Origin of the sequence: Corallococcus sp. CA049B (assembly GCF_003611685.1) — a bacterium.
Taxonomy (GTDB): Bacteria; Myxococcota; Myxococcia; order Myxococcales; family Myxococcaceae; genus Corallococcus; species Corallococcus coralloides.
In genome coordinates, this window is the sequence record NZ_RAWC01000016.1 from 1 (window position 1) to 55,971 (window position 55,971).

Genomic DNA, 55,971 nt, shown 5'->3' on the forward strand with positions numbered 1-55,971 from the left:
CTGCTGCTCGGGGGCGGGGCTGGCGCCACAGGCGAGCATCGCGAACGAGAAGAGCGTCACGGGAACGGCGAAGAGCTTCCGCATCATTTGAAACCTTTCCAGGAGAATGTGGAATCCAGAGAAGACCACCTCGGCCTCAATGAGCCAAGTCACGTTCTCACGGCAATGGATTCGATAGGGTTCACCCCCACGGCGGGGACATGGGCGTGGGGTACGCTGGCGGCACTTCACGCGAAGGGACCCGCCCATGTGCCGGAGCATCAAGACGCTGTTCAACTTCGAGCCCCCCGCGTCCGACGCGGAGGTGCGGGCGGCGGCCCTGCAGTTCGTGCGGAAGCTGAGCGGCACCAGCGCCCCGTCCAAGGCGAACGAGGAGGCCTTCCACCGCGCCGTCGAGGACATCACCGAGACAGCGCGGCGGCTGATGGACTCGCTGGTGACCACCGCCCCGCCGCGCAACCGCGACATGGAGGCCATGAAGGCGAAGCTGCGCTCCGCGAAGCGCTTCGCCCCGCGCTGAGCATCGACCTGAGGGCCACCTGCCTCACCGGCGTGGAGTCGGTGGAGCTGGTGAGCACCGCGAAGGAACTGAGCCGCCCCCTGCGGCCCGAAGACTCCCGCGACCCGGGCATGAAGACCTTCGATCTGACCCCGGCGCGCTGGCCGGTCCCGAAGGTGCTCCAGCCGCCTGATGCCACTCCCCATCGGGAGGAACGCCCACGCGTCCAGCATTCCGGTCGAGGTCGCGCTGGACACGACGGTGGCGCGCACCGCGAGGCTGGCGCTGGAGGCGCGCTATTCCGACGGAAGCACCTGGCTCAGCGAGCCGCGGACGCGGGAGATCCGCTCCCAGGCGCAGCAGGAGGTGGATGACCGGGAGGCCGTCGAGGCCTTCTGAAGGGCGCGCGTGCGCCCCTCATCTTCTCCTGCCACCGCCATCGCTAGCGGCCTCGCGGACGCTACAGGCGGCCGAGGATCTCCGCCTTCTTCTCCTCGTACTCGCGCTCGGTGATGAGGCCGCCATCGGCCAGGCGCTTCAGGTCCTCCATCGCCCGGACCGGATCCGCCGGGAGCGATGGCTGGCTGGCGGGGGCGGCCATCGCGAAGCCGGTGATGACGAGGCGCTGGGGATGCATCGGGTCCACCATCACCTGGACCCGAAGCCCCGGCCCCCAGGTGGCCGTGCTCGAATGAGGCGGCAGCCGCTTGCTCACCCGCGCCTGATAGGGAGCACGGCCGGGGATGTGAACCTCCAGGAGCAGCTGGAGGACCGGGCGCTTGTCGATGCGGATCGCGGTGTCCCGCACCTCCAGCACCGTGGCCTCCCCGGCCCTTCCGTTCTTCAACTCCGTGCGATCCAGCGCGGCGCCCAACAGCCCCAGCAGCCCCCCCTTCGGTCCGAACGCCCAGGCCAGCCCTCCCACGACGACGACGAGGAGGACGAGGAGCGGCGGGTCGGAGGTGATGGCGTCGAACATGGGGCTTCCAGCCTAGGGGATGTTGATGCGCGAGTGCAGGGCCCGGCCGTCATACGCGGCGGCGCCGCAGCGGGCATGGGCCCAGTCGCCGTTCACCGCGGAGCAGACGCGGAAGGCCTGGATGTTGGAGAACGGCACGTTGATGCCCGGCGTGTCGCAGCGCCCCGTGTAGCTCCAGGACAGGCTCTTGTTCACGGCGCCCACGCCGATGCACGGGCCAATCCACGCGCCCGTGTCCCGCCGCTGCACGTCGATGGAGTACTGCGCCAGCGTCTCCTCCTCGCTCCACTCCAGGTCCACGAAGGGCGTGACCCCGCCGGGCAGCTCCAGGGACACGTCGTCGGAAATGCCGTCATAGGCCTTCTCCACGGAGGGGCCCCAGACGTTGTTGTTGGAATAGAAGAGGCGGAACGCGGCGATCTCCCCCTTCGTCACCACGCGGTCCCCCGCGCTGCGGCACACGCCGTCGAACACCGTCTTGTTGGACTGCCCCAGCAACACCACGGACGTGCACGGCCCCACCACCGAGCCATTCTTCAGCACGACGTCCAGCGAGTAGCTGTACCCCGCGAGCCGGTTCCAGCGCACGTTCACCTGGTTGAGCGACGTCATCGCCCCGTCCGGCTTGAACGCGACGCGCTGCTTGTACGTGCTGCGCGAGGTGAGGTTGCCCGCGCTGTCGAAGGCGCCCTGATGGAAGATGTTGAAGTACTCGCCCCGCCGCTCGACGATGACGTTGTGGCCGTGGGACTGCACCAGCCGGCCCGCGGAGTTCTTCAAGGGCAGGGACTGCCGCCGCACCGCCCGCGCCCGCGTGAGCTCCGGAACCGAGTCCGCCATCACGTAGTACATGGCGTACTGGCTGTTGTACCAACCGCCGCTGAAGACCATGTAGTAGCGCCCGTCGCGCTTGAAGAGCTCCGGCGCCTCGTTGATGCCCTCCTCGTAGGCCGGCGTCGCGAACACCGCCGGGCCCGCGTGGTTGTAGACGGTGCCGGGCGCGGACAGCTTGAACGAGGAGATGTTGTTGCCGTTCTGGAACCAGACATAGAAGAGCCAGCGGTCCGCGCCATCGTTGAACGTCGCCGAGTCGATGCGGATGTTCCGATTGCACCCCTGCGGCAGGCACGCCGTACCGGTGGTGGTGCGCGGCCAGGAGGTGTTGGCGTTGATGGGCTGGGGCACCCCGAAGACCAGGTTCAGGTCCGGCGCCGTGGCGACGAAGGTCGTCACCTCCTGGCCCGCCGGAGGACACGCCGCGCCGTTGGGCACCCGGTGTCCGGAGAAGTGGAGCTGGTAGACGCTGCCCACCTTGCTCAGGTCCGGCGCCCACAGGAAGCAGTAGTCGTAGGTGGGGTCCACCGCGGACGGGTTGTAGTCACGCTTGAAGCGGAACGCCGTCAGGTCGTTGGCCTCATACAGCGGAATCAGCACCCCGTTGCCCGTGCCGGTGAGGAAGAACAGGTCGTCGTTCTCCTTGTAGACGTCCGGATCCGCCAGCCACTGCATCAGCAGCGTGCGCGAGTTGTCCTGCGCCAGGGCACTCCCGGCGAAGGTCGTGGTGAGGAGGGACAGCAACAGGACGGCTCGGACGGGCTTCATGAGGCCTCTCCATGGAAGTCTTTAAATTCAAGCTTCCAGGGAAGACCCGGGCCACGCAAGGCCGATGTGTTTTGACCGTCCGGCGGCGTTCCGCCACACCCCGGACTTCGACAATAAAAATCAACCTGAACCCATATCCCCTTCAGTTGCTCTCACTCCACGGAGAGTGAAAGCCTGCGCATCTCTTCTTCCAGAAAGGCAGCCGGAGATGCGCGAGAAGAACCTGGAGTACATGCTGGATTGGATTGCCGTGCAGGAGCTGGTCGCCGAGTACGGACAGGCCATCGACCACGGCAAGGACACGGGCGACTGGACCCGGTGGGAGCGGGTCTTCGCCCCGGAGGTGACGTCGGACTACTCCCGCTTCATGGGCGTGCCGCCCTCCACCGCTCCGCGCGCCGCGCTGGCGCGGTTCGGCGACAAGGCGCTGGAGTGTTTCACCCGCGTGCAGCACGCCACCGCCAACACGGTGCGCACGGAGTTCACCAGCCCCACGCACGCCACGGTGCACGCCTACGCGGAGGTGTCCCACTTCTTCACCATGGACGGTTTTCCCCAGGAGTGGACCCTGGTGGGGCGCTACACGCATGAGGTGGTGAAGACCGCCGCGGAGGGCTGGCGCATCCAGAAGGTCACGCTGGATCCCATCCACCACCGGGGCAACCTGCTGGGCCTGGAGTTCGCCCGGGGCAAGCGGCTCGGCACGCCGTGACGCCGGGCGTGCGGTGACGCGGCCCCGTCACCGCGCGCGCTTCTTCCGGGCCGGAGGCTTCGCGAGCGCCTCCGCCTGCTTCCCGATGGTCTCCGCCAGGAAGTCCACCACCGCGCGCACCCGCACGTTGTGGGCCAGGTCCTCGTGGAACACCAGCCACACGGTCCGCTCCAGCTCCGGCAGGGCATCACGCAGGGGCACCAGCTCCGGATGCAGGTGGCCGAAGAACGCCGGCAGGAGCGCCACGCCCAGTCCCTCGCGCGCGGCCTGGAGCAGCCCCAGGATGGACGTCAGCCGCAGCGCCACGGTGGCCTTCGCCGCGTGCACGTCCAGCCACTTCGACTCCGGCCAGCGCCGCGAGTCCTGCGCGTACCCCACCACCGCGTGCCCCTGGAGCCCCGTGTCGAAGCGCACCGGCCCCCGGCGGGAGAGATAGGCCTTCGACGCGAAGGGCACGACGCCAATGGCAGCCACCTTCCGGGCCCGTAGCGACGCCTCTCGCGGCCGGACCAGCCGGATGGCCACGTCCGCTTCGCGCCGCACCAGCGACAGCGCTTCGTAGCCGGAGAGCAGCTGCAACTCGATCTCCGGATGGCGCTCCTGGAACGCGGCCAGCCACGGCATCACGTTGTGGACCAGGAAGGAGTCCGTCGCGGTGACCGTCACCGGCCCGGAGGGGCGCAGGTCCTCGCCGCTGGCGAGCCGCTCCACCCGCAGCGCCTCCGCCTCCACCGCCTCCGCGGCCGGGAGGATGCGCAGCGCCACCGCCGTGGGCCGCAAGCCCGTGGGCGTCCGGTCGAAGAGCCGTGCTCCCAGCTCCTTCTCCAGCACGGCCAGGCGCCGGCCCACCGTGGTCTGGTCCACCTTCAACCGACGCGCCGCCGCGGAGAGGTTCCCTTCCCTCGCGATGGCCAGGAAGTGCCGCAGGTCGCTCCATTCGGGCATGGGCTGCACTTTCGCAGAGGTGCCCTGCGGAATCGGGCATTTTCGCAGGCCCGCCCCGAAGCCATCCTCCCCGGCGTTTCCTTCCACCGAGGAGTGCCTCCCATGAAGACCCTGCCCAAGCTCGTCGCCGCCGCCGTCGTCGCCTCCGCGTTCACCTTCGCCGCCGCCAAGGGCAAGGAGTCCGCCGCGTTCCAGCAGACCGCCTACGACAAGCTCACCTGGACGGAGATGATGCCCGGGGGTCCGTCCGTGCACGTGCTCTGGGGTGACATGAAGAAGGGCCCGTACGCCCTGCTGATGAAGTTCCCCGCCGGGTTCGACTCCGGGCCGCACACGCACTCCGCCGGCTACCACGGCGTGCTGGTGAAGGGCCGCATGACGAACACCAGCGATGGCGCCGCCGAAGCGGGCGCCGTGGAGGCCGGCAGCACCTGGGACCAGCCCGGCAAGGTGGTGCACCGCAACCAGTGCTCACCGGACGCCGAGTGCGTGATGCTCATCGCCCAGGACAAGCCCTTCGACTTCGCGCCCGCCAAGGCGAAGTGACGCTTCAGCGCGAGTCGCGGCGCTTCTGCTGCCGGGCGAACTCGGAGCGCGGTGGAGTCCGGCCCTCCGCAGCCGGGGTTGGGGTGACGCGTTTTTGCAATCCAGGCGCGGGCTCCTGACGTATCTGTCCGGCCACCAGGCAAGGGAGCAGACACCCATGACGAAGCGCGCGAGTGGTCCTTTCGACGTCAAGCTCACCCCCATGGCCCCGGAGGCGGACGCGGTGGAGGCGGCCCCGGGCCGGATGATGCTCGACAAGCGCTTTCATGGCGGGCTGGACGCCACGAGCCAGGGACAGATGCTCGCGGTGCGGACGCCCGTGGAAGGGTCCGCGGGGTACGTCGCGATGGAGCGCGTCAGCGGCACGCTGGACGGCCGCGCCGGCACCTTCGCGCTCCAGCACTTCGGGGTGATGACGCGCGGTGCGCCCCACCTCGTCATCTCCGTGGTGCCGGACTCCGGAACCGGCGGGCTCACGGGGCTCGCCGGTTCGATGACCATCGACATCGCGCCGGGCGGGAAGCACTCCTACGACTTCCAGTACACCCTGCCGGAAGCACCGTGATTCACGCGCCTCCCTTCACCCGGAGCCATGACAGGGCTTGAAGCGCGGCGAACCACGCGCCTCCCGCGAGCGCATGGCGAACATGGTTCATCCGGGCCCACCGCGTGGCCGTCTCCACGGCCGCCGGAGCGTCTGGCGATTGCATCAGCCGGACCATCGTGGGGATCCGCCGGGTGACGGGGCTCACGCCCGCGGTCCTGCGGCGCGGGGGGCGCTGAAGCATTCGCGAGCCCGGGTGGGAAGATTGGCGCCGGCGCGCGTAGTAGCGGATGAGCCCATTTTCCAGGCACCCCACCATGGCCCGTCCCAAGAGTCCCCTCGTCTGGATCCTCCTCGCGGTCGGAGGCGCCTGCGCGCTCTGCTGCACCGGCACCCTGGGGCTCATGGCCCTGGGCCTCTTCGCCGGAGACAGCGCCACGCCTGGAGCCCCCGGCGCGGTGGACCGGGCGCGCGGTGGCAGCCCAGGCGAGCCCGGCGGCTTCGCGTTCGACGCGCCCCAGGGGTGGAAGACCCAGGAGGACGGGCGCTTCATCCTCGAGTGGGAGGACCGGGGCGACACCCTGGCGGTGGAGGTGCTCCGGCTGCCGGCCCTGCCCGGGCTCGACGACGCAGAGGGCCGGCTCGCGAAGGTGTGGCAGGAGCGCATTGGCGCGGATTGGAACGGCGTACCGCCCAATCCGCTGGTGATGCGGCGCTTCATGTCCAACGGGGCCCGCGCCTTCTTCACCGCGGCAGTGGTGCGCGCGAAGAACAACGACCGGAGCTTCCGCGTGAGCCTCTATCTGGTGGAGGCGGGCGACCGATTGGAGCCGCTGGTGTTCATCCAGAGCTTCATGACACCCGGGGGCCTGGGTGAGGCCCTGTCGGCCTCGTTCTCCTGGAACACGTCCTACCCCCGGGTGGAGGAAGCGCTGAAGGGCGTGCGCGGGAGTCCCGTGGGCCTGCCGCTGGTGGACGACGCGGAGGTGGTGGGCCACTTCGTCTACGGCACCAGCACCGCGGCCCAGTGGGTCAACGCCTATACCGGCGGCACCACCATGACGGCGGTCTCCTACAGCATCGACTACACCTTCGGCGCCAATCACGCGTTCCAATACAAGTACGGGGGCGCGTCCGGACAGGTGGGCGCGATGAAGTTCGGCTCCGACGACGACCAGGGCACCTGGAGCGTGAAGCACGACGTGCTGACGCTCACCGGAGCGAAACGGACACGCCGGTACCTGCTCATCGGGGCGGCGCGCTCGCCGGAGGGAAAGCGCACCCTCTACCTCATGCCCGAACACCCGGGATGGTCGCTGGCCCCGGGCGCCATCGGGCAGAACGGCGAGCTGTACGTGGCGGCGGACTGACGTTCCGCCCTCCCCGGTGACACTGTCGGGAAGCACCGGTGTTCCATCCGCCGGCCGGAAAGCGCCGGCCCTTCCCTCACAGGAGATGGAACATGGCTGTCCTGCACCGCGGACTGCGGCTGGGTATGGCATTGCTCGCGAGCTTCACGGCCCCCGCCTGCGGGCCGGAGGCACCCGCCGGTGCCGCGCTGGAGGTGGGCGAACAGGAGTTGGAGGCGGCGCGGTCGCCCCTGCCGCCCCTGAACCGCGAGGCGCTGCGACAGGCCATCGCGGGGCTGCCGAACGCGGAGGTGTCCGGCGCCCTGGTCCGGGTGAGCGGCGCGGACGGGCGCTGGCTGGGCACGTCCGGCGTGGCCGACCTCCGCACGGGCGCTCCTGTGCCCGCGGACGCGCACTTCCGCATAGGCAGCATGACGAAGACGTTCACGGCCGTCGTCGTGTTGCAGCTCGCCGCAGAGGGGCGCGTGGACCTGGACCGGCCCGTCCAGGACTACTTGCCGCGCCTGCTGCCCGCGGGCGTCTACGCGCCCATCACCGTGCGCCAGCTGCTCAACTTCACCCACGGCCTGCCCGGCGTGCCGGTGCCGCAGAAGGACCCCGACTGGTTCTTCGAGAACCGCTTCCGGCGCTTCAGCCCCCGGGAGCTCCTCTCCCTGACGCTCCCCCAGGGTCCCCGCTTCGCCCCGGGCGCGCAGCAGGAGTACGGCAACATCGGCTACCTCGTGGCGGGGTTGCTCATTGAGCAGGTAACGGGCCGGCCCTATGGGGACGCGGTGCGCGAGCGCATCCTGCGGCCGCTGCACCTGCGGGACACCTTCGTGCCCGGCAACGACGTGACCCTTCCCGGACGCCACGCGCGGGGTTACGAGGAGGTCGAGCCGGACGGGGCAGGCTGCCCGGGGGGCGCCATCGCGTACGGCACGCGCTGCCTGGTCGACGTCACCGAGGCCAGCCAGTCCGTGCCCTGGGCCGCCGGAGAGATGATCTCCACCGCCGAGGACCTGGACCGCTTCCTCGTCGCGCTCTTCCAGGGCCGGCTGCTGCCGCGCAAGCAGCAGGAGGAGCTCTTCACCGTCCCGGACCTGCCCGCCGCGGGAGGTGGCCGCGCCAGCTACAGCGCGGGCCTCAGGCGATACGACCTCAACGGCGTCATCTTCTGGGGCAAGTCAGGCGACCGGCACGGCTACAACAACGGGATGGGCGCCACGAGGGATCTGCGCCGGCGCCTCATCTATTCGGTCAACACGCTCCACATGGGAGGGGATCAGCCGGACATCGCCGTGCGGATCATCATGGCGGCCCTGCAGGGGCCCTCCCAGCCGTAGAGGGTTGGGGCGAGATGGGGTTAGCCTGCCACGTCACACTGACTGGAGGCTCCCATGGCAACGCTCGACACGCCTGTCATCATCGGCCGTTCAAGCTCGCACTTCACACGCATTGCCCGGCTCTTCGCCACGGAGCTGGGCGTCGACCATTCCTTCCAGGTGGTGAGGGACCTCCTTTCCACGAATCCGGAGGACTACGGCGGAAACCCCGCGCTCCGGATCCCCGTCCTGAAGACAGCTCAAGGCGCCTGGTTCGGAGCGCTCAATGTCTCCCGGGAGCTGTGGCGGCGGTCGAATCCCAGGCTCCGGGTGGTGTGGCCGGAGGACCTGGACACGCCTCTGCTGGCGAACATGCAGGAACTCACCCTGCAAGCCATGGCGACGGAGGTGACGCTGGTCATGGAGAAGATGGCCGGCGCCGGCGAGGGCACGACCCACGCACGCAAGCTCCGTGAGTCCTTGGGCAACATGCTGGCCTGGTTGGAGGCGAACGCGAGCGCCGCGCTGGCCGCCCTCCCGCGAGAGCGGGACCTGAGCTACCTGGAGGTCACCCTCTTCTGCCTCGTGACCCATCTGGAGTTCCGGGACGTCCTACCCACGGCCTCCTATGCAACGCTGAACCGCTTCTGTCAGCAGTTCGCACAGCGCCCATCCGCCAGCGCAACCCCGTTCCGCTTTGATGTCTGACCACACTTTTGAGCGGTTCTCACCAAGCCCGTCCTGACGCTACGGCTTACGAGGTGCCCTCTTCCTTCGCGCCCCCATCGCGCCTGACGCTGCGCCTCGCAGGAGGCGGCGGAAGGTGGGGCACTCCATGTGGCTTGGCGCGGGGCAGGATGCGGCGTGCCGCAGGCCGTCGCGCATCGCGCTCAGCTCGCGGATCGTCTTGTCCAGCTTCTCCGCCTGGGCCGCGAGCAGCTTCCGGTCGATTCGCGGCCTCCCGTCCGGCGCGAACATGCGCGCGATCTCATCGAGCGAGAAGCCCGCGGCCCGCCCCATCGCGATCAGCGCCAGCCGCTCCAGCACCTCGGGTCCGAACAGGCGGCGCAGCCCCCGCCTGCCGATGGAGGCAATCAGCCCCCGCTCCTCGTAGAAGCGCAATGTCGAGGCCGGAACACCGGAGCGTTTCGCCACCTCCGTGATGTCCAATGCGGTCATCCTCTTGACCTCAAGTCGACTTGAAGTGGCACCCTGCGGCTTCTGGTTCTTGAAGGCAAGTCAGAGGAGCTCCCCATGGATGACACGCGCCAGCCCGAGGATGAGCAGTCGAAGCTGTGGAACGGCACCGCCGGACACGCCTGGGCTCAAAACCAGGAGGTGCTCGACGCGATGTTCAAGCCGTTCGAGGACCTGCTCGTCGAAGCAGTCGTCGCAGGCTCCGCCAGCCAGGTGCTCGACATCGGTTGCGGTACCGGCAGCACCACGCTCGCCGTCGCGCGCCGGCTGGGCGCGAAGGGCCGCTGCACCGGCATCGACATCTCCGAGCCGATGCTCGCCGCCGCCCGGGCCCGAGCCGACCAGGAAGGCACCCCGGCTCGCTTCATCCGCGCCGACGCGCAGCGGTACGCCTTCGAGCCCGCGAGCTTCGACAGGGTCATCTCGCGCTTCGGCGTCATGTTCTTCGAGGACCCCATCCAGGCCTTCGCGAACCTGCGGCGTGCCGCGAAGCACGACGCCGAACTCCTGGCCATCGCGTGGCGGAGCCCTTCGGAGAACCCGTTCATGACGACAGCCGAGCGCGCCGCTGCGCCACTCGTGCCGAACCTCCCTGCCCGCCGGCCAGACGCGCCTGGGCAGTTCGCCTTCGCGGATTCGAAGCGGGTCCACCGCATCCTGGAAGAGAGCGGCTGGGCCGGAATCGACATCCGCCCCATCGATGTGAGCTGCACCCTGCCCGAGAAGGAGCTGATCAACTACCTGACCCGGTTCGGGCTCCTCGGAAGGGTCCTCCAGGAGGTGGATGAGAGGACTCGCGCCCAGGTCATCGAGACGGTCCGCGCCGCCTTCGAGCCCTTCGTGCACGGAGCGGAGGTCCGCTACACCGCTGCCTGCTGGAAGGTGGGCGCCAGGGCGTCAGCCGCGCCAAAGGACGCAGTGAGCCCCTGATCACGGCCCGCTGGAGCCGCGGCGGCGGTCCAGCGGATCCTGCTTCGTCTCCACGCAGGTGGCCCCCTGGGCCTGGGCCCTGCGCACCCTCGCATCGCAGTGCTGCCATGCCCCCGCGGGCGTGGCCATGCTCCCGCCCAGGTGGACCGCGCAGGAGGGGGTGTGTCCCCAGATGTCGCCCTGCATCCAGTAGAGGAACGTCTCCGTCATCTCTCCCGGCCGGGTGCACTCGACGAAGTGTGAATTGCCGTCCGCCTTGAAGAACGCGCTCGTCGTCGCGTTGGGGACCTGCTTCTTCGGCGGAAGGACCGTTTCGAATCGCGCCTGGAAGCCCGCCACCCGGGTGCCATCCGCCGCGAGCCGGAGGGGCGGTGTCACCGGCTGGCCCGCGAACTCATCGAAGAGCCCATCCACCACCACGGACCCGTCCGGCATCGCCGCCACCATCCGGAGGAAGCCCGAGGCATCGGGATTGCGCTTCACTTCCGCCGCCGCCTTCCGGTAGCGCAGCCCCGCGCCGAGCCCCTTCTGGAACCGCGCATCCACCGAGCCGTCCGCCTTCAAGCGCACCAGGCCCGGAGCGCGCCAGGGGCCCTCCGGAGGATCCACGGCGGGGATGTAGTTCTGGGCGAGCACGAGGCTCCCGCCCGGTCCAAGCCCCATCTCCGACACGTGCATGAAGCGGCCCTGGGGATATTCCCCCTCCTGCCGGAAGTTCTTGTAGGTGGGGTCGAGCCGCCCGTCGGGCGTCAGGCGCATGACGTGCGCGCGCGTCTCTCCCTGGACGACGTCTCCCACTCCGACGACCGAGCCGTCTGGACGGGGGGCGATGAGGCTCAACTCGATGCCGCCCTCCCCCTTCATCACCCAGGAGATGAGCGGCGTGTTGAAGCGCGCATCAGGCTTCCACTGCGCGTTGAGGGCGAGGACGGGAACCTCGGACCGGCTCCCCTCGGGTTGGAACCGGCCGCTCAGGAAGAGGCCTCCGTCAGCCCGGGCGCGGACCTGCTTCAACACATACCAGCCCAGCCTCAGCTCGCTCAGGACCGGGTCGAAGCGCTCGGCGCGCTCGAGGGTGCCAGCGGGGGTGAAGCGCAGCAGCCACAGCGGCACCTGCTTGAGGTAGTTCTCGTCTGGCGTTGACGCCGCGACGATGAGCCGCGACTTCGCATCCACCTCCGCGGTGATGATGAACGACGAGGCGCCCACCTTGTCGAGCAGCGCCGCGCGCACCTTGCTGTTGAAGGCGTCGTCCCTCGCCCCCGCCGCCGTGTGGCGGACGAGCTCATGGGCCACGCTCGCGGGCCCGCTCTCACCTCTGGGGGCCTTCTCGTCGCGGGACGAATACGTCGCGAGGTAGCCCCCGGAAGGGACGGCGAGCAGCTGCACCAGCTCCTTCATGCGATCCCGGTCGGACGCGGCTTCGAGCGCCACGGAGGCCCGCGCCGTGTCGCGCTTGCCCAGGGCATCGATGACCACGACGCTGCCCACGGGCTCGCCGTTCAATCGATTGCAGGTGTGCCCCACCACGCCCCAGGCGCCCTTGGGCGCGGGGAGGACGGCCACGAGCTCGCAATCCCCATTCGGCTCGTGGAACTGATCATTGGGTGACCAGATTCCGTCCTCCTCCGCGAAGGCCGCACCGCCCAGTGCCAGCGCGAGCAACACCGCGCCCGCGTTCCTCAATGCCTGCATCGTGCGCTCCCGTTTGACTCAAGGTCGCACCATGGTGCCACGCCGCGTGTCCCTCTGGAACCGACGCGCGGGTCAAGGCTTCAAGTAGGCCAATTGCCTTCCATGGGATGCGGGCCGTCCGTGAAGGCGCGCACCAGGTGGGTGCCACCGACGAAGGCCCCTGCCCATGAGCCGCCCCTGCCGCCGAAGGACTCCTCACGGTCGCCACGCGAGCGCAGCGCGTTGATGCCCACCTTGAAGGCCTGGAGCCGCTCCGCGATGCGCCGGGCGAGCTCCGGGTCGTCCGTCGCCACCGAGGCCACGAGCGCGCCGTTGGAGACGTTGGCCTCCCGCAGCAGCTCCTCCTCGGAGTCCACCGACACCAGGAGGTCGACGGGGCCGAAGGGTTCGCGCAGGTAGAGCTCACTGTCTCGCGGGACGCCGAAGAGCAGGACGGGCGGCAGGTATGCGCCCCGCTCCTGCCGCGCGGTGAAGGCGTCCTCCGCGAGCATCCCCTGATGCAACACCTGCGTGCCCTGCTTCCGCGCCTCGGCGATGAGGGTGCGGAGCTCCTCGACCTTGCTGGGGGAGATGAGCGGCCCGAAGTCCACGTGCGCCCCCAGGACCGGATTGCCGACGCGCAACGAGGAGACCGCATCGACATACGTCCGGACGAACTTCGGGACGAGCGACTTTTCGACGACCCAGCGGGTGTAGGCGGTGCAGCGTTGCTTGCCGAAGTCGAAGCCCGCGCGAATCTGCTCGCCGAGCCTGTCCCAATCCGTGAAGTGCGTGATGGCGTAGGCGTTCACGCCCTCCATCTCCAATGCATAGCGCTTGTCCGTGTCACGCAGGCGGCGGTGGACCTCGCCACCGTTGGCGCGGCCACCGATGAAGGCAACGCCCGCGATGTGGGCATGGCCGACGAGCGCCTCGGAGAGGTCCCTCCCGCGCCCACCGACGAGCGAGACAGGAAGGCCCGCGCGGCGCAGCAACGCGAAGGCAAGGGTGAGTGAGACGCCGCCGCCCTGGGTCGGAATCTTCGCGATGACCGAGTTGCCCGCGAGCGACTGCACGAGCACGTTGAGCAGCAGGACGGAGAAGGGATAGTTCCAGGAGGCGATGTTCGAGACCAGGCCGAGCGGCTTGCGGCCATCGAGCATCCGGCCCATCTGCTCCAGGTACCACGCGATGCCCGCGAGACACCGGTCCACGTCGTTGGAGGCCGTGGGCAGCGTCTTGCCGATGTCCCACGCGAGGATCCGGACGAGCAGGTCCCGGTGCGAATGGAGCAGCACCACCGCCTCCGTGACGGCACGGGCGCGGTCATCGAGCGGACGGGCCGCCCAGGGCGCGAACTCCGCCGCTGCCTGCTCTACGCCCGCGGCGACCTGCGCGGCGCCAAGCAGCGGCAGCTCCGCGAGGACGCTGCCGTCGATGGGCGAGATGGCATGGAACCAGGCAGGCGGCTGGACCCATCTCCCAGCGACGGGAGAGAGCAGACGCCCTTGGGCGTCGAAGGCCTCTGGCACGGCCCTCCGTGCCTCGGCCAGCAGGAGACGGCTTTCAAGATGACGAAGGGGCTCGCCAACACGTTCGGTATCCAGCATGGGTGCACCTCCTCGCGCGTCAGGTCCGCGCTGAATCAATCGGAACCACGGCCCATGACGAGCTGCGACATGAGCGCAATATCGTCATGCACGCCCCGTCTGTCTGGGGAGGCAGGCAAGGGCCCGCCGGGAGGCGTGAGCAGCCCCTGAATGCGAGCATCCTGGAACCGATACGCTGGGAGCGTGAACGCCCCCCAGACACCGCGACTCCTCACGGAAGACGACCTCGCTCGCCATCTCGCGCGGGCCTACCGGCTTGCGAGGGCCGATGATCTTTCATGGCGCCCCATCGAGGAGCATCTCCACGCGCGGAGAAGCGCCGCGTTCATCGAGGCGTTCGCGGCACAGCTCGTTCAGCACTACGCCCAGGTCCCAGGCGTGTGCGTCTTCCGGAAGACGCAACCCGCGCTGCACTTCAAGCGCGGTGGCAGCCAGCGCAGCGAGTTCCTGTTTGATGTGCTCGCCTGCGTCATGGAGAAATGCCCACCGGCAATCCGCTACGACGTTCCGCACCTGGATTTCATCCAAGCCCCTCTGTTCCAGATGGAATCCGAGCTCGCGCAGGACACCGCCGAGGCCGCCGAGGACTTCAGCAAGTTGGTGTGTGGCGCGGCCCCCCAGAGCCTGTTCGTCGGGCCCCTGACGCACAACCATGATCCGTTTCTGAAGGTGCTCGCGTGCATCGCGCCGCACGTGCCCAGCAAGGAGGTGTACTGCGGATTCATCCTCCACCCGAAGTCCTGGGCGGACAGGGATGCACTCCCGAAGCTGTACCGGTGGCGCGTGGACCGCTGGGATGAGGTATCGGCGCAAAGCTGACCGGAAGGGGTTCTCGCAGCGAGCCAACAAGGCACGGTGCGTCACGCATGCGTCCTGGACGATTGCAGCCACCATTCAAGTGATTGCCATCCGTGCGTCGGGCGGCCACGCTCGCGTCGCATGAGACACAAGCGGCTGATGAGGATTGGCGTTGTCGGCGGCGGGGCCATGGGGTGCGGCATCGCACTCGAGCTCGCCATCGCCGGCAGACAGGTGGTGCTCTTCAACAGGCAGGCGCAGAGCAGCGAGGCAGCGCGCGTGAAGCTGGAGCGTGACGCCGCGCTGCTGGTGGAGGCGGGGATGCTCGGCGCGGAGCAACGCACCACCGCGCTCGCGCGCATCCATCGCACCACGGTGCTCGCCGAGGCCGCCGTGGTCCAGGACCTGGTCATCGAGTCCATCCCCGAGGACCTGGCGCTCAAGCAGCAGCTCTTCAAGGAGCTGGACCGGCTCGCGGCACCGGACACCCTGCTCGCCACCAACACCACCGCGCTGAGCGTGACAGCCATTGCCCGCGACTGCGCGCACCCCGAGCGGGTCCTCTCCGCGCACTACTACCTTCCCGCGCACCTGGTGCCGCTGGTGGACGTCATCCCCGGCGAGAAGACGTCACCCGACGCGGTGGAGACGGTGCGGCGCTTCCTCGAGGAGCTGGGCAAGTCGCCCGTGGTCTTCGCGCGGGACGTGCCGGGCTCGGTGGGCCCGCGCCTGCAACAGGCGCTCATCGGCGAAGCCTTCCGGATCGTGCAGGAGGGCGTGGCCACGCCGGAGATGGTGGACCGCGTGCTCACGCAGGGCATCGGGCGGCGCCTGGGCGCCTCTGGCATCTTCGACCGGCTGGACCTCGTGGGCCTGGACTTCATCACCGGCGTCCTGCGCGGCTCGGGGCGCCCGGTGCCGCCGGTGCTCGCCCAGAAGGTGGACCAGGGCGAGCTGGGCCTGAAGACGGGCCAGGGCTTCTATCCGTGGACGCCGGACAGCGCCGCCGCCTTCGAGGAGCGCATGGCCCGCCACCTCATCACGCAGCTGCGCGAGGACCGGGCCGCGGGCCGCCTCCCCACACCGGAGTCCGAGGAATGAGCAGCGACGTCGTGCTCGTGGAGCCGGCGGCGCTGTCTGACTTCATGGCGGACGCCGTCCGGGAGTACACGGCGTGCACGCCGGAGCTCCCGCCGCGCAGCTGGGCCGTGCTGCTGGGGCGCTTCACGGACGACGCGATGCACGTGGAGCGCGTGGGCTTCGCCACCAACATCCGCGAGACGGACGACTCCGTGCTCCAGGAGTTCGAAGCAGCCATCATCCCTCGCTTCGGCGCCTGCTACGCCAACGGCCGGCGCGGCTACTGGTGTGAGCCGCGCGAGCTGCTGCGCATCACCGCCGAGGCCGAGGCCGAGGGGCTGGAGGTGCTCGGCTCCATCCACCTGCACCCGGACTGGCACCGCATCGGTCCGCCCCACGAGAGGGGCCTGCGCGTCAGCCAGGAGCCCACGCCCATGGACCGGCACCTGTTCCAGGGCAGCGGCTGGCCGCTCAACATGATCCTCTACCTGGAGCGGAGAGAGGGCAGGCTCTACCACTCGCTCGGAGCGTGGGCCCCGCCCGCCGACACAGCGCCCGAAGCGGGATGCCGTGCGCTCGCCATCCGGATGCGCACCTGCACAGCGCTCAGTTGACGGGGTGCGTGTCCATCGCGTCCGGCGCGAAGCTCGCGCTGTCCCGTCGCTCAAAAGACGAGCCGCCTGGGGCAGGTGCCTCCAGGCGGCTCATTCCACTGCACTGCCTCAGCCCCGTCTACGCAGCGACGTCAGGCGCCTGCTGGAGCTCCGCGGCCTCGCTGGTGGCCACGGTGCGCGTCTTGGCGATGAGCAGGTAGATGGCCGGCACGAAGTAGAGGGTGAAGAGCGTGCCCAGCGCCATGCCCGTCACAAGCACGAGCCCGATGCTGTTGCGCGCCGCCGCGCCCGGTCCCGACACCAGGACGAGCGGGAAGTGGCCCGCGACCGTGGCCACCGTCGTCATCAGGATGGGACGGAGCCGCTCGGAGGCCGCTTCCTTCACCGCCTCGAGCTTCGATTTGCCCTCCTCCTGGAGGCGGTTGGCGAAGTCCACGATGAGGATGCCGTTCTTCGCGATGAGGCCCACCAGCGTCACCAGACCCACCTGTGAGTAGATGTTGAGCGTGGTGGTGAAGCTGTCCGTGAAGTACGGCATCATCGGGTTCGGCATCCGCAGGAACGTGGTCACCAGCGCGCCGAAGAGCGCCAGCGGCACCGACCCGGCGAGGATGATGAGCGGATCCCTGAAGCTGTTGAACTGGGCCGCGAGCACCAGGAAGATGAGCACCACCGCCAGCCCGAACGCCGGGGCGAACGAGTCCCCTTCCGTGCGCAGCTGCCGGGACTCGCCCGTGTAGTCGATGCGGTAGCCCGCGGGCAGGATGCGCGCGGCCTCCGTCTCCAGGTAGGTGAGCGCCTCGTCCAGCGGGCGGATGGCCACGCCGCTGAGCTTTACGGCATTGAGCTGCTGGAAGCGGTTGAGCGACCGGGGCGCCACCTTGTCCTTGAGGGACGCGATGGCCGACAGGGCCACGAGCTTGCCATCCGGACCGGTGACGTGGATGTCCTTGAGCTGCTCCGGCGTGAGGCGGGAGGAGCGCAGGACCTGCGGGATGACCTTGTAGCTGCGGCCCGCGATGTTGAACCGGTTGACGAAGTTGCCACCCACGGCCGTGCCCAGGTCCTGGCCCACGGTGCCCAGATTCAGGCCCAGCTGCGCGACCTTCTCGCGGTCGACCTCGAGCTCCGACTGGGGCTGATCCAACTTCACGTCGATGATGGGCGGGAAGGCGAACAACCCGCTCTGCGTCGCCTTCTCCTGGAGCTGCTGCGCGAAGCCCAGGAGCTCGTCCGCCTCCGCCGTGGAGGCGATGACGAACTCCACCGGGAAGTTGCCACCCCCCGGCAGCGCGGGGGGCTGGAGGGTGAACGTCTGGACCGCCGGGATGGTGCTCACCCGCTCCTGCGCCTCCGCCATCACCTGCGCCGTGGTGCGCTGGCGCTCCTTGAACGGCTTCAGCACCAGGCCCCAGAAGCCGTTGCTCGGCTGGACAATCTGGAAGTTGAAGCTGGACTCCGGCATGTCCATCAGCAACTCGCTCGTCTTGGTGACCGACGGCTTCAGCTGATCCAGGGTGGAGTTGGACGGCGTGCTCATGATGCCGATGACGAAGTCCTGGTCCTCCACGGGCGCCAGCTCCCGGGCCGACTGGTTGAACATCACCAGGGCGAGCAGGCTCAGGAAGATCCACGCCGCGTAGACGGGTCCGCGGACGAGCAGCGAGCTGTCCAGGGTGCGGGCGTACGCGGCCCGCAGGCGCTCGAAGCCGCGGTTGATGACGCCCGCGAGCCCCTTGTCCTCGTGGCCCGCCTTCAGGAGCACGGAGGACATCATCGGGGAGAGCGTCAGCGCCACCACGCCCGACAGGGTCACCGCTCCGGCCAGCGTGAGCGCGAACTCGCGGAACAGCGAGCCCGTGAGCCCGCCCTGGAAGGCGATGGGCGCGTACACCGCGGCGAGCGTGAGCGTCATCGCGATGATGGGCCCCACCAGCTCCCGCGCGCTCTTGATGGCGGCGTCCACCGGGCGCAGTCCGTCACGCAGGTGGCGCTCCACGTTCTCCACCACGACGATGGCGTCGTCCACGACCAGGCCCACCGACAGCACCACCGCGAGCAGGGTGAGCAGGTTCACCGTGAAGCCGAACACCTGCATCAGGAACACCGTGCCGATGAGCGATACCGGGATGGCCACCAACGGCACCAGGATGGAGCGCACGGAGCCCAGGAACAGGAAGATGACCAACACGACGATGATGAGCGTCTCGATGAGCGTGCTCACCACCTCGTCGATGGCGTTCTGGATGTAGTCCGTGCCGTCGAAGGCGACGCCGCCGTGGATCTGCTCGGGCAGGTCCTTCTTGAGCGAGTCCATCTCCTGGCGGATGCGCTGCATGACGTCCAGCGAGTTGGCGTTGGGCAGCGACCAGATGCCGACGAAGACGGCCGTCTTCCCGTTGAGCGTCACGTCGGTGTCGTAGTCCTCGGCGCCGAGCACCACGTCCGCGACGTCCGACAGCCGCACCACCGCGCCGCCATCCTTGCGGACGATGAGCTGCCTGAACTCCTCCACGGAGCGCAGGCCCGTGTTCGCCGTGAGGTTCACCTGCACGAGCGAGCCCTTCGTCTGGCCCACGGCGGCGAGCGAGTTGTTCGTGGCGAGCGCCTGACGGACCTGGATGGGGCTGACGTTGAGCGCGGCCATCTGGTCCGGCTTCATCCACACCCGCATGGCGAACGTGCGCGCCCCGAGGATGTCCGCGCGCTGTACGCCCTCCACCGACGACAGCCGGGGCTGCACCACGCGCACCAGGTAGTCGGACAGCTCGTTCTGCTCGAGGAAGTCGGAGGTGAAGTTGAGGTACGCGATGGCGAACTGGCTGTCCGCGGACTCGATGCCCATCACGGGCACCTGGGATTCGGGCGGGAGGTCGCCGCGCACCTGGTCGACCTTGGCGCTGATCTCACTCAGGGCGCGGTTGGCGTCGTAGTTGAGCTTGAGCCGGGCGCGGATGATGGAGACGTTCTGCGAGCTGGTGGACTCGACGTAGTCGATGCCGTCCGCCGCGGCGATGACGCGCTCCAGCGGCGTGGTGATGAAGCCACGGACGAGCTCCGCGTTGGCGCCGACGTAGACCGTGGTGACGGTGATGTCGGCGTTCTCGCTGCGCGGGTACTGCCGCACGTTGAGCGAGCGCAGGGCCTGCAGGCCGGCGATGATGATGATGAGGTTGACGACCAGCGCCACGACCGGACGCCGGATGAAGAGGTCGGTGAATTTCATGGGTTCGCCTTCTTGCGTCCCTTAAGGGTTCACCGGCTGGGGAGCGACCTCGATGGGCGGCGCCATCGCGTTGTTCACGACGACGGCCATGCCGTTCTTCAGCTTGAAGACGCCGCTGCTGACCACGGTCTGCCCGGGCTTCAGGCCGGACGTCACCGCGACGTAGTCACCCCGGCGCTCCCCCAGCCGCACGAACTGCTGCCGCGCCAGCAGGGCCGTCTTGCCCGCGGCGTCCTTGCCCTCGGCGAGGGTGAACACCGAGTCACCATAGGGAGCGAAGAGCACGGCGGTGGCGGGAATGGCCACCACCTGCTCGCTGGCGTCGGAGAGCACCTCCACGCTGACGAACATGCCGGGCAAGAGCCGGCCGTCCGCGTTGGGCACGGTGGCGCGCATGCGCACGTTGCGGGAGGACAGCTCCACCTCCGGGTTGATGGTGGTGAGGTCGCCTTCCCAGGACTCGCCCGGGAAGACGTCGACGCGCAGGCGCACCTTCTGGCCCTGCTTCACCTGGGCCAGCGCCTGCTGGGGCAGCTGGAACTCCACGAGCGCGGGGGTGGAGGACTGCAGGGACACGATGGGGTTGCCCGGGGAGACGAGCTGTCCCAGCTCCACCTGGCGGATGCCGATGCGGCCATCGAAGGGGGCGCGGATGGTCTTCTTGGCGATGAGGGACTTCAGGTGGGCCACGGTGGCGGAGGACTGGAGCGCCCGCGCGCGGACGGCATCCAGGTCCGACTGGGTGTTGGCGCCCTGGGCGTTGAGCTTCTCGGCGCGCTCGCGGGTCAGCCGCGAGAGCTCCGCGTCGGCCTCGGCGCCGGCCAGCTGGGCCTGTTCGCTGGAGGTGTCGAGCTGGATGAGCACCTGGCCCTTCTTCACCGAAGCGCCGTTCTCGAAGCGGATGTCGTTGACGACGCCCGGCAGCTCCGCGCTCAGGGTCACGCCCCGGAGCGCCAGCACGGTGCCGACAGCGCTCCGGGTCCCCTGCCAGCCGAAGGACTCCGCCTGGGCGGACGTGACGGACTCGGGCGGCTGCACGAAGGTCTCACCGGCGTTGATCATCGAGACGATCTGTCCCGCCTTGACGGCGACGAGCCCCGCGAAGATCGCGAGCAGGAGCAGCACGCCGATGATCCACCGCTTGAGGCGGCTGGCGCGGGGCGGTGAGGACGAAGGCACTTCAGCAGAAGGGGCATGCATCGTGGGCACTCGAACCGGCTGACAGGGGCAGCCGTGTCAGGGAATTGGCCGCCCTGTAGCCGAACCGTTCTGCGTTTGCGCCCTTGAAAATCTGTTCAGGTTGTGACCACTCCCTGGGTTGGCTTCGCGCGCGCTTTTTCGAGCGCGCACGTGACGAGCCCGTTACGGGGCTCGTGCCGGAGAAGCCAGGCGGCGGACGACTCAGCCTTCCACGGGACGGGTGAGGCCCAGTGTGTCCGCGTAGCTGTGCAGCCCGCGAATGTGATTGCCACCGTCGACGGCGAGGGTGTCACCGGTGATCCATGAGGCGAGGTCGCTGCAGAGGAACGACACCACCTTCGCCACGTCCTCCGGCTCGCCACACGGTTTTCCGAGCGGCGTATGGGCGAGGAACTCCCGCCCCATGGCGCCCTTCATGAGGCCGGCACCCTCGGCCAGGGGGGTGCGGATGGCGCCCGGGGCCACGACATTCACACGAATGCCGTACCGCCCCAGCTCCGAAGCCGCGACCTTCGAGAAGTTCGCGAGCCCCGCCTTGGAGGCGCAGTAGTGGGCGAGCCCATCCGTCACGGCCGTCTGATTCAACGAGGAGATGTTGACGATGGAGCCCGGCTGCTTCGCGGCGACGAGCGCCCTCGCGAGCGCCTGGGTGAACAGGAAGGGCCCCTTGAGGTTGATGGCCAGGATCTGGTCGAACTCCTCCGCCGGCAACTCAAGGAGCGGGCGGAGGGTGGCCGACCCTGCGTTGTTCACCAGGATCCCCGGGAGGCCAAACTCACGCGTGGCAACCTCAATGGCCTGCGCCACGTCCTCCGCGCGAACCACGTCGCCCGCGAAGGGCATGGCCCGCGCGTGCCCCTCCATCCTCCGGTTGAGCTCTCCGGCGGCCGCCTCCACCTTCTCCCGGGTCCGCCCGAAGAGAAGGACGTTGGCTCCGTCCCGCATGAGGCGCGCGGCGATTCCCAGTCCGATGCCCTGGCCCGCCCCCGTCACGATGGCACTGCTCGATATCAGCTTCATGGTGGCTCCTGTGTGCTTCGTGGACGGGCGTGAATCTACTTCACCGCGCGTGTGAAGGAGTTCGCGCTCGAGAAGAAGGAAGAGGTGACGGAGCACGCGAAGCAGCTCGCCGCGGAGAAGCGCGAGGAGCTGAAACAGCAGGCCCGCGAGAAGGTGCTCGACTGGAAATCACACGCCAAGGAGACGGCGATGCGCAAGACGTACGAATGGACGGATGAGGCCACCCACACGCCACGAGGGCTGGGGCTGCTGGGGGCCGGGGTCGGCTCCATGTTGATGAAGCGGGCGTTCCGCTCGCGCATCGAGGAGCGCGACTACCGCGTCCGCGAGTATGAACGGATTCCGGTGGGCCCTGGCCGCGAGCGCATCCCCCTGTACGAGGCCGAGCGCGAGTACTCCGGCGCCTACGGCTCGGGCCGGGTCATCCCCGTCCCTGGATACAACACGCGCGAGGAGTCCAGCGGGGACGAGGGCATGCACCTCAAGGACCGCGCGAGCGAAGCGCTGCACATGGCGAAGGAGACCGTGGGGAGCACCACGGAGAACGTGAAGGACCGGGTGAGAAGCCAGGCTTCGCACCTGCGCGAGCGCGTGCCGTCCCCCCAGGCGATCCGGGGACGCACCTCGCAGTGGTACGACCGGGCCCTCGAGGAACAGCCCCTGGCGCTCGCGCTCGGCGCGGTGGCCCTGGGCATGCTGACCGCGAGCCTGCTGCCGGTGACGGACAAGGAGCGCCAGCTCCTGGAGCCCGCGAAGCGCCGCGCACAGGAAGGACTGGCGCAGTTGGGAGACCAGGTGAGCCAGAAGCTGGAGGGCAGCGAAGAAGAGGACACGTCCAGCGCTGGAACCGTCTCCATGGGCGCGAGCGGCGGAATCCCGCCGCTGCCGCCGCTGGAGCAGATTGCCCCGAAGGTGCACTGAGCGATTGAAGCGGAGGACCTTCCCGGGCCTGAAGCGCATGGGCCCGGGAACGAACGCTCCGTGAAATCACAAACACCGGGAATGAAACATGGTGTGTATCATCGGACCTTTCCGTACTCGCAGACTAGGTTCATCTGACAATAATTTCTCGTTTTGTTGGATAATGCGGCTCAAACCCTCTAGAACAGCGACAGTCCACCCGGTGGTCCCGTGGTGGGACCGGGAGCTGGGCTGATCCACGCCAAGAGGGGCGACGAACATGTTCAAGAAGGCTGCTGTCGTCGTGGTGAGCTGCGGTGCGTTGCTGACGGCCTGCGGTGGTGAGGCGCAGAGCGAGAACGACGAGATTGTCTCCAACCTCATCGAAGCGGGCTTCCCGGCCAACGACATCATGGTCGTGGACAACGCGGTGTACGTGGGGCGTGACGCTCACGTGAGCCTGGAGGCGTCCCGGGAGATGCTCCAGACCGACAGCGCGACCGCGGAGCAGTACCGGACGACCAACCTCGTCGGCACCAGCGTGACGAAGATCTGCGTCATCCCCACCTCCCAGTTCAACAGCTACAGCCGGCTCAGCCAGGGCCTCGACCTGGCCATCGAGAACTACAACAGCCAGGGGCTGCGCATCACCTTCGCGCGCGGCTCGGCGTCCGACTGCACCGCGACCATCTCCGCGAAGACCACGAGCGGCACCGGCGGCTCGGCTGGGTTCCCCAAGGGCGGCAAGCCCTACGGCACCATCAACATCGGCACCGGCCTGCAGAGCTACAGCGTGGACGTGAACGAGCACGTCATCACCCACGAGCTGGGCCACACCATCGGCTTCCGCCACTCGGACTACTACGACCGGTCCATCAGCTGCGGCACCGGCGGCAACGAGGGCGCGTCCAACGTGGGTGCCATCCACATCCCCGGAACGCCGACCACGGCCACGCGGGGCGGCTCGGTGATGAACTCCTGCTTCAGCTCGAATGAAAGCGGCGAGTGGACCAGCTCCGACCGCACGGCGCTGGACTACCTCTACTGAGCGTTGGCTCGCCGCGGGAACTTCACCCCGCGCGCGAGTGCATTGCAGCCCCAATCCAGGGATGCTTCCACGCGTCCGCCCCGCCCTGGGGCGGACGCTGCTGGGCAAGGCGCTCGTGTCCCTGTGGCCCATCTTCGGGCCCGACCGGGTGCTCTCCCGCCTGCAGGAGAGCTTCGCCACGGTGAACAACTACCTGAAGACCGAGCTCATCACCCACGGCCGCGAACCACACTTCGACTTCAACGGCCACGCCTGTTCCTACCGCGTGCGCTGGGATTCGTGAACGAGGTCCTTCCAGCACCGTCCCCCATGGCAGACTGCGGCCATGACCCGCTCTTCTTCCTTCGCAGTCGTCGCGGTGCTGAGTCTGGTGTTGGTTTCCACGGCGTGCACGGCCCCTGACCACGCCCGGGACGAGCAGGACCTCCGCCAGTTGGTGAAAGCTCAGACCGAGGCCTGGAACGCCCACGACGCGACGGCATGGACGCGGGACTTCGCGGACGACGCGGACTTCATCAACATCGTCGGCACGGTGTTCCAGGGTCGCGCGGAGATCGAGACGCGCCACGCCGCCATCTTCGCGAGCATCTTCAAGACCAGCCACGCAGAGGTCACCGTGCGCAGGATCCGCTTCCCCAGCGAGGACATCGCCGTGGTGGACACGATGCACGAGGTCACCGGCCACACGGGCCTCCCTCCGGGAGTGCAGAACACCGAGGACGGACTGCTGCGCACGCAGATGCGGTATGTGATGAAGCGCACCCAGAAGCAGTGGCGCATCGTCTCCGGCCAGAACACCGACGTGAAGCCGGCGCCCAAGCCAGTGCCGTAGACAGCCAATGCAGGGCTCCAAGCAAGCTGTGCTGCCGCTGCACGCTGGGCCATCACCGCAAGGTGGACTTCTCGCGAGCCTCCATTGAGTCCTCGTCCGTCCGGGCGTCAAGAAGGAGCGGCTGGGGCGCTATCGCTGGGTCGTCGAGCGCAGGGACGACGTGCACTTTGGATTCCTCGTCCTCGGCTGCTGCGTCATGCCCCTACGACGCCTCTGTCCCGGCATTTATCAGGAGCTGCAAATGAGACATCCTCACCCCAGAGCGCTCGTATTGGCGATTTCCTGTCTGTTGCTGACCTTCACTGCCTGCATCCGAACTGGAGGGCAGACGGAGGTCCCGGCTGCAGATCCGTGCCTGAATGCCCCTGCCTGCGGGCGGGGGGCGGTATGCGCCCCCACACGGTCCGCGGAGGGCAGTGAGCTGACTGCCAGCTGTGTCATCCCTTGCTTCCCGGACTCAGGCGTGCCCGAGCTGTGCCCCGAAGGATTTTTCTGCGCGCTGTACAATGCGCACGGGCCTCAGATTCCCCACTGCATTGGCGTGCCCAGGATCATGGAAGCGGTGAATGGAGGGCGTGTACTCAGGGTGCGTCCGGACGCGGGAGGATTCCAGCTGGAGCACAGCCAGCAGGATGGAGCAGACGCAGGACTGTAGATTGGCCGTCGAATGGCCTGCGGTCGGCCCGAGCAAGGAAGCCTTTGACTTCCTTGCTCGGGCCGACGTTTTTCAGGGGGATGGCCTTCTCACCGCAGCGGATCTCCGACAGTGGACGGGGCTGCGACCGCATGGGTCGCCGTGCCGCCCTCAGCCGGTGATGCCCCCTGCTTCCGGCGCGATAGCAGGCTCCGGCGTCTTGCTACACGCGACACTCGCGCTCACCGTGAGTGACGTAAGGGATTTGGAAAGGCTCTCAACAAATCCTCCGTAATGAGTATGGCCGTGTCATCTCCGACGCGGACCGCTGACGCTGGATGTCAGACCGCATCTGTAGAAGGTCATCCCGACGATGACCGACAAAATCACCTTTCCTGAACAAGCAGCATTTCAGGATCCGATCAAAACACCTGGGCGTCTTCGTCAGTCCATGGGGTCCGCGCAAGGAACCGCCCTGCTCTCCGCGGAGCGGCTCTCCTTCGCCTTTCCCCAGGGGACGCCCGTGCTCCGCGATGTCTCCCTCCACTTGAAGGGGGGAACATCCGTGGGGCTGCTCGGCGCCAACGGCGCGGGCAAGACGACGCTCTTGGGAGCGCTCACTGGCACCGTGCGGGGAACGACGGGCGGCTCGGTGCGGCTCGACGTGGGTGGGCTTCACGCCCGCCGCGCCATCGGGTTCGCGACGCAGGCCATCGCGCTCTATCCCGTGCTCACGGTGGAGGAGAACGTCGGGCACCTGGCCCGGCTGTTGTTGGGACGCGGTGAGGCGAAGGCCGCCATCGCGCGGACCCTGGAGGAGTTCGCGCTGGGTCCCATTGCCCGCATGCGCGTGCATCACCTGTCGGGTGGGCAGCGGCGGCTCGTGCACCTGGCGGCGAGCTTCGTCCATGCGCCACCCATCCGGTTGCTGGATGAGCCCACCGTCGCGCTCGACTTCGAGGCCCGTCAGCTGGTCGTGCGCCGGGTGCGCGCGTGGCGTGAGGCGGGCGCCGCGGTGCTCGTCACCGCGCACTATCCCGAGGACATCGAGGAGCTGTCCACGGAGCTGGTGCTGCTTCGCGACGGGAAGACTCGCGACCTGGGGGAGCTGGGCACCGTGCTGTCGAACCAGGCTCGCACGCTGTCGCTGCGTGGCGCGCGTCCCGATGCTTCGTGGGAGCTCGCGCTCGCCACCAGCAGCCTGGAGGAGGTCCGCTCGAAGCTGGGCGAGGTCCCCTCCGATGTCCACCTGTCCGAGCTGCGCCTGTCCGGCAACAGCCTCCGCGACATCCTACTGAGGGACCCGTCCCTGAGCGCCTTCGCCCGGGAGTCAGAGGGGCCATGAATCACGACATCGCTTCCCGTGCCCCCTCCGCTCCCAGCGGCGTGGAGGGTTTTGTCAACGTGGCGCGCTGCTACGCGCTGACGGAGTGGCGGGTGCTCGCGCGCGAGCGCACGGCCATGGTGTTCATCTTCATCCTGCCCGCGGTGCTCTCCGCCATCCTGGGGCCCGGTGTGTCGGGGCTCGACTCGGCCCCGGGCGCCATGGGCCGGGCCACCATCGGCTTCGCGGTGATGTTCAGCTACATGGTGGTGACCTACTCCGGTCACGCCTTCTACCGGGACTTCTGGTACCACACCCACGGCAGGCAGGCGCTGATCCGCCCATCCCGGCTCGCGTTCGCCATGGGCAAGGTGCTGCCCGCGTGCGCGATGTCGTTCGTGCAGTTGCTGCTCTTCACGGGCTTCGCGGCGGTGTTCCTGGGCCTGCCGCTGAACGGCAACGTCCTCCAGGTGGCCCTCACCGGCGCGGCGCTCGTCACGAGCGGCTCGGCCCTGGGCTTCCTCCTCTTCGCCATCACGCGCAGCACCGCCACGCTCTCCAACCTCTCCTACCTGGTGCTGGTGACGTTCAGCGCGGTGGGTGGCGCCATCGTCGCCACCGAAGCCCTGCCAGGTTGGTCGCGCACGCTCGGCTACGCCACGCCGCACTACTGGGCCCTGCGCGCGCTCAACGAAGCCACCTTCGGCCAGGGGCGCTGGAGCGTCGTGCTCCAGAGCACCGCCGTCATCCTCACCTTCACCGCTGTCTGCGCGACCGCCGCCAGCCTGGCGTTCGACTTCCGGGACCAAAAACATGACACGACCTGAACAAGACACCGCGGACCGCCCTCGGGCGCCCGTCATCCAGCGGCTGCTCGGGGACCCGCGCGTGGCGCAGGCCCGTCTGGGCAAGCGCATTGGCCGCCTCCCCTACTTCACGCGGGTGGAGTCGGCCACCGGCCCCATCACCCGCATGGAGGGCCGGGACATCCTCAACTTCGGCTCCAACAACTACCTGGGGCTCGCGAACGACCCTCGCGTCATCGCCGCCGCGCAGGAGGCCTCCGCCCGCTGGGGCGCGGGCGTGACGGGCTCGCGCCTGCTCAACGGCAACCTGACGCTCCACGAGGAGTTGGAGGAAGCCCTGCGGCGCTTCTATGGCCGCACCGGCGCCATGGTGTTCTCCACCGGCTACGGCGCCAACCTGGGCCTGATGAGCTCGCTCCTGGGCCGCAATGACCGCGCCTGGGTGGACGAGGAGATGCACGCCTCCGTCCTCGACGGCGTGTGGCTGGCGCGCGCGAACATGAAGCGCTTCGGCCACAACGACCCGGAGCACCTGCTGGCCCAGGCGAAGGAGGACACCGGCTCCGGCCTCTGTGTCGTGGAGGGCGTCTACTCCATGCGCGGAGACCGGGCCCCGCTGCGCCGGTTCCTGGAGGTGTGCCGTGAGACGCGGCTGGCGCTCGTCGTGGACGAGGCGCACGGCCTGGGCACGGTGGGCGCGCGGGGGCTGGGCACCGTGGAGGAGGACGGCGTCGTCCAGGACGCGGACTTCATCACCATCACCTTCTCCAAGAGCCTGGGCTCCTGCGGCGGCGCCATCATCGGGGACAAGGCCCAGATTGAGGCGCTGCGTGTCCTCACGCGGCCCTTCCTCTTCACCGCCGCCAACACGCCGGCCTCCGTGGCCGCGGCCCTGGCCGCCCTGCGCATCCTCCATGAGGACCCGGGGCTGGTGGCCCAATTGAAGGAACGGGTGCGCTCGCTGCGCGAGGCGCTGGTGGAGCGCGGGCTGCGCCCCATTCCTTCCGACGGTCCCATCGTCAGCGTGGAGGTGGGCGCGGACTTCGACACGCTCCAGGCGTGGAGGCTGCTGTGGAACCGGGGCATCTACGCCAATCCGGTCATCCACCCGGCAGTGCCGGCGGGCCACGGCCTGCTGCGCCTGAGCGTGATGCGGACGCATGAGGAGCAGATGGTGCGCACCGTCGCGGACGCGTGCGCGGACGTTTTCTCGGACTTGCAGCTGTCCCATGAGGGACGGGGGAAGGTGGCATCATGAAGCGCACGCATCAGCTCTCCAGTGGTCAACCGCTCACCACGCAGACGCTTCGCGCGCACGGCGTGGACGTCGAGAAAATCCTGTCGGAGCTCGTCAGCGACCCCGCCTCGTGCGGCGTGCTGCTGACGGGTTCGCTCGCGGCCGGCAATGGCACGCCCAGCTCGGACGTGGACCTGATGGTGCTGGTGCCGCACCGCACGTCGCTCATCTCCACGAAGGAGGGCGTGCGCTTCAAGAACAGCCGCTTCAGTGAAGCGCTCCAGTACTGCGACGGCATCGAGGTCAACGTCGAGCTGGCGGAGCGCGGCCGCGTCGCGGAGATCATGACGTGGATGACGGCCATCGCGCCGGCGCTCTACAAGCCCTCCGAGCTGAAGTTCATCCCCATCATCGACGGCCCGGAGCTGCGCTTCCTGCACCGGCTGCGCGTGGGCTTGCCGCTGATGAACCCGAGCCTGGTGGCGAGCTGGCGCGACGAGTTCCTGGTGGAGCTGCTGCCCACCTACCTCACCGTGCGCCACTTCATGGAGGTCCATGAGTACCTGGAGGACGCCATCAGCCACCGCGCCGTCAGCGAGGAGTCCAGCCGGCACGTGGCGCGCATCGCGGTAGAGGAGGCGCTGGTCTCCATCCTCGCGGCCCTGGGGGTGACGAGCGCGGCGCGCAAGTGGCTGCTCATAGAGTCGCGCAAGGCGATGGCCACCGCGAGCGAGGTGGACCGCGGACTGCTCGAGGAGGGGCTCCTGCTGCACGCGGACTGCGCGACGGGCCCGCTGGGCGGATGCCTCACGCGCATCGAAGCGCTCCACCAGCGCATGGCCCAACGCATGTCGGCGGAGCCGGAGCTGGCGCGCGCGGTGGAGTTCCTCCAGGGCAGCATCGACTACGTCCTCGAGCACCAGGGATGAGCGCCTCCGGACACACGGCCCCCCCGGTCCGCGCACCCGCGAGGGCGCGGCTGGGGGACGCGCTGGGACAGCTCTACGGGGCGGAGCGCGCGGAGGCGCTCGTCCGGGAGCTGGCCCAGGCGGCGGAGGGCGTCCGCGCGCGCCCGCGGCCCGGGCACGCGCGGCCCGCGGTCATCGCCGTGTATCCGGACCACGTGCTCGACGGGGGCATGGCTCCACTCGCGGCGCTGCGGCGCTTCCTCGACGAGGAGGTGGGCGGCGTGGGACCGGCCCTGCTGCACGTGCTCCCGCCCTATGTGTCGGACGGGGATGACGGCTTCGCGGTGGTGGACCACCGGGCCGTGCATCCGCGCCTGGGCGCATGGGAGGACCTGGAGCGGCTGTCGGAGGTGAGCGGCGGGTTGATGCTCGACCTGGTGATGAACCACGTGTCCACGTCGCACCCGGCGTTCCGGGACGTGCTGCGCGGGGAGGGGCGGCCCGGGGACTTCCACCTCTTCTCCGAGCCGCGCGACATCGAGTGGGGCACGCGGGTGCGGACCTCCTCCATCCTCCAGCGCTTTGGCGCCGTCTGGGCGTGGTGCACGTACGGGCGCGCCCAGGTGGACCTGAACCACGGCTCGCCGGACGTCTTCCTGTCCATGGCGGGCACGCTGCTGCGGCTGGTGGAGGCGGGCGCGCGGGTCGTGCGCCTGGATGCCATTCCCCACGTGTGGAAGCGCGTCCCCGGCGGGCCGCACCAGCCGGAGGCGAAGCTGCTGGTGCGCGCGCTGCGAGCCGTGGCCGACCTGGTGGACCCGTCGGTGCGCCTGCTCGCGGAGACGGACCACCGCACGGGAGAGCGGTGCTACCTGGGCGAGGAGCTGGCGCAGCACGACAACCACCTCGCGGTGCCGCTGCTCGTCTTCGCGGCGGCGCTCGCGGGCGAGGGCGGTCCGCTGGTGGACTGGGTGAACGCGTCCGCGTCGGATGCTTACGGCCGCGACGGCTACGCCTTCCTCCAGACGCATGACGGCGTGCACCTGCGTCCCATGGATCCGCCGCTGGAGGCCCCCACCCTGCGGCGGGTGATGGAGCGGATGGAGCGTGCCGGGGTCCGGGTGTCCCACGCGGACGTAGGGGGCGAACCCCGGCCGTACGAACTCAACAGCTCCCTGCATCGCATCTTCTCCACGGAGGCGGGGCTCGACGTCGAGCGCTACCTGGCCGCGCACGCGCTGCTCTTCGCGCTCCCCGCCACGCCCTGTCTCTACTTCCCCACGCTGTTCGGACTTCCGGACGCGGTGGGCGTCGAGCCCTCCAATCCCCGCGCCGCGAACCGGCACCGGTACTCGGATGGGGCCCTGCGTGCGTGGGTCCGGCAGCCGGTGCACGCGCGAATCCTGAAGTCCCTGTTGGGCCTCATCCGCCTGCGCGACCGGACGCCCGCGCTGCTGGAAGACAGTGGCTGCGAGGCGCGGCTGCCAGTGCCCGGGGCCCTGCACCTGGCGCGAGGCCATGGCCGTCAGCCGCTGCACGTGTTGGTGAACTTCGGCGTGGAGCCCATGTCCGTCCCCGTGCCGCTGCGGAAGTGGAAGGACCTGCTCGGCGGGCGTCAGGGCCAGGGGGACGTCCTGCTCGCGCCTTCCGAAGCGCTGTGGCTCGTGGAAGCCGGGAGTGGAGACCTCACATGAGAAACGCTGCCAGTGTGTCCGGCCTCGTGGAGGCCTTCGGCTCGCGTCCGGGGAGCGAGGAGTTCGTCTTCACGTTCTTCGACCCGTACGCCATCGGGCTCGGGCTCGCGGAGGAGGGGCTCGCGTTCCTGGAGCGCGAGGGCTTCCGCGTCGTGGACCGGCGCTTCGTCCAATTCACGCAGAGCAGCATCGAGGCGGTGTACAGCCCCAACCGCCCCATCGCGCTCGACAAGACATGGGCCGTACCCAGCGAGGTGTACCTGCTGGAGTCCTCCTGCGCGCTCATCCTCCGCACCCCCAGCCGGTCGGCCTGCGCGGCGTTCAAGTCGCTCAAGGGGTCGGCGAATCCCCACAAGCGCTCACCGCACCACCTGCGCAGCCAGCTCCAGGCCCCGACGCGCGCGCTGAGCCTCATGCACTCCTCGGACGACACGCACGCCATGATTGAAGAGGCCGCCACGGCCTTCGACCCCCGGGAGCTGCGCATGCTCCTGGAGTCGGAGGGGCGCCCCACCCGGCGCGCGAGCTCCGCCATCCAGCAGCTGCCGGGGGCCGTCGTGGGACGCGCATGGAGGCCTTCGCCCCTGGAGTTCCTGGTCCACCTCCGCCTGCGCCTCGCGGAGGAGGTGGAGCTCGTTGCCCCCTTGCCGGAGGAGCTGGTCTCTCCGTGGCGCGAGGCAGCGAACGAGTTGGAGGGGCTGCGCTCCGAGCCGGCGGCGTCCCGCGAGGTGTACCTGCGCGTCGTGGCCAGCGAGGCGGCGCTGGTGAACGACGCGGTCCAGGCGGGGCTCTCACATCCGCGCCGGCCCGGGATGTTCGACTACCGCGTGGAGCCGGCGCTCGCCGCCACGGTGCTGGAGCTACTCCACCACCCGGCGCTGTACCGCGAGACGGACCTCACGCGGCTCATCGGTCCGCTGGGGGCGCTGGTCCGCAACGCCTACGAGCGCGTGCTCCTGCGCAGCGCGCTCCAGGAGTTCGAATGAACCCGTCACCCCGCCAGCGGCACGCGTTCGAGCACCCGGCTCTTGAGGATGAGGTCGTCGTGCGTGCGCAGGATGGAGAGCTCGGTCACGTCGAGCTCCACGAGGGTCGTCTCGCGAAAGCGCCTCAGCACGTCGAAGAGCTCGTCCGCCTCGTGCACGTCCAGCTCGGAGTTGAAGCGCAGGTGGTCCATCAACTGGAGACAGCCGATGTAGAAGCCCGGGTGGAGCGAGTGGCCCAGGCGCGTCTGGACCTCGGTGAGGTGGTCCACGGGGTTCGGGCCGTCCGTCAGCTCCGGGTAGACGGGGAAGTAGATGCGGCCGTTCTTCTTGCCCCAGAACCAGCCGCCCTTCACCTGGATGCGGAAGCGGGGGAAGCCCTCCAGCCGCTGCTTCACGAAGGGCACGATGTCCGCGATGGGCATCCGTTCATGCAGCCCGTTGCAGATGGTGAAGTGGTGTCTGTATTTGCGCCGCTCGACGGTCTCCCAGGAGATCTTCCGCGCCGCGGCGGTCATGGCCACGGCGTTCATGAAGCGGTTGAACTGGGGGCTCTGCGCGAAGGCGCCGAAGTCCACGAAGCCCACCAGCGAGACGCGGGGCGCGCGGTAGGTGCCCAGCCAGTCGTAGCCGGCCTTGAGGTCGAACGGCACGACCTCCGGGTGGTCCGGCCGCACCAGCGGCAGCTGCATCAAGCGGTACTCGTAGGAGAGGACATGGTCCTCGGACGGGCGGGGCTGGAGCTCATTGCCCGCGCGGCGGTACGCCAGCCGCTCATCCGTGGCGAAGGTTCTCATGCATCGAATCCACCACACGTGGGCAGAGGCCACAATGCGATGCCGCGCACGCGCCATGCCCCACGTCCGCTCGTGCGAGGTCGCCCGTGACAGCCATGGAATGCGAAGCCGTGATGTTCCGCCCCACCCCTCCGGTTGGAAATCCTCCTGACTGCCGCATCCGTGGCGTAGGCCCCGTGCACGCGTCCATGCGGGCCTGGGCCGAGCGCGTCCTGGACACGCTCGCCCAGACGTTCGACGGCGTGCCGCTGACGCTCGTGTTCAAGGGGACGGTGCTCCCGCGTCCGCGCGCGCTCCGCCTGCGGCTCCAAGCGGCCTCCGCCGTCATCGCGACCTGGCGGGGCGAGTGCCGCTTCATCGTCGGGAGGACCCAGGCGGTGCGTGCGGCGCTGGAGGGCTGGGGCCTGGACGAGGTCGCGGACCGGCTCGCACAGACCGGAGACGTGGCCCGCTTCGAACTGGAAGACGACGAGGTCTCCAGCGAGCCCCAGGCCCCCGTGGGCCGGCTCGTGCTGGGGGACAAGGCGCGCACGCTCGACGTCCTTTCGGAACTGCACGGGCCATGGCGCATCTCCCCGCCGCACATCGTGCGGAGCGTGGACTGGACCCGGGACCGGGACGCGGTGCTCCGGCGGGTGCGGGAGCGCTTCGGCAACGACCGCGTCGTGGTGCGCTCCTCCTGCTCCGCGGAGGATGCGTGGACCGCGTCGAACGCGGGGCGCTTCCTCTCCGTGCTCGACGTGGACGCGGGCGATGCCGTGGCCGTGGGCAGCGCCATTTCGGACGTGTTCGAGTCGTACGGTCCGGGAGCCAGGGAGGAGAAGGTCTTCCTCCAGTCCTACGTCCACCCCGTGAGCGAGAGCGGCGTGCTGATGGCGCGGCACCCGGAGACGCTGGCCTCGTACTGGGTGGTGGCGTCGGACGTCTCCAGCGGGCGCACGGATCAGATTACGTCCGGCGCCCTGGAGAAGCCCTCGTCCGCCTACGTGGAGCACGGCGTGCCCCGGGGCCTGTTGCCGGACTCACTCCGTCGCGTCGTCACCGTGGGGCGTGAGCTGGTGAAGCTCGTGGGCGTGGAGGCGCTGGACATCGAGTTCGCGCTGGCGGGCGGTGACTTCCACCTCCTCCAGGTGCGTCCCATCGCCAAGGGATCGTCTCTGCCGGAAGGAGGCGAGGTCCGCCGGGCGATGCTGCTGGCGGATGCCTGCAAGGCGCATCAGGCGCTGCTGCGGCCCAAGGCCCCTGTCGTCGGAGACGGCCCCGTCTACAGCACGATGACGGACTGGAACCCGGCGGAGATGATTGGCCGGCGCCCGCTCCCGCTCGCGCGGACGCTCTACGGCAGGCTCATCACGGACCAGACCTGGGCGGAGCAGCGCGCGGCCTACGGGTACCGGGACCTGCGCGGCACTCCCCTGCTGCGCGACTTCGCGGGGCACGCCTACGTGGACGTGCGCGCCTCGCTCAACTCCTTCATCCCGGCCGGCACCCCGGCGCGCGTGGCGGAGGTCCTGGTCACCCAGCAGCTGGCCCGGCTGGCCAGCGCCCCCGAGCTGCACGACAAGGTGGAGTTCGAGATCGCGGACACGTGCGCGAGCCTGGGCCTGCGCGAGCGGCTCCGGAGGCTCTATGCGTCCTCACTGGATGCAGGGGAGCTGGACGCCCTGGCCACCGCGCTGAGGGACATCACGCTCCACGGGCTTCGCGACCTGCCCGCGCAGGTGGAGCAGGTGCAGCGGCTGCGGGCCGAGCCGTTCGCTCCGGGCTTCGAAGGCGGGCTCGGCCCCATCCTCGCGCGCCTGCGCATGCTGGGCACCCTGCCCTTCGCGCACCTGGCGCGAACGGCGTTCGTGGTGACCGCGCTGCTCAAGAGCTTCATGCGCGAGGGCGTGATGGATTTCAGCGAGCAGCGCGAAGTGCTCCAGCGCATCCGGACGGTGGCGGGGCAGCTGCAAGCGGACGCGCACCGCGTGCGGCAGGGCGAGCTGGGCCTGGAGGCGCTCGTCGCGGAGTTCGGACACCTGCGCCCGGGGACCTATGACATCCGGATGCCTCACTATGGCGCGGACCCGGAGCGCTACTTCGGCCCGCTCATCTCCGGAGCGGAGGAGCCGTTCAGGCACGAGGCTCCCCTGTCCCGGAGCCTCCACGAGCGTCTGGGCGCGGGCCTGCGGAGCGCCGGCCTGTCGATGAGCAGCGAGGTGTTCCTCTCGCACCTGGGCGCGGGCATCGCGGGGCGCGAGTACGGCAAGCACGTGTTCACGAAGACGCTGAGCCGCGTGCTCGAACACCTCGCTGCGTGGGGCGAGCCGCTGGGGCTGAGCCGGGATGACCTGGCGCACCTGTCGCTGGAGCAGGTGGAGACCGCCCTGTCGCTTCCGCCGCTCGAAGCCCGGTCGTGGTGCCGCGACGCCGTGGAGGAGGCCCGCGAGCAGGCCGCCGCCGTCAACCTCATCGAGCTGCCGGACATCCTGACGCGCACGTCGCACCTGCTCTTCCACGTGAGCAGTGGAGAGCAGCCCCTGTTCGTCACCAAGGCGTGCGTGCGCGCGCCGGTGCTCGTGGCGGATGGGCTGCCAGACCCGGAGCGCGTGCGCGGCAACATCGTGCTGCTGGAGCGCGCCGACCCCGGCTACGACGGGCTGCTCGCGCTGGGCGTCGCCGGCATCGTCACGGCGTATGGGGGCGCGAACTCGCACATGGCGGTGCGCTGCACCGAGCTGCAGCTGCCCGCCGCCATCGGCGTGGGACGGGAGCAGTTCCGGCGGCTGTCGGGTGGGCGGGTGATGACGCTGGACTGCGGGGGGCGCAGGCTCGTCCATGAGTGAGCGCCGCGTGGCCCTCATCACCCAGCGCAGCGACCGCGTCCCGGGACGACCGGAGGTGCGGGACGCGCTCGAGGACTCCTGGGCCTCGGGCCTGTGGGCGGCCGGCTGGGTGCCGTTCCCGGTGGTGAACGTGGCCGCCGCGGCCGAGGCCCAGTTCGAGGCCCTCCGTCCGGGGCTCGTCATCCTGAGCGGAGGCAACGACGCTCCGGGAGCGGGACCGGACTCCGTTCCCGCGCGCGACGAGACGGAGTCCGTCCTCCTGTCGCTCGCCGCCCGGACGCGGACGCCGGTGCTGGGCGTGTGCCGGGGCGCGCAGATGCTCGCGCGCTTCGCTGGGATGCGGCTCGCGCCTGTCGAAGGCCACGTGCGCGTGCGCCACGCGCTGACGGGTCCACTCGCCCAGGCGTGGCGGGGCCCCGCGGAGGTCGCGAGCTTCCACCACTGGGGCGTGGCGGAGGACTCCATGCCCGAGGGATGGGACGTCCTGGCGCGCTCGGAGGACGGCGCGGTGGAGGCCTTCGCGAACCGGGCGCGGCGCTCGCTGGGCGTCCTCTGGCACCCCGAGCGTGAGCCCCATCACCTTTCCTCGGTCCTCGAATCCATGGAGGCGTACGAACCGTGAAAGCCATCATCCTTGCAGCGGGCCTGGGCACCCGCATGGGGCCGCTCGCGGCGAACCGGCCGAAGTGCCTGGTGGAGCTGGCGGGAGCCCCACTGCTCGACCATCAGCTGGCCGTCTACGCGCACTTCGGCGTGGACGTCACGGTGATGGCCGGCGCGTATCCCGAGCTGACCGGAGCGGGGCGCAACGTGCGCGTCGTCGTGAACCCGGCCTACACCACCGGCAACATGGTCTCCACGCTGCGATTCAGCCTGCCGGTGGTGTCCCGCACGGAGCCGGTCCTCGTCTCCTATGGGGACATCGTCTTCTCGCACGAGGTGCTGGCGCGGATGCTCGCCGCGTCCCGGGACGTCGAAGTCGCCATCGACACGCAGTGGCGTCAACTCTGGGAGCTGCGGATGGAGGACCCCACGACGGACTGCGAGTCCTTGCGCCTGGAAGGCGAGCGCATCGTGGACATCGGCTCGAGGGTGCGTTCGGTGGAGGAGGTGCAGGGGCAGTACATCGGGCTCTTGCGGTTCGGGCCCGGCGTCCTGCACGCGCTCCTGGAGCGCTTCGACCAGCGCGTGGCGATGGACCCGCGCTACTGGAACATCTCCATGACGGCCTTCCTCCAGGACCTCATCTCCGAGGGCGTGGCGGTCCACGCCGTGCGCATCGCGTCCGGATGGCTGGAGGCGGACAACGCGGAGGACCTGCGCCGCTACACCGAGGCCCACGCCTCGGGAGCACTGACGCACTTCTGGTCCCCCACGGCGGTCAGATGAGGCGGCCCCCCGCAGGCCCCCGGCGTCCTGGAGCAGGGAGAAGCCAGCGCGGTAGCGCTCCTGGTCCGCTGCCGAGCAGCGGCGATGAGCGCGAAGAGGCCCGCGTGAAGCCCGGCGTGGCGCGGGTGCGCCAGGGCGAAGACGTCCGGCACGCCGCGCAGGGGAACGGCGATGTGGTGGAAGGTGCCGTAGACAGGACGCGGGTGGCGGTAGAGGGCGGCCTGCTCCGAGCGGTCCACGGAGGTGAGGGGCAGGAGCCGGTCCGCGTGCGCGAAGCCGAAGCGCACCAGGGAGCCGGAGGCAGGAGTGCGCGCCATCCGGAACGCCAGCTGTTTCAGGGTTGCCATGAACGTCCTTCGCTCGGGTGTCCGTCGAAGGAAGCTTGCCCTCGCGGTCTGACAGCCTGCTCCGGTGGTTCTATCCCAGGCGGGATGCTCAAGGTCCCTGGAGCACCTCGTACAACGGGACGCCGCACGCAGGGCGGTGGACGTATGGGCCTGCGCGAGGTGTGGCGGCAGACTCCGGGTGCTGGCGTACCTGACAGCTCCCGGTGGGGTCAGCTCCATTCTGGAGCACCTGGGACTGCCCTCTGAGCCTGCGAAGCGGGCCCCAGCACAGGGGCCACCGCACTTGGCGTGGTGTTGAGCCTCAAGCTGTCGCGCTGTTCCAGAAGCGCACGCCCCCTGCTGCCCCCTTGATCCAGGAGCCGCCTGGGCCGGCATGTGCCCAATGCAGGCAGCACGGCCTCTTCCTCAGCCTAGCCCACAGCTCGGCGGCTCCCGTCAGCGGCCCTCCTCGCCCCCTCTGTTCCAACGCGTGTGACGGCAAGGTCACCTCGTCGGAGATGGCAGAGAAGCTGATGTTCCTAGCCCACTACGGCAAGACGACGCTGCGCGAGAAGATGGTGGGCAGCCGCTGAATCCCGGACCTGCCCGGCGCCACGCAGCACCTGTCGCTGGGCTACACCGCCTTCAGTCCCATCTACGTGGCGGACAAGCTCAAGGCCGCGAAGGCGAAGGAGAGGCCCGAGCCCAAGGCGGAGACGCCGAAGAAGGACTTCGCCCGCGTGAAGGACGCGCTCAGCTTCGATGAGAAGAAGCTGTGGGCCAACACCGTGTTCCCGGCCACGGACGCGGACAACTGGTTCGGCAGCGGCTCGGCTGCGTACTGGACGCTGCTCAAGGACCTGCCGGAAAGGGATGACCTGTCCAAGGTCTTCGACGCCCAGCGCGACGCACTCGCGGAGTTCAACGCCCGCGACCTCACGCTCGCGAACACGTCGAAGTCGAGCGTCCTCCTGCGCAACTCCGCGAAAGTCCACTCGCGGCGTCTTCTCCTTCCTCGCCGCTGCCCAAGACGCCACGCTCATCTCTTCAGCGCCTGCTTGGGCAACGTCCCCCTCCCCTCCTCCGCACATGCTTGGGGGAGCGCTCGCTCATCAAGTCCACAAGGGAGAAACTAGCTCTCCGAAGCAGGCAAGCTCTTATGGCAGCGCGCACAGCACTGCCATACGATACGCTCTTCCGAGCCGCATGGAGCCTCCCAGCGTGGAGGAGCGCACATGGCCAACGTCTTCATCAGCCACCGTAAGCTTGACCGGGCTCATGCCGAGCGCCTGGCACGAGAACTCATGGCAGCCGGGCACCAAGTCTGGTTCGACGAGTGGAAGCTCGACGTCGGAGACTCCATCGTCGAGAAGATCAACGAAGGGCTGAAGGGCTCGACCTACCTGATCGTTTGCTTCTCCGCAGCGGGGGACTCGCCCTGGGTGAACCGTGAGTGGATGTCGACCCTGGCGCGCCAGCTCTCGGGCGAGGGAGTGAAGGTGCTGCCTGCCCTGCTCGCGGGTGGAGTGCCTCCGGCGATCCTCGCGGATATGAAGTACGCCAACTTGGCCAAGGATTGGGGGCACGGCGTGTCCGAACTCCTCCGAGCTCTCCGGTGAGAGCATGACGAAGGTCTTTCTCGCGCATGCGGATGGCGAGCAAACCGAAGCAGAGAAACTCGCCAAGCCCCTGCAGGAAGCAGGCTACGAACTCGTCCACGAGGGGACTGTGCTGGTGGGCGAGTCCCTCTTGCGCGAGGCTCAGAAGGTGCTCCACGAGGGAGGAGCCGTGGTGGTCTGCGCCACGTGTCGAGCCGCCGGCTCGAAGTGGATCCGGAAGATCTCCAACGCTGCCCGTAGCAGCAGCTCTGGCCATCTCTTCGTGATGCAGATGGAGGGTGCCGCAGACATTGAGGAACTGGTGCTTGGCGAACAGGCGGGAGCGTACTGGGAGGATCCGGAGGGTGCAGTCCGTAAGCTCATCGAGGCGATCCGGAAGTACTACCCGCTGAACAGCAAGGACTCGGCGAAAGCCCTGAAGCAGCGCACGGAGGTCACCTACCGGAGGCTTGCTCTTGAGTCCTGCGACATCATCAGCCTGGCCAACCTCCCCGAGGGAGACCGGCACATCGCGACACGCAAGCTGGAGGTCCGGAGGTTGTACGTGCCGCTCAATGTCCGTGCGGAGGAATCCGCCAGGACCCACTCCGGCGAGCAGGATTTGGCAGCACTGGAAGAGCGTTTCGAGGCGGCCCGGCCGGAGAGGTTCAGCCCGTTGGAGCCGCAGAACCGTTTTGTCGTAGGCAAGCTGCTCTCTCTGGCTCGACGGCTAGTGATCCTGGGCGATCCCGGCGCTGGGAAGTCCACCTTGCTGCAGTGGATCGCCACGGCGTACCTGCTTCGGCTAAAGCGGGATCCCGACTTCAACTCGATTCCGGCCGTGAGCACCCTACCGGATAGGAACTGGCTGCCCATCCTCATCCGGTGCCGTGACCTGAACCCTAAGGCCATCGGTGGGACTCTCGACGATATGCTCAGGCATACCTTGCGCAGATCGGAGATGAGCGAAGAGGAGGCGGACGCCCTGCGAATCGTGCTCCGAGAGAAGCTCGCCCGTGACGAGGCAATCCTGCTCATTGATGGGTTGGATGAGATCTCAAACACCGCGGCGCGCACCCGGTTCTGCGAACAGCTCACGCAGATCCAGATCAACTTCCCACATGTCGCCATGGTGGTGACGTCACGACTCGTGGGCTACAGGGAGATGGGGTACCACCGGATCGGTCACGGCTTTGAGCATGTCATCGTGGACGACCTCCTCCCGGCGGAGAAAGACGACTTCGTCCAGCGGTGGTGCGAGTTGACCGAGGTGCCCGAGAGGCGGGCGGCAGCAGCCGAAGAGCTGAGCCGCGACATCCATAGCACGGACCGGATCGAGCGGCTCACCAGCAACCCGATGCTGCTCACCACGATGGCGTTAGTTAAACGCAACGTGGGCAGGCTCCCGAGGCGGCGGGCAGAGCTGTACGGTGAGGCAGTGCAAGTCCTGCTCAACTGGAGGCAGGCGGAGACGGACGACCCACTCGACGCCCGTGAGGCACGACCTCAGCTCCAGTACCTAGCCTACGCTATGTGCGACCGTGGGGTACAGCGGATCAGCGAGGACAAGGTACTCGAGCTGCTTCGCCAGATGAGAGCTGATTACCCCCACCTCCACGCAGTGCACCAGCACAAACCGGAGCAGTTCCTGGCCTTGCTGGAGCGCCGAACAGGGATCCTCGCGCGGACCGGGGCCATGAAGCACCTAGGCCTTCCAGTTCCCGTCTACGAGTTCCGCCATCTGACATTCCAGGAGTATCTGGCCGCCCGAGCCCTGGTGGAGCAATGCTTCCCAGGCGCGCGGCCGGGATCGCGGGCAGAGCTCATCGCGCCGCTCGCGGCCCGACAAGCCTCTCCGTCTGAAGGCGAGAGCGACAAGGCGCTGCGCTGGCATGAAGTGCTCCGCCTCTTCGTGGCCTGTTGTCCATCGAGTGAGGTGGATGCGGTGCTGCGCGCCATCTTGGAGGTGAGTCCCTGGGAGGACGCCGCAGTGGTCGCGCCTTCCCGCGCAGTGCGTGCAGCCCTGTGCCTCGCAGATGAGCCCGATATCTCCTTGCCGCTCGCCCACGAGATCATGGACCGGCTCGGAAAGCTCATCGGCCCCCAGGAAGACTTCACGGGCTCGCCGGAGGCATTCAGCGAGCTGTGCACCTCTCGCTGGTGCGATCAGGCGCGCTCCGTGCTCGCGAGAGAGTTCCTGGCCCGAGACTTCCAGGGCCGAAAGCCTGTCCTGGACATCCTGTCGGTATGTATGGACATGTTTCCCAACTACTCGCTGGAGGAGCAATGGCTCATGGATCTCGCTCCACCTGTGGAGGACACGAAGGCGGTCGTGGCTGCTGTCGGCATGGCGGTGTCCTTCTCTCATGGTGGAGGACTGGATGCGGCCGCACCACACCTGCTGGCGCTGCTCGAATGCGGCGGCGCTATTTCTCATGCTGCCGCGTATGGCCTGTACTCCTTATACATGGGCCATCGCGTTAGAATCTGGGGGCCGAATTCAGCTGAAGCCCATCGGTTGAGCGCGGTCGTCGCCGATCCAAAGAGCGATCCAGGAGCCGTCCTCCATACCATCGTCCTTCTAGGGCACATGCGCATGACGCGTGTGGTCGATCTCCTGATCCCGAGATTGACAGACCCCAATGACGACATCCGAGAGGCTGCCGCCAGGGCTGCGGGCCCGCTGGGTGATACTCGGCCGGTCGACCTGTTGCTCCAACGTTTGGAAGAGCCCGTTCCCAGTATTCGCGCCGCAGCGGCGCACGCGCTGGGGATGCTGAAAGTTCGGCAGGCATTGCAGCCCCTCCGCCAGAAACTCGGGGATGCCGATCTGGGCGTACGGTTCAGCGCCGTGCAAGGGCTGTGGCGATTGCTCTGCATTAGCGCTGCGCCCCCAGAGGACACCTCTGCGCTCACACAGGAACTGCTCCCTTTATTGAGCGACGCTGAGGGTTCGGGGTTCCCGAGATTCGTGGCAAGTCTCCTGGGCTGGATGAAGAGCCGAGATGCAGTGGCTCCGCTGATAGCAATATGGCGCTCAATGGAAGAGCCCACGACTGCGTGGAACTATTACTCCGCTCCAGCTTATCTGGCTTATGCCCTGGGGGAGATTGGGGATCCCAAAGCAGCCGAACCCCTGCGGCATGGGGTCGATAGGTGGGAGCCTTCCACTCAGGCCGCCATCGTCACCGCCGTGTGCAAGCTCCAGGGCCAGCATGCGGTGGACTGGCTCGCGGCGCTGAGCGACCACGACGCAAGCGCAGTCAGACTGGCAGCGGTGGCAGGGCTGGCTTGGCTGGGCGACAGTCGAGGCAAACAGCTTCTGGAGCAGGCACTCCAATCGGACGACGAAGGCCTCCGAGTGGATGCGCTCGGAGCATGGGTTGCATGCCACGGTGATTTGGACGACGTGGATCTGGTGACGTGGTTCATCCAAGATCATGGATATCCCGTGGATCTGGCTCACGCCGTCGAGCTGTCGACCGTGGAGTTGATAGCCGAGGGGCTCGGGCTCCCACTCAACGAGGTTCGTGAACGCTTCGAGCGGCTCAGCCAGAAACTCCCGCTCAAGCTGGCATGGCGTACGGCGTAGCCCAGAAGACCGCTGCGGGCCGGGACCAGCACCGCGCTCACCACCGCGGCCCAACGTAAGGAGCATAGGAAAACTGGAAGTGCTGTTGAGGGGGGCGGGTAGGAGCGCAGGGGCAGAGGATGGCCCCTGACAGGGGCCGCCTGAGCAAGTGTGAGCTGGAGGCAGGCGCCGGGTGCTGGCGTATCTGACGGCTCCCGGTAGGGGGCGAGCGACTCTGAAGCACCTGGGACTACCCACGATGCCTGGGAGACTGGCCACAGCAGGGAGGCCACCCCAGAACTCGGAGTGTTGAGTCCGCAGCAGAAGTGGCCCGTCGCCCGCCGCCTCTTCATGGGAAGGCGGCTTGAGCAGGCGTGTACCCAATAGGGCTGCGGGGTCGGCACACCGACGTGCCACTCGGCCCTCCGGCACTCGTCAGCAGACCTTTTCTGCCTCTCTGCTCTCGCCCGTGCCCTTCAACACGGCCCCTCTCCTTCTTATGCATTGGATGCTCCGAGTGCGAGATGGCTGGGCGGCGCGTCAGGACACGTCGTCGGAGGACCGGCAGAGCAGTGCCCCGAACCAACGACCTGCGCGCCCTTCCTCAAACAGGCAGCGACCACCGGCCAGTGCGGATGACCCTTTCCGTGTCGGCTCCGTGAGCAGGCGCAGTACGTTCGGACGGAGGATGACGTTAATCCTTCCCGATGGAGTCACGACATGGTGAAGGTGTTTGCCTTTCTCACGAAGAAGCAGGGACTCGAGACGCAGGCTTTCATCGACTACTACGAGAAGAACCACGTGCCGCTCGTCTGCGGCCTGGCGCCCCCGCCTATCGTCTACAAACGCAACTTCCTGGTGCGAGGCGATGCCCTGAACATGGAAGACAGCTCCATCGACTTCGACGTCATCACCGAGCTGGTGTTCCCCGACCGGGAGGCCTTCCATGCCTGGGGGGCTCTGCTCTTCGCTCCTTCCAATGGTGACGCGATCGCCAAGGACGAAGCGAATTTCCTCGAACGCTCACGGACCCGGGCCTACGTCGTCGAGGAGCACGTAACGACCTCCGGGTGACCGGTGGCCTCGGCGCCAGGGGCAAGACGCTCCCCCTGGCGTTCTGCCAGGGCTTCTCGGGAGGCATGTCGCTCAAGCCGCCAGGGCGCAGAGAGCCAAGCCCCTGCCGCGCACCTCATGGGCGGGCGACCGGGGCCTGCGTGTACCCCAAGCTTGGGCGGCCCCCGTCCGCGGCCCTCCTCGACCCCTCGACAAGGCCCCATCTCTCTTGTGCGCGCCGGGAACACCGCGCAGCTTGAGAAGCCAGGCGATGAAGGCCGAGACGCCATGGGCGTGTCAGCCCGCGCCCGGCCGCCGCGTCATGCTACAGTCAGGGGTGCCGCTCGCGGGACTGTGATGCGATTTCCGAACCGAGCCTTTGGAGCTTGACTAGCTGATCGTGTCCGCCTTCCCCGAGCGGCGCTCCCTCCTCAGGAAGGGTGAACCTCCGATGGACATCGCGGGCGCACGTGCCGAGCAGGTCGCCCGTGAGGACCTGGTCATGTTCGTCAACGCGTGCTTCTCGTGCACCGGGCAGCGCGAGTTCTACAACGACGGGCGCGGGCAGGCGGTGTCCATCGAGTTCCTGCACGCCTACATCCTCGGCAACTACCGCCGCCTCTACACGCGCACGCTGGCCGCGGGCATCAACCACTTCAACCAGGCGCAGATCATCCTCAACCTGCTGGCGAGCGGAAAGCAGACCCCGCCCGCGGACCGGCATGAGGAGGGCGCGCTCATCGCGGCGGCGCTCCGGGCCCTGCCGCCCCAGCGGGCCTACCGGGTGCTGGACGTGCTGCGGGAGCGGCGCATCAACAACCGCCGCGCCCGCGCCATCGTGCGCGAGTTCCTGAAGGGGCGCGCGGACCTGCACTTCGACGCGGTGAAGTACCGCTCCAAGCTGCGCGCCGCCGTGGCGCACGGCCACCTCAAGCTGCCCGGAGAACTCAACCCCTTCCTCTTCCACGGCTGGCGCAAGCGCGTGTTCCAGGCCCCCCTGCTGGAGACGTTCCGCAAGGCCCACTACGACGCCTCCGCTCTCTTCGAGCTGCCCTACACCGTCGCCGAGGGGCTCGCCGCGAAGCACCAGCTCCCCCGGGACGTCTTCCTGCGGAAGATCGAGCCGCGCCTCACCGCCGCCGAGCGGCTGCGCTTGCAGGGCTCGGCCACGCGCGCCCAAAGGGCCATCGCCCTCGACCTGGGGCGCACGCCGCTCACCCGGCTGGCGCTCTACGTGCTCTCCCTCCCCCTGGAGGCGCGACAGGAGCGGCTGGCGGAACTGCACACGGCGCTCGAGCGGGCGGCGGTGAACAGCCTGCGCCGGGCCTCGGTGCCCCTGGGCCGGGTGGCGGCCGTGCTGGACAACAGCTACTCCGCCTCGGGCTCGAGCGAGAAGCGCCGCCGGCCCCTCGGGGTGGCGCTCGCGGCGCACTACCTGCTGGCCGCCACGGCGCGCGAATACCGCGCTTTCTGGATGCACCCTCCCGAGCACCCCTTGCTCTCGCGCGCCCGCGGACAGACGGACCTCGCCACCCCGCTGCTGGACGCGCTGGACTGGATGCCCGAGCTGGTCGTCGTCGTGTCGGATGGCTACGACAACGATCCCCCCAACGCCGTGGCCGAGGTCACCCGCCTGTTTCGCACGAAGCTGGACCCCGCCCGCCGCACCACCATCATCCACGCCAACCCCGTGTTCGCCTCGGAGCTCTACGCGCCCCGGGGCATCGGGACGCACGTGCCCACCGTGGGCGTGCGGGACGCGGAGGACCTGCCCACGGTGCTCGGCTTCGCGCGCTTCGCCGAGGGGGCCTCTCCCCTGGCGGAACTCGAGGACTACCTGGCGGCGCGCGTGCGGCGGATGCTCGAGCACGCGCCCACGGGCCACGCCGGGCCCCCGAGGGCCCTGTCCGAGCTGCCGGAAGAGTCGCTCGACGAGGAGGTGGCATGAGGGAGGGCGGAAAGAGCGCGGTGCGGCGGCTGCCGCTCACGGGGCTGCGGCTCGCGCCCTCGCAGGTCTGGGGGAGCATCCGCCTGGTGCCCGTGCTGCGCGATGACATCCCCGGAGACCTGCGCATCACCCGCAGGAGCTACGACGAGGACGTGAGCGTCGTGTCGCTCCAGGGGGGGTGATGGAGCCCGGGCTCCACTACACGTCCTACGTCCCCCATGGCCTGGTCGTGGACTGGGACGACAAGGGCACGGCGGTGACGCCCGAGACCCGGCTGCGCAAGCCCGAGGGCAAGGAGGGAAAGCGCCTCAAGCACGGGCCCTTCTTCTCGACGCGGGTGCTGCACCGCATGGCGCACCGCGAGGACAGGAACCGGCTGCGGCTGCTCCCCATGCACCTGACGATGGAGGGCTTCCTCGCGCTGTACTTCGGCGGGCCGCAGGTGGCGTGGAGCGAGTACTCCCAGGAGGCCCTCTCCCAGGGGCTCAACCCCCGAAGCGAGTGGTCTTCCTCGGGCTGGATCAGCACGGCCTTCGCGGAGGCGCTGCGCATCTTCGAACTGCACGAGCGCCAGGTGGGCATGCTCATCTTCCAGGCGGACGCGCTGCTCTCCTGCGCCATCGTCTCGCACCCCGAGGACTATCGCGCCCTGCACCGGGCCCTGCTCGAGGACTTCTACGGGGATCTGCTCATGCAGTACGGCTTCCTTGGAGACGTGCCTGTGCTGGGGCTGGGCGTGGAGGATGCACGGGTGAACTCGATGAAGGAGCTGCGGGCCGCCATCGAGCGCATGCGCGCGGACTGGGCGGACTTCATGGGCTTCATGGCCGAGGGCGTCATCGGCGCCGAGGTGGTCACCTCCCCCGTCTACGAGGCCGGTCCCTTCCATCTCCAGCGCTTCATCACGGGCCTGTCGCCCTCGGAGGAGAACCACATGGGTGAGGCCATTCTGCGCGGCGACGGCACGGTCGAGTACCTCAAGACCTACCGGCTCTCGGCGGCGCAGACGCGCCGGGCCTACCTGCTCAAGCAGCTCGCGCAGGGGGGCTGGAGCCTGGAGCGCACCGCCGAGCATCTCAAGACGACCCAGGACGAGCTCATCGTCCGACTGCGCAACGCGGGCTTCGGCTACCTGCTCAAGGAGCACGTCCTCAAGGCGGCCGAAGCCCGGCTCGCGCGGCGCTGAGCGCTACGCCGGGGTGACTCTCACGGTGGTGCAACAGGAAGTCCTTGTCGTTCTGCACCGCGGTCAGATGAGGCGAACCCGGGGGTCCCCGGCGTCCTGGAGCAGCGAGAATCCGACGCGGTAGCGCTCCTGGATGTCGGGGACGGAGGTCAGCGCGCGGACGGCCTCGTCCCAGTCCGGCCAGGTGAGCTGCTCCGAACGGACGGCGTCGCTGAAGGGCGTGTCATCCGTGAGGTGGAAGTGCACCTGCCCCACGTCCTGCCGGGGACCCGCGTTGACGAGCACCGACGCGGGGGCGCGCTGCCGTGCTCCGGCGATGAGCGCGAAGAGGTCCGCGCGAAGCCCGGCGTGGCGCGGGTGCGCCAGGGCGAAGACGTCCGGCACGCCGCGCAGGGGAACGGCGATGTGGTGGAAGGTGCCGTAGACAGGGCGCGGGTGGCGGTAGATGGCGGCCTGCTCCGAGCGGTCCACGGAGGTGAGGGGCAGGAACCGGTCCGCGTGCGCGAAGCCGAAGCGCACCAGGGAGCCGGAGGCAGGGGTGCGTGCCATCCGGAACGCCAGCTGTTTCAGGGTTGCCATGAACGTCCTTCGCTCGGGTGTCCGTCGACGGAAGCTTGCCCTCGCGGTCTGACAGCCTGCTCCGGCACGATGACCGGGGGCCGACGGCCATATTTTCTGCTATAACGGCTTTGCCTAGTTTTTCAGGTACGCGCCTGCAATTCCCCCATCTTCACAAAGGAATCTCCATGTTCTCAAGAAGCCTCGTACTTGCGGCAGGGTGCATCGCGCTGGGACTCGGGTGTGGCGAGCCCGCGGAGGAGACGCAGGAGATCGTTGGCAACCTGGTCAGCGCCGGGTTCCCGTCCAACGACATCATGGTCGTCGATGGGAAGGTCTATGTCGGGCGGGACGCCGAGGTGTCCCTGGACGCCTCTCGCGAGATGCTCGCGGCCAGCGCGACCCCTGGGGAGCAGTACCGCACGAACAACGTCGTCAGCCCCTCCCTGACGAAGATCTGCATCAACGGCTCGGCGTTCACCGGCGTGTTCAGCACGGCGCTGGACCTGGCCATCCAGAACTACGACGAGCTGCCGCTCACCTTCTCCATGGCGCGCACGCCGAGCACCGGCTGTAGCTTCACCATCAACGCGGTCATCGACCCGAACATGAATGGTGGCGTGGCCGGGTTCCCGGCGAACGGCAACCCCTTCGGGCAGATCACCATCGGCGGCCTGCTCAGCCAGTACGGCGTCGACGTCATCGAGCACGTCATCACGCATGAGATTGGCCACACCATCGGCTTCCGGCACTCGGACTACTACAACCGCGCCATCAGCTGCGGCTCCGGCGGCAACGAGGGTGACGCCGGTGTCGGCGCGATCCACATCCCGGGCACGCCGACCACGGCGACCGTCGGTGCCTCGATCATGAACTCCTGCTTCCGCGCGGTCGAGTCGGGCGAGTTCACCGCCAGCGACCGCACCGCGCTGGCCGCGATGTACACGGCCGCCTCCGCCCCCGCCCTGGTCAGCGCCCTGGACCCGAATCGCTGCCTGGACGTGACCGGTGGCAGCTCCGCTCAAGGAACAGCCACCCAGCTCTGGGAGTGCAACGGCACCCTCGCGCAGCAGTGGACCCTGACCGCTCAAGGGGAGCTGCGCAGCAGCCTGGCGCCCAATCTCTGTCTGGACGTCTTCAACGGCGACCCGACGCCGGGCACGCGCGTCCAGATTTATGGCTGCAATGGGACGGCCGCCCAGCGTTGGACGGTGGTGGGCTCCACGCTGCGGAGCGCCCTGGCCCCCAACCTCTGCCTGGATGTCTTCAATGCCAGCACGGCCCTGGGGACCAAGATTCAAGTCTGGGGGTGCAACGGCACGAACGCCCAGAACTGGTCCACGCGCTGATTCACTCCAGGGCGAACGCCTGGGGGTTCGTGAACCCGATGAACTGATGTCCCGCGACCACGCGGACGGTGTTGTCCGGCGGCGCCGGGTTCTTCGTGAGCCCGGCGCCGTTCCGCTCAACCTGCCGCACGGCGACAATCTCCCGAAGAGTCGGATGCTCCGGGACGTCTCCTCCAAAACCTATGCGGGCAGACCTGCACGGACGTAGCCGAAGACCTGCTCCAGGCGCCTGACGGTTTCGGGCTCCCTTGTCACATCCATGGCCAGGTTGAGGAGCGCGACCACGAAGCCGTGCTGCCGTGGCTCTTTCTCCGGCCCGGGGCTCCAGGCGACAAACCGGCGGGTGTCGCGCGACTCCTGGATGAGGCACTCCAGCGTGATGCCATCAATGCCCCCTGGCGCGGCATCCGGAATGCCCAGGGGATCGAGCTTGGCGATCGCGTCGAGGAACAAGAGTCCCCGCGCATCGGGCACCTCCGAGACCTCGATTCCCGTGTCCGCGAACGCGACAGTCACGAAACTGCCTTCCGGCCCAAAGGTCGCGAGGACTTCTCCTGCCTCGTGAAACGAGGGGGAGAACTGGACGTGATAGCTGGCGGTACCAGCACTGGGTGGCGAAATTCTTGGCATCTCGGAATCACCTCCGGAACGGTGAACAGTCTCGCTCGAAGCTGAAGAGTTCCGATGGGCTTGCGCGGAATACGGGCAGGCAGCATCACGTTGCCCACGGTTTCTCCGCGCATGCCCCCAGCTCCTTCCGAGGTCTCGCCCCCCAGCGTTGTAGCCCGGCCCGTGGACTCCAGCGAGCGACTGGCGCTCCTCGACACACTGCGTGGTTTCGCCCTGTGCGGCGTGTTCATCTCCAATGTGATGGTGTGGTTCAGCGGCAGGGTCTTCCTGCCGCGAGAGCAGACCCTCGCGGCGATGAACAACGCTTCGCTCGCCGACACCGTCGCCTGGCAGGCGTATGTGTTCCTCGTTGCGGGGAAGTTCATCACCCTCTTCTCGTTCCTCTTCGGCCTCGGCTTCGCGGTGCAGCTGGGCCGCGCCGAGGCGCGAGGGACCTCCATCACGCCGCTCTATGTCCGGCGGCTGGGGGTGATGCTGGTGCTGGGGCTCTCCCACCTGTTCCTCATCTGGTACGGCGACATCCTCAGCACCTACGCGGTGCTGGGCTTCGGCCTGCTCCTGTTCCGGGGGCGCTCGGAGCGAACGCTGCTCGTCTGCGCCCTGCTGTTCGCCCTGGGGTGGTCCGTCGTGGGCGTGGCCATCCTCAAGCTCCCGCAGTTGATGGCGGACACGCCAGAGGCAGGCGCGGCCATCGCCAGGGCGGCCACCGAGAAGTCCGCGGCCATCAGGGCGCGGACGCTGGCGGCCTACGCCCACGGGAGCTGGCTGGACACGACGCAGGCGACCTTCTACTTCTTCTTCCGCGACTACTTCCCGCTGCTGCTGGCCATCACGCTCTCGACGCTTGGCCGGTTCCTGCTGGGCCTGCTGGCGGGCAGGCGCCGCATCTTCCACGACGTGCCCCTGCACCTGGGGCTGTTCCGCCGGATCCTCCTGTGGGGGCTCGTGGCCGGGGTGATTGGCAGCGGCAGCGGCCTGGTGCTGCAGCAGCTCATGTTGAAGCAGGTCTTCACGCCGGAGACGCTGCCGGCGTGGGTGTCCTTCGCCATGGCGCCGCTGCGGAACCTGGGCGACCTGGGCTTCGCGGCCGTCTACGTCTCCGGCATCACCCTGCTCTTCCAGCGCGCCACCTGGCAACGAGCGCTGGGTCTGCTCGCGCCGGTCGGCCGCATGGCGCTGACGAACTACCTGTCACAGTCGATCCTCAGCGTGCTGTTCTTCTACGGGTTCGGACTGGGCTTCATCACGAAGCTGGGCCCCGCGGCGTGCGTGGCGTACTGCCTGGCCGTCTTCTGCGTCCAGGGGGTGTGGAGCCACCTGTGGCTGGCGAGGTTCCGCTTCGGCCCCGCGGAGTGGGTGTGGCGGTCGCTGACCTATGGAAAGGCCCAGCCGATGCGGCGTGATGACGCCGCGAGCCAACGCACGACGGCGCCCGCGTAGCCCCGAGGTCAGCCGCCGCCGCTCCCACCGGACTCCAGAGGCGAGCCATCCCCATACGAGCGTGAGCAATACGCGGCGTTGGTCTCGGTACGCCAGGCGTCGGTGGCCTGGCTGCAATTGGGGCCAGAGCGGAAACCTTCAGGAAGAATGGGGGCGCATGGAATGACAAGACTGGCGCACAGGGGTCGATGCTGACCACCGGGATACAAATCCAGGACATCCCTGGAAGCGCCTGCACTGTTCGGGCAACATGGCCAGCCTTCCCCGCGGTCGCATCCCTGGTGCCTGATGACACGCCTTGGCCTTCCGCAGCGCCTCCTGGTGTTCGCGACCTTGATGGGAGGCGGCGTCTCGGTCGCGGAGGAGGCCCCGGTGGGCGTCGCGGTGGACCGGGCGGACGAGCCTCCGCGCAACTACGGCAACCTGCGCGCCGGGGCGTCCACCTCCGGCCGGCGACCCAGCATCTGTCTGGAGTTGTCTCCACTGGCGCGGCTGGGCGTGGAGGCCTGCGGCACGGGTTCGGGGTTCCTCCACCGCGACCCGGAGCCGGAGATCGCCCACTTCCGCGCCAACCTGACGCTCACCTCCTTCAAGACGCGCCTCGGCTGGCTCCAGCCGCGGTTGAGCGCCGGCTTCGCCGAGCTGCAGATTGGCGAGGACAGCTCCGGCTTCGACTTCGGGGGCTCCGGCCCCACCGGCGTGGAGACCGCCGGGCCCGAGGTGGGCGCGTCCCTCCGGGCCCTGCTGCCCATCTCCTCCGGCTTCGAGTTCGTGGGAGAGCTGGGGTTCAGCGCCGCGTACTTCAACGCCGCGCCGCAGCTGATCAGACCGCAGGCCCGCTTCCAGCCGAGTGCCTCGTTCACGCTCGGCGTTGGCTTCTGAGCCGCACCATGACCCTGGCGAGCCCTGGAACGAAGCGCACGGTGGTGAACTGGAGCATCTGCGTCAGCGTGGTGCTGGCGGCCGTGCTCGTCCCCTTCCTCCTCTTCGGCGAGCGCCTGGAGTCCGCCACCCAATCCTTCCTGGATGCGCGTCCACCCGACTGGCAGGTGGCGCTCGTGCTGGGAGGGCTGCTGGCGGGGGACATCGTCCTGCCGGTGCCCTCCAGCCTCGTCGGCACGGCGTCCGGGGCGCTGCTGGGCTTCTGGGGCGGACTGACGGCCTGCTGGGTGGGAATGATGGTGGGCTGTGGTTGGGGCTACCTGCTGGGCGCCCGGGGCGGCGAGGCGGCGTTGCGGCGCACCCTGGGTCCGGTGGAACTTCAGCGTCTGTCCCGGCTGGCCGAACGCCGGGGCCCCTGGTTGCTGATTGCATTGCGCGGCGTGCCAATGCTGGCGGAGTCCTCCGTCCTCTTCGCTGGCGCCAGCCGCATGCCCTTGGGGAGTTTCCTCGGGGCCTGCGCGCTCTCCAACCTGGGCGTCTGCGCCACCTACGCCGCGGTGGGCGCCTCCTCGGCGCGACTCGGGTCATTCCTGACATTGTTCGTGGGCATGGTGGTACTGCCTGGACTCGCGCTCTGGCTGGTGCGGCGCTTGATGAACTGACAGCGGACTTTGCCGCCCAGAAATGAATTTCTCGAAAAGCCGTTTTTAGTCTGTTTAGCCCTCGACGGCTTCTCCCCCGCAGCGATTAAACTCTTGCGCCCACGCCCGGCGCCTCGTCGGGCTCACCCGCATGGAGGAGACTGCCTTTGTCCGACAAACCGCGCATCCTGCTCGCCGTGGTACTTGGTGCCACGGGCCTCCTGGCCTGCCCAGCGACGTCGCTCATGGACTCGGGCCCTCCCGGCTCGAAGGCGACGGCGCTCGGAGCCAATGACTGCCCGGCGGACGTGGCCTGGCTCAACAGCGCCACCCTCCCCAGCGAAGTGCCGGGAAACAAGACGATCTGCAACTTCGAGCAGTTCATGTGGCAGAGCATGCTCGCGCTGGTCCAACCGGTCAGCGGCAAGCCGGACATGGTGCAATTCGAGACGTGGATGCCGTCCTACGGCATCTTCATCAAGGACGGCGTCCCGACGCCCTGGGGCCAGGAACCGCCGACCTCCTGCACCAATGCCGTGAAGCCGGTGGATGGCAAGACGCCCCGCCTCTACACCGACATCATCAAGCAGGCCGGCGCGGATCAGCCGCTCATCGATTTGAAGGGCGAGTTCGTCTACTACGGCATGTCCGTCAACCAGAGCACCTACACCATGCTGACGGCCTGCCAGCTCTACCAGGCGAACTGCGCGGGGCAGCTCAAGCCCGGGAACAAGGGCATCGACATCATCCAGAAATATCCGAACCTCGCGTATCCGGACACGGCCGTGGAGCTGAAGACGAGCTGGATGGTGCTCGACGACGCGGCGGCCAGCTCCGGCCTCTACTACGTGGTTCCCGGGCTCATCCAATACAAGGACAGCCCCTGCCGGCAGGTGAACCTGGGGCTGACCGGCATGCACATCGTGTCCAAGACGCCCAGCTTCCCGGCGATGATCTGGGCCACGTTCGAGCACCGCAACAACGCGCCCGACTGTAGCGACCTCTCGGCGGCGCCTCCGCTCGGAGGCACGTGGAACTTCTACAACCCGGGCTGCACCGACTGCGTGACCAACACCTATCAGCCGGGCAAGCCCGCCCAGGTCTGCCGCATGCACCCCCAGGGGGACTCGGCCATCGGCACCTTCCCTGGCGGCGTCGACTGTAGCGTCAATCCCAATCAGTTCGCCTGTCAGGACAAGACCCGCACGATGCTCGCGGAGAGCACCCAGGCGCTCAACGCCATCAACAGCAGCGTCCAGGCGCTGATCCAGGCCAACCCCGGAAGCATCAACAAGGTCTGGGCCAACTACGAGCTCGTCGGCAACGTGTGGACCACCGGGGGCGTGGTCCCTCCCTATCTGCAAGCGCAGCAGGGCTCGCTGTCCGCCGCGAACACCTCCATGGAGACGTTCGTCCAGAACGGCGTCGCGGCGGTGAGCAATCCCTACAACTGCTTGAGCTGCCACAACATGGCGGGTCCCACCGAAGGCCAGAACCTGCCGCCCGCGGGCTTGAGCCACCTGTTCGACGAAGTCCAGATGCCCGGCGGCTGCACGAACGGCTCGCTCCCCGCCGCGTGCGCCCCCTACATCGGCAGCGGCAACTAGAACCCCGAGGAGACCTCCATGAGCTACCTTGATACGCCTCGCATCAACTTCTCCGGTTCGTTCCAGGCTTCGCCGGCCACCATCAACAACACGCCCAACAACTACAACCCGGCGAACTACAACGCGGACTCGCTCAAGCCCCAGAACATCGAGCTCTACTGGGAGCCCAAGGGCGACAGCATCTTCGACCTGCTCAACTGCAAGGTGACCACCGTCGAGCTGCCCGGCGGCGGAAGCGATGCCCTGGTGGGCACCGGGGTGAGCGCTCTTTACACGGGGTCTCCGCCCAAGCTGGTGGACCTGGACCCCATGCAGCAGAACGGCAGTGAGGTCTGGGGCTTCACCGTCCTGATTGGTGACCTCGGCGGCGCCTACGTCCAGGGCGTCTTCACGCCGGTCGCCTTCAACGGCATCTGGATGAACTCGCAGGGCCCCAATACACCCCTGAGCTCCGCGAGCGGCTCCGCCGTCTACCAGACGACGCTCACGAACCTGAAGTGGAACGCCGGCGACTCGGCGGTCCTCCAGGCGCTGCAGAAGGCGTCGCCGAACCGGCTGTCCATCCGCCTGGTGGTCAGCGCCCACAACAACGCCCCGCAACTCTTCGCCTTCACCACCGCCACCTTCCAGACGATGCAGGCACAGGGGGTTCCCCCCGCCATCCTGGACAAGATCGCGAGCCTCCAGGACTACGTGATGAACGTGGACGGAGACGGCCAGCCGGTGGCGCCGGGACGCGGCTACATCCCCACGCAGATGTACGTCAGCTCCCTGCTCGAACAGTTGCTGGGCCAGGGCGTGGCGCAACAGTACGGTCCCACCATCCTGGCGGCGACAAAGCAGCCCTACCAGCCGTGGCTCAAGTACGGGACCGACGAGCAGCCGTTCTTTGACTTCAACTACGGCAAGCTCGTCGGCTCCGTCGGGCCGTGCCTGGATGACGAGCCCACCTTCGCCGTGCCGGCACGGACCCTGGCCAAGGTTTCGAACAAGAGCGCGAAGGCGAGCGGCTGGTGGGCTCCGGCGCAGTTGAACCTCTCGGGCTCCACGCCTTCGCTGACGCTCGACCTGGCCAATTCGCTGCCTGTCCCGCTGCCGGGGCGTCCGCTCTGGTCAGCGGAGCTGGGGACGCTGTCACTCGCCTACCACACGGGCTCTGGCGACTCGAAGACGTACTTCCCCATCGGCACGGCGATTGACTACAGCAACCCCGACTTCATCGACAAGCAGTCCGGGATGCTGGTCGTCACTGACTTTGGCGGTGTCGATCCCAACAGCCTCGCGAACCTCCCGCTCGCGATCCGGTGCACGACCAGCACGGGGACGCTGACCCTGCTGGAGGAGAACTCCGAGGGCTTGAGCCTGCGCGCGGACCAGTTCATCTACCGCATGAACCCGGGCATGCAGACCACGCCCACCTTCCGGCTCGGTGAGACCAACACCCTCAACCTCTACGTGCGCAAGTTCGGCCGCGTCGAGGGGACGGAGGGCTTGAAGGTGGGCCTGAGCACCATGAGCCCAAGCGCCGCGGCCAAATACACCCTGAGCACCCTGGGCACGGGGGGAACCAATGGCATCAGCGAGTCGAACATCTCGACGCCCGAGGGCAAGCTACAGTTTTCCTCGAGCGTCGTGAGCGTCACGGGAGGCAAGGCCACCGTCACCCTCACCGGCACGGATCCCGGCAATCCCCGGGGCTACGTGGACGGGCAGGTCTACTTCACCCAGTACACCTTCAGTCCCAAGGTCGAGGAGTACAAGCAGGACCCCAACGACCTGGTCAGCGTTCAAATCTATCAGCAGACGCCCATCACCGGCACGCCGACGTGGGTCAATGGCATTGGAGACATCCTGCGGCAGTACGGCATGCTCTATCCCATCATGGGCCGCTTCCAGCTGTGGACCTATGACGGCGTCATCAGCAACCGCGAGAAGATCGCGCGGGTGCTCGG

At 68.4% G+C, this 55,971-nt stretch carries 53 protein-coding genes (1 of these 53 only partly in view); 38 read left to right on the top strand and 15 right to left on the bottom strand.

The window, feature by feature from the left end; all coding sequences use genetic code 11:
* Positions 1-247: 247 nt before the first annotated feature.
* Both D7W82_RS05700 and D7W82_RS05705 read left to right on the top strand, forming a co-directional pair.
* Positions 248-520: a DUF2277 domain-containing protein gene (locus tag D7W82_RS05700; protein WP_014399560.1), complete on the top strand. Its 273-nt coding sequence runs from the start codon at positions 248-250 to the stop codon at positions 518-520.
* A gap of 171 nt (positions 521-691) precedes the next feature.
* Positions 692-898: a hypothetical protein gene (locus D7W82_RS05705; RefSeq protein ID WP_120617363.1), complete on the top strand. Its 207-nt coding sequence runs from the start codon at positions 692-694 to the stop codon at positions 896-898.
* Positions 899-959: 61 nt separating this feature from the next.
* Here the strand turns inward: D7W82_RS05705 and D7W82_RS05710 are convergent, their stop codons facing one another.
* Together D7W82_RS05710 and D7W82_RS05715 are read right to left on the bottom strand one after the other, a co-directional pair.
* Complete coding sequence (locus tag D7W82_RS05710) at positions 960-1,478, bottom strand: SHOCT domain-containing protein (protein WP_120617364.1); 519 nt, start codon at positions 1,476-1,478, stop codon at positions 960-962.
* A 12-nt stretch (positions 1,479-1,490) separates the two neighbouring features.
* Entirely contained in the window at positions 1,491-3,080 is a 1,590-nt protein-coding gene (locus D7W82_RS05715; RefSeq protein WP_120617365.1) for a family 43 glycosylhydrolase, read from the bottom strand.
* Between the two features lie 208 nt (positions 3,081-3,288).
* Between D7W82_RS05715 and D7W82_RS05720 the strand changes: the two genes are divergently transcribed.
* On the top strand, positions 3,289-3,792 hold the full coding sequence (locus D7W82_RS05720; protein WP_120617366.1) for a nuclear transport factor 2 family protein: 504 nt from the start codon (positions 3,289-3,291) through the stop codon (positions 3,790-3,792).
* 27 nt (positions 3,793-3,819) lie between these two features.
* On the opposite strand, the gene D7W82_RS05725 is transcribed toward D7W82_RS05720, so the two are convergent.
* Complete coding sequence (locus D7W82_RS05725; protein ID WP_120617367.1) at positions 3,820-4,737, bottom strand: LysR family transcriptional regulator; 918 nt, start codon at positions 4,735-4,737, stop codon at positions 3,820-3,822.
* A 102-nt stretch (positions 4,738-4,839) separates the two neighbouring features.
* Between D7W82_RS05725 and D7W82_RS05730 the strand changes: the two genes are divergently transcribed.
* Positions 4,840-5,283 (top strand): DUF4437 domain-containing protein, encoded by a 444-nt coding sequence (locus D7W82_RS05730; RefSeq protein WP_120617368.1) that lies wholly within the window; start codon positions 4,840-4,842, stop codon positions 5,281-5,283.
* A gap of 157 nt (positions 5,284-5,440) precedes the next feature.
* The gene (locus D7W82_RS05735) at positions 5,441-5,848 is read left to right on the top strand and encodes a DUF3224 domain-containing protein (protein WP_120617369.1); all 408 of its coding nucleotides are present in this window, start codon (positions 5,441-5,443) and stop codon (positions 5,846-5,848) included.
* Position 5,849: 1 nt separating this feature from the next.
* Here the strand turns inward: D7W82_RS05735 and D7W82_RS05740 are convergent, their stop codons facing one another.
* Positions 5,850-6,035 carry a hypothetical protein gene (locus D7W82_RS05740; protein ID WP_233587320.1) on the bottom strand — a complete coding sequence of 62 codons (186 nt, stop codon included), beginning with the start codon at positions 6,033-6,035 and terminating at the stop codon, positions 5,850-5,852.
* Between the two features lie 109 nt (positions 6,036-6,144).
* On the opposite strand from D7W82_RS05740, the gene D7W82_RS05745 reads away from it, so the two are divergent.
* From D7W82_RS05745 to D7W82_RS05755, 3 genes are all read left to right on the top strand, one after another.
* Entirely contained in the window at positions 6,145-7,197 is a 1,053-nt protein-coding gene (locus D7W82_RS05745; protein ID WP_120617370.1) for a lipocalin family protein, read from the top strand.
* Between the two features lie 92 nt (positions 7,198-7,289).
* Entirely contained in the window at positions 7,290-8,522 is a 1,233-nt protein-coding gene (locus D7W82_RS05750) for a serine hydrolase (protein WP_120617371.1), read from the top strand.
* A gap of 54 nt (positions 8,523-8,576) precedes the next feature.
* Entirely contained in the window at positions 8,577-9,209 is a 633-nt protein-coding gene (locus tag D7W82_RS05755) for a glutathione S-transferase N-terminal domain-containing protein (protein WP_120617372.1), read from the top strand.
* A 39-nt stretch (positions 9,210-9,248) separates the two neighbouring features.
* Here D7W82_RS05755 and D7W82_RS05760 read toward each other — a convergent pair whose 3' ends face one another.
* Positions 9,249-9,680, bottom strand: coding sequence for a helix-turn-helix domain-containing protein (locus D7W82_RS05760; protein WP_120617373.1), 432 nt, complete (start codon positions 9,678-9,680; stop codon positions 9,249-9,251).
* Positions 9,681-9,755: 75 nt separating this feature from the next.
* Between D7W82_RS05760 and D7W82_RS05765 the strand changes: the two genes are divergently transcribed.
* Positions 9,756-10,628, top strand: a complete 873-nt coding sequence (locus D7W82_RS05765) for a class I SAM-dependent methyltransferase (RefSeq protein ID WP_120617374.1) — start codon at positions 9,756-9,758, stop codon at positions 10,626-10,628.
* Here the strand turns inward: D7W82_RS05765 and D7W82_RS05770 are convergent, their stop codons facing one another.
* Together D7W82_RS05770 and D7W82_RS05775 are read right to left on the bottom strand one after the other, a co-directional pair.
* The gene (locus D7W82_RS05770) at positions 10,629-12,323 is read right to left on the bottom strand and encodes a hypothetical protein (protein ID WP_147439231.1); all 1,695 of its coding nucleotides are present in this window, start codon (positions 12,321-12,323) and stop codon (positions 10,629-10,631) included. It lies immediately after the preceding gene.
* Positions 12,324-12,403: 80 nt separating this feature from the next.
* Positions 12,404-13,912 (bottom strand): aldehyde dehydrogenase family protein, encoded by a 1,509-nt coding sequence (locus tag D7W82_RS05775; RefSeq protein ID WP_120617376.1) that lies wholly within the window; start codon positions 13,910-13,912, stop codon positions 12,404-12,406.
* 183 nt (positions 13,913-14,095) lie between these two features.
* Between D7W82_RS05775 and D7W82_RS05780 the strand changes: the two genes are divergently transcribed.
* The 3 genes from D7W82_RS05780 (at position 14,096) to D7W82_RS05790 (ending at position 16,404) form a co-directional block, all read left to right on the top strand.
* Entirely contained in the window at positions 14,096-14,731 is a 636-nt protein-coding gene (locus tag D7W82_RS05780; RefSeq protein ID WP_120617377.1) for a hypothetical protein, read from the top strand.
* Positions 14,732-14,869: 138 nt separating this feature from the next.
* Positions 14,870-15,811: a 3-hydroxyacyl-CoA dehydrogenase family protein gene (locus D7W82_RS05785; protein ID WP_233587321.1), complete on the top strand. Its 942-nt coding sequence runs from the start codon at positions 14,870-14,872 to the stop codon at positions 15,809-15,811.
* On the top strand, positions 15,808-16,404 hold the full coding sequence (locus D7W82_RS05790) for a hypothetical protein (RefSeq protein ID WP_120617379.1): 597 nt from the start codon (positions 15,808-15,810) through the stop codon (positions 16,402-16,404). The genes D7W82_RS05785 and D7W82_RS05790 overlap by 4 nt, the downstream gene beginning before the upstream one ends.
* Positions 16,405-16,522: 118 nt before the next feature.
* On the opposite strand, the gene D7W82_RS05795 is transcribed toward D7W82_RS05790, so the two are convergent.
* From D7W82_RS05795 to D7W82_RS05805, 3 genes are all read right to left on the bottom strand, one after another.
* A complete protein-coding gene (locus D7W82_RS05795; RefSeq protein WP_120617380.1) occupies positions 16,523-19,630 on the bottom strand; it encodes an efflux RND transporter permease subunit in 3,108 nt (1,035 codons plus the stop codon).
* Between the two features lie 21 nt (positions 19,631-19,651).
* Positions 19,652-20,830: an efflux RND transporter periplasmic adaptor subunit gene (locus D7W82_RS05800; RefSeq protein ID WP_120617381.1), complete on the bottom strand. Its 1,179-nt coding sequence runs from the start codon at positions 20,828-20,830 to the stop codon at positions 19,652-19,654.
* A gap of 201 nt (positions 20,831-21,031) precedes the next feature.
* The gene (locus D7W82_RS05805; RefSeq protein WP_120617382.1) at positions 21,032-21,850 is read right to left on the bottom strand and encodes an SDR family NAD(P)-dependent oxidoreductase; all 819 of its coding nucleotides are present in this window, start codon (positions 21,848-21,850) and stop codon (positions 21,032-21,034) included.
* 51 nt (positions 21,851-21,901) lie between these two features.
* On the opposite strand from D7W82_RS05805, the gene D7W82_RS05810 reads away from it, so the two are divergent.
* The 10 genes from D7W82_RS05810 to D7W82_RS05855 all read left to right on the top strand — a co-directional run bounded on the left by D7W82_RS05810 (position 21,902) and on the right by D7W82_RS05855 (position 32,219).
* On the top strand, positions 21,902-22,771 hold the full coding sequence (locus tag D7W82_RS05810) for a hypothetical protein (protein WP_120617383.1): 870 nt from the start codon (positions 21,902-21,904) through the stop codon (positions 22,769-22,771).
* 259 nt (positions 22,772-23,030) lie between these two features.
* Positions 23,031-23,798, top strand: a complete 768-nt coding sequence (locus D7W82_RS05815; protein WP_120617384.1) for a zinc-dependent metalloprotease — start codon at positions 23,031-23,033, stop codon at positions 23,796-23,798.
* Between the two features lie 61 nt (positions 23,799-23,859).
* Entirely contained in the window at positions 23,860-24,081 is a 222-nt protein-coding gene (locus tag D7W82_RS05820) for a DUF2378 family protein (RefSeq protein ID WP_233587322.1), read from the top strand.
* A gap of 42 nt (positions 24,082-24,123) precedes the next feature.
* Positions 24,124-24,630, top strand: coding sequence for an SgcJ/EcaC family oxidoreductase (locus D7W82_RS05825; RefSeq protein ID WP_120617385.1), 507 nt, complete (start codon positions 24,124-24,126; stop codon positions 24,628-24,630).
* A gap of 1,085 nt (positions 24,631-25,715) precedes the next feature.
* The gene (locus D7W82_RS05830; protein ID WP_255417090.1) at positions 25,716-26,609 is read left to right on the top strand and encodes an ATP-binding cassette domain-containing protein; all 894 of its coding nucleotides are present in this window, start codon (positions 25,716-25,718) and stop codon (positions 26,607-26,609) included.
* Positions 26,606-27,415, top strand: coding sequence for an ABC transporter permease (locus D7W82_RS05835; RefSeq protein WP_120617387.1), 810 nt, complete (start codon positions 26,606-26,608; stop codon positions 27,413-27,415). Before D7W82_RS05830 ends, D7W82_RS05835 begins: the two co-directional genes overlap by 4 nt.
* Positions 27,402-28,652: an aminotransferase class I/II-fold pyridoxal phosphate-dependent enzyme gene (locus tag D7W82_RS05840; protein WP_120617388.1), complete on the top strand. Its 1,251-nt coding sequence runs from the start codon at positions 27,402-27,404 to the stop codon at positions 28,650-28,652. Before D7W82_RS05835 ends, D7W82_RS05840 begins: the two co-directional genes overlap by 14 nt.
* Positions 28,649-29,560, top strand: a complete 912-nt coding sequence (locus tag D7W82_RS05845; RefSeq protein WP_120617389.1) for a nucleotidyltransferase domain-containing protein — start codon at positions 28,649-28,651, stop codon at positions 29,558-29,560. Before D7W82_RS05840 ends, D7W82_RS05845 begins: the two co-directional genes overlap by 4 nt.
* Positions 29,557-31,233 (top strand): alpha-amylase family glycosyl hydrolase, encoded by a 1,677-nt coding sequence (locus D7W82_RS05850; protein WP_120617390.1) that lies wholly within the window; start codon positions 29,557-29,559, stop codon positions 31,231-31,233. Before D7W82_RS05845 ends, D7W82_RS05850 begins: the two co-directional genes overlap by 4 nt.
* Positions 31,230-32,219: a nucleoside-diphosphate kinase gene (locus tag D7W82_RS05855; protein ID WP_120617391.1), complete on the top strand. Its 990-nt coding sequence runs from the start codon at positions 31,230-31,232 to the stop codon at positions 32,217-32,219. Before D7W82_RS05850 ends, D7W82_RS05855 begins: the two co-directional genes overlap by 4 nt.
* Before the next feature lie 5 nt (positions 32,220-32,224).
* Here D7W82_RS05855 and D7W82_RS05860 read toward each other — a convergent pair whose 3' ends face one another.
* Complete coding sequence (locus D7W82_RS05860; RefSeq protein ID WP_120617392.1) at positions 32,225-33,013, bottom strand: hypothetical protein; 789 nt, start codon at positions 33,011-33,013, stop codon at positions 32,225-32,227.
* A 176-nt stretch (positions 33,014-33,189) separates the two neighbouring features.
* Between D7W82_RS05860 and D7W82_RS05865 the strand changes: the two genes are divergently transcribed.
* From D7W82_RS05865 to D7W82_RS05875, 3 genes are read left to right on the top strand one after another with little or no spacing between them, the layout of a single operon-like run.
* Positions 33,190-35,841: a PEP-utilizing enzyme gene (locus D7W82_RS05865; RefSeq protein WP_120617393.1), complete on the top strand. Its 2,652-nt coding sequence runs from the start codon at positions 33,190-33,192 to the stop codon at positions 35,839-35,841.
* Positions 35,834-36,463 carry a gamma-glutamyl-gamma-aminobutyrate hydrolase family protein gene (locus tag D7W82_RS05870; RefSeq protein WP_120617394.1) on the top strand — a complete coding sequence of 210 codons (630 nt, stop codon included), beginning with the start codon at positions 35,834-35,836 and terminating at the stop codon, positions 36,461-36,463. The genes D7W82_RS05865 and D7W82_RS05870 overlap by 8 nt, the downstream gene beginning before the upstream one ends.
* Positions 36,460-37,230 carry an NTP transferase domain-containing protein gene (locus tag D7W82_RS05875; RefSeq protein WP_120617395.1) on the top strand — a complete coding sequence of 257 codons (771 nt, stop codon included), beginning with the start codon at positions 36,460-36,462 and terminating at the stop codon, positions 37,228-37,230. The genes D7W82_RS05870 and D7W82_RS05875 overlap by 4 nt, the downstream gene beginning before the upstream one ends.
* Here D7W82_RS05875 and D7W82_RS05880 read toward each other — a convergent pair.
* A complete protein-coding gene (locus D7W82_RS05880; protein ID WP_120617396.1) occupies positions 37,167-37,577 on the bottom strand; it encodes a hypothetical protein in 411 nt (136 codons plus the stop codon). The two genes, D7W82_RS05875 and D7W82_RS05880, sit on opposite strands and share 64 nt — an antisense overlap.
* Positions 37,578-38,215: 638 nt before the next feature.
* Here D7W82_RS05880 and D7W82_RS40905 point away from each other — a divergent pair.
* From D7W82_RS40905 to D7W82_RS05915, 7 genes are all read left to right on the top strand, one after another.
* The gene (locus D7W82_RS40905) at positions 38,216-38,692 is read left to right on the top strand and encodes a hypothetical protein (RefSeq protein WP_199727688.1); all 477 of its coding nucleotides are present in this window, start codon (positions 38,216-38,218) and stop codon (positions 38,690-38,692) included.
* 99 nt (positions 38,693-38,791) lie between these two features.
* Entirely contained in the window at positions 38,792-39,175 is a 384-nt protein-coding gene (locus D7W82_RS05895) for a toll/interleukin-1 receptor domain-containing protein (protein ID WP_120617397.1), read from the top strand.
* A gap of 4 nt (positions 39,176-39,179) precedes the next feature.
* Positions 39,180-42,746 carry a HEAT repeat domain-containing protein gene (locus tag D7W82_RS05900; protein ID WP_120617398.1) on the top strand — a complete coding sequence of 1,189 codons (3,567 nt, stop codon included), beginning with the start codon at positions 39,180-39,182 and terminating at the stop codon, positions 42,744-42,746.
* A gap of 699 nt (positions 42,747-43,445) precedes the next feature.
* The gene (locus D7W82_RS05905) at positions 43,446-43,799 is read left to right on the top strand and encodes an EthD domain-containing protein (protein WP_120617399.1); all 354 of its coding nucleotides are present in this window, start codon (positions 43,446-43,448) and stop codon (positions 43,797-43,799) included.
* Between the two features lie 430 nt (positions 43,800-44,229).
* Positions 44,230-45,726, top strand: a complete 1,497-nt coding sequence (locus D7W82_RS05910; protein WP_233587323.1) for a hypothetical protein — start codon at positions 44,230-44,232, stop codon at positions 45,724-45,726.
* A complete protein-coding gene (locus D7W82_RS41360; protein WP_233587324.1) occupies positions 45,723-45,908 on the top strand; it encodes a hypothetical protein in 186 nt (61 codons plus the stop codon). Before D7W82_RS05910 ends, D7W82_RS41360 begins: the two co-directional genes overlap by 4 nt.
* Positions 45,908-46,912, top strand: a complete 1,005-nt coding sequence (locus D7W82_RS05915; protein ID WP_233587325.1) for a hypothetical protein — start codon at positions 45,908-45,910, stop codon at positions 46,910-46,912. The genes D7W82_RS41360 and D7W82_RS05915 overlap by 1 nt, the downstream gene beginning before the upstream one ends.
* Before the next feature lie 63 nt (positions 46,913-46,975).
* On the opposite strand, the gene D7W82_RS05920 is transcribed toward D7W82_RS05915, so the two are convergent.
* Complete coding sequence (locus tag D7W82_RS05920) at positions 46,976-47,491, bottom strand: homoserine O-succinyltransferase (protein ID WP_147439232.1); 516 nt, start codon at positions 47,489-47,491, stop codon at positions 46,976-46,978.
* Between the two features lie 167 nt (positions 47,492-47,658).
* Here D7W82_RS05920 and D7W82_RS05925 point away from each other — a divergent pair, with 167 nt between their 5' ends.
* Complete coding sequence (locus D7W82_RS05925; protein ID WP_120617401.1) at positions 47,659-48,819, top strand: M57 family metalloprotease; 1,161 nt, start codon at positions 47,659-47,661, stop codon at positions 48,817-48,819.
* A 1-nt stretch (position 48,820) separates the two neighbouring features.
* On the opposite strand, the gene D7W82_RS42150 is transcribed toward D7W82_RS05925, so the two are convergent.
* The gene (locus D7W82_RS42150) at positions 48,821-48,949 is read right to left on the bottom strand and encodes a hypothetical protein (RefSeq protein WP_255417091.1); all 129 of its coding nucleotides are present in this window, start codon (positions 48,947-48,949) and stop codon (positions 48,821-48,823) included.
* Between the two features lie 50 nt (positions 48,950-48,999).
* Positions 49,000-49,335 carry a hypothetical protein gene (locus D7W82_RS05930; protein WP_120617402.1) on the bottom strand — a complete coding sequence of 112 codons (336 nt, stop codon included), beginning with the start codon at positions 49,333-49,335 and terminating at the stop codon, positions 49,000-49,002.
* A gap of 225 nt (positions 49,336-49,560) precedes the next feature.
* On the opposite strand from D7W82_RS05930, the gene D7W82_RS05935 reads away from it, so the two are divergent.
* From D7W82_RS05935 to D7W82_RS05955, 5 genes are all read left to right on the top strand, one after another.
* Positions 49,561-50,889 (top strand): DUF418 domain-containing protein, encoded by a 1,329-nt coding sequence (locus D7W82_RS05935; protein ID WP_120617403.1) that lies wholly within the window; start codon positions 49,561-49,563, stop codon positions 50,887-50,889.
* A gap of 288 nt (positions 50,890-51,177) precedes the next feature.
* Positions 51,178-51,771 (top strand): hypothetical protein, encoded by a 594-nt coding sequence (locus D7W82_RS05940; RefSeq protein WP_233587326.1) that lies wholly within the window; start codon positions 51,178-51,180, stop codon positions 51,769-51,771.
* 8 nt (positions 51,772-51,779) lie between these two features.
* Positions 51,780-52,433, top strand: a complete 654-nt coding sequence (locus D7W82_RS05945; protein WP_120617404.1) for a TVP38/TMEM64 family protein — start codon at positions 51,780-51,782, stop codon at positions 52,431-52,433.
* Between the two features lie 146 nt (positions 52,434-52,579).
* Positions 52,580-54,019 (top strand): hypothetical protein, encoded by a 1,440-nt coding sequence (locus D7W82_RS05950; RefSeq protein ID WP_120617405.1) that lies wholly within the window; start codon positions 52,580-52,582, stop codon positions 54,017-54,019.
* An 18-nt stretch (positions 54,020-54,037) separates the two neighbouring features.
* Positions 54,038-55,971 carry the 5' portion of a hypothetical protein gene (locus D7W82_RS05955; protein ID WP_120617406.1) on the top strand. It continues 550 nt past the right edge of the window, so 1,934 of the gene's 2,484 nt are visible here — the first part of the coding sequence; its start codon is at positions 54,038-54,040; its stop codon lies beyond the right edge, outside the window.

What these genes read in the sequence shown, in the direction of transcription:
- D7W82_RS05700 (WP_014399560.1), top strand. Translation starts at nt 248, where the DNA reads ATGTGCCGGAGCATCAAGACGCTGTTCAACTTCGAGCCCCCCGCGTCC.
- D7W82_RS05705 (WP_120617363.1), top strand. Translation starts at nt 692, where the DNA reads ATGCCACTCCCCATCGGGAGGAACGCCCACGCGTCCAGCATTCCGGTC.
- D7W82_RS05710 (WP_120617364.1), bottom strand. Translation starts at nt 1,478, where the DNA reads ATGTTCGACGCCATCACCTCCGACCCGCCGCTCCTCGTCCTCCTCGTC.
- D7W82_RS05715 (WP_120617365.1), bottom strand. Translation starts at nt 3,080, where the DNA reads ATGAAGCCCGTCCGAGCCGTCCTGTTGCTGTCCCTCCTCACCACGACC.
- D7W82_RS05720 (WP_120617366.1), top strand. Translation starts at nt 3,289, where the DNA reads ATGCGCGAGAAGAACCTGGAGTACATGCTGGATTGGATTGCCGTGCAG.
- D7W82_RS05725 (WP_120617367.1), bottom strand. Translation starts at nt 4,737, where the DNA reads ATGCCCGAATGGAGCGACCTGCGGCACTTCCTGGCCATCGCGAGGGAA.
- D7W82_RS05730 (WP_120617368.1), top strand. Translation starts at nt 4,840, where the DNA reads ATGAAGACCCTGCCCAAGCTCGTCGCCGCCGCCGTCGTCGCCTCCGCG.
- D7W82_RS05735 (WP_120617369.1), top strand. Translation starts at nt 5,441, where the DNA reads ATGACGAAGCGCGCGAGTGGTCCTTTCGACGTCAAGCTCACCCCCATG.
- D7W82_RS05745 (WP_120617370.1), top strand. Translation starts at nt 6,145, where the DNA reads ATGGCCCGTCCCAAGAGTCCCCTCGTCTGGATCCTCCTCGCGGTCGGA.
- D7W82_RS05750 (WP_120617371.1), top strand. Translation starts at nt 7,290, where the DNA reads ATGGCTGTCCTGCACCGCGGACTGCGGCTGGGTATGGCATTGCTCGCG.
- D7W82_RS05755 (WP_120617372.1), top strand. Translation starts at nt 8,577, where the DNA reads ATGGCAACGCTCGACACGCCTGTCATCATCGGCCGTTCAAGCTCGCAC.
- D7W82_RS05760 (WP_120617373.1), bottom strand. Translation starts at nt 9,680, where the DNA reads ATGACCGCATTGGACATCACGGAGGTGGCGAAACGCTCCGGTGTTCCG.
- D7W82_RS05765 (WP_120617374.1), top strand. Translation starts at nt 9,756, where the DNA reads ATGGATGACACGCGCCAGCCCGAGGATGAGCAGTCGAAGCTGTGGAAC.
- D7W82_RS05770 (WP_147439231.1), bottom strand. Translation starts at nt 12,323, where the DNA reads ATGCAGGCATTGAGGAACGCGGGCGCGGTGTTGCTCGCGCTGGCACTG.
- D7W82_RS05775 (WP_120617376.1), bottom strand. Translation starts at nt 13,912, where the DNA reads ATGCTGGATACCGAACGTGTTGGCGAGCCCCTTCGTCATCTTGAAAGC.
- D7W82_RS05785 (WP_233587321.1), top strand. Translation starts at nt 14,870, where the DNA reads ATGAGGATTGGCGTTGTCGGCGGCGGGGCCATGGGGTGCGGCATCGCA.
- D7W82_RS05790 (WP_120617379.1), top strand. Translation starts at nt 15,808, where the DNA reads ATGAGCAGCGACGTCGTGCTCGTGGAGCCGGCGGCGCTGTCTGACTTC.
- D7W82_RS05795 (WP_120617380.1), bottom strand. Translation starts at nt 19,630, where the DNA reads ATGAAATTCACCGACCTCTTCATCCGGCGTCCGGTCGTGGCGCTGGTC.
- D7W82_RS05800 (WP_120617381.1), bottom strand. Translation starts at nt 20,830, where the DNA reads ATGCATGCCCCTTCTGCTGAAGTGCCTTCGTCCTCACCGCCCCGCGCC.
- D7W82_RS05805 (WP_120617382.1), bottom strand. Translation starts at nt 21,850, where the DNA reads ATGAAGCTGATATCGAGCAGTGCCATCGTGACGGGGGCGGGCCAGGGC.
- D7W82_RS05815 (WP_120617384.1), top strand. Translation starts at nt 23,031, where the DNA reads ATGTTCAAGAAGGCTGCTGTCGTCGTGGTGAGCTGCGGTGCGTTGCTG.
- D7W82_RS05820 (WP_233587322.1), top strand. Translation starts at nt 23,860, where the DNA reads ATGCTTCCACGCGTCCGCCCCGCCCTGGGGCGGACGCTGCTGGGCAAG.
- D7W82_RS05825 (WP_120617385.1), top strand. Translation starts at nt 24,124, where the DNA reads ATGACCCGCTCTTCTTCCTTCGCAGTCGTCGCGGTGCTGAGTCTGGTG.
- D7W82_RS05830 (WP_255417090.1), top strand. Translation starts at nt 25,716, where the DNA reads ATGGGGTCCGCGCAAGGAACCGCCCTGCTCTCCGCGGAGCGGCTCTCC.
- D7W82_RS05835 (WP_120617387.1), top strand. Translation starts at nt 26,606, where the DNA reads ATGAATCACGACATCGCTTCCCGTGCCCCCTCCGCTCCCAGCGGCGTG.
- D7W82_RS05840 (WP_120617388.1), top strand. Translation starts at nt 27,402, where the DNA reads ATGACACGACCTGAACAAGACACCGCGGACCGCCCTCGGGCGCCCGTC.
- D7W82_RS05845 (WP_120617389.1), top strand. Translation starts at nt 28,649, where the DNA reads ATGAAGCGCACGCATCAGCTCTCCAGTGGTCAACCGCTCACCACGCAG.
- D7W82_RS05850 (WP_120617390.1), top strand. Translation starts at nt 29,557, where the DNA reads ATGAGCGCCTCCGGACACACGGCCCCCCCGGTCCGCGCACCCGCGAGG.
- D7W82_RS05855 (WP_120617391.1), top strand. Translation starts at nt 31,230, where the DNA reads ATGAGAAACGCTGCCAGTGTGTCCGGCCTCGTGGAGGCCTTCGGCTCG.
- D7W82_RS05860 (WP_120617392.1), bottom strand. Translation starts at nt 33,013, where the DNA reads ATGAGAACCTTCGCCACGGATGAGCGGCTGGCGTACCGCCGCGCGGGC.
- D7W82_RS05870 (WP_120617394.1), top strand. Translation starts at nt 35,834, where the DNA reads ATGAGTGAGCGCCGCGTGGCCCTCATCACCCAGCGCAGCGACCGCGTC.
- D7W82_RS05880 (WP_120617396.1), bottom strand. Translation starts at nt 37,577, where the DNA reads ATGGCAACCCTGAAACAGCTGGCGTTCCGGATGGCGCGCACTCCTGCC.
- D7W82_RS05895 (WP_120617397.1), top strand. Translation starts at nt 38,792, where the DNA reads ATGGCCAACGTCTTCATCAGCCACCGTAAGCTTGACCGGGCTCATGCC.
- D7W82_RS05900 (WP_120617398.1), top strand. Translation starts at nt 39,180, where the DNA reads ATGACGAAGGTCTTTCTCGCGCATGCGGATGGCGAGCAAACCGAAGCA.
- D7W82_RS05905 (WP_120617399.1), top strand. Translation starts at nt 43,446, where the DNA reads ATGGTGAAGGTGTTTGCCTTTCTCACGAAGAAGCAGGGACTCGAGACG.
- D7W82_RS05910 (WP_233587323.1), top strand. Translation starts at nt 44,230, where the DNA reads ATGGACATCGCGGGCGCACGTGCCGAGCAGGTCGCCCGTGAGGACCTG.
- D7W82_RS41360 (WP_233587324.1), top strand. Translation starts at nt 45,723, where the DNA reads ATGAGGGAGGGCGGAAAGAGCGCGGTGCGGCGGCTGCCGCTCACGGGG.
- D7W82_RS05915 (WP_233587325.1), top strand. Translation starts at nt 45,908, where the DNA reads ATGGAGCCCGGGCTCCACTACACGTCCTACGTCCCCCATGGCCTGGTC.
- D7W82_RS05920 (WP_147439232.1), bottom strand. Translation starts at nt 47,491, where the DNA reads ATGGCAACCCTGAAACAGCTGGCGTTCCGGATGGCACGCACCCCTGCC.
- D7W82_RS05925 (WP_120617401.1), top strand. Translation starts at nt 47,659, where the DNA reads ATGTTCTCAAGAAGCCTCGTACTTGCGGCAGGGTGCATCGCGCTGGGA.
- D7W82_RS05935 (WP_120617403.1), top strand. Translation starts at nt 49,561, where the DNA reads ATGCCCCCAGCTCCTTCCGAGGTCTCGCCCCCCAGCGTTGTAGCCCGG.
- D7W82_RS05940 (WP_233587326.1), top strand. Translation starts at nt 51,178, where the DNA reads ATGACACGCCTTGGCCTTCCGCAGCGCCTCCTGGTGTTCGCGACCTTG.
- D7W82_RS05945 (WP_120617404.1), top strand. Translation starts at nt 51,780, where the DNA reads ATGACCCTGGCGAGCCCTGGAACGAAGCGCACGGTGGTGAACTGGAGC.